The organism is Rickettsiales bacterium (assembly GCA_041396965.1).
Classification (GTDB): domain Bacteria; phylum Pseudomonadota; class Alphaproteobacteria; order Rickettsiales; family SXRF01; genus SXRF01.
On record JAWKXN010000001.1, the window covers coordinates 1,438,807 to 1,495,825 of the forward strand.

The following is a 57,019-nucleotide window of genomic DNA, read 5'->3' on the forward strand; positions in this document are numbered from 1 at the left end:
ACATAAGCAAACACTGGCTGACCGTCAGTATTCTCGCCACGCACCATAAGCACGCAAACCGTCTTTTCAGCTATAATACGCTCAGTAACCGAAAGTTTACTCACATTTTACTCCAAATGGATTACCTCAGAATTTTACTATAAAACAATACTATAAAGCAACCTCATTAAATTTGTGTTAAAACAATAGGTTAATACAAATAGACTTACGAAGCGAATAATGTAGCGACCATAAAACCTTTATTTTATAGCCGCTTACATCAACACATTCTATATAGAAACCACACTAAACAGCTAGCTTAAGCAATTTTATAGCCTCAAAGTTAATTACATCACCACCAACCCGCTTTGTGGCATAGAATTTAACAAACGGTTTTTCTGTAAACGGATCTCTTAAAATATTAATGGATTTACGATCCACAATTTGATAAGCGGCGGTAAAATCACCAACAGCGACCGAAAGCGAGTTGCTAGCGGCAACTGGCATATCCACCGCCATATATACGGGAACTCCCATAAGAGTATCAGGAGCGCCAGCCGCAAGACTTGGTTGCCATAAATACTGACCAGTACCAGATTGTTTAAGCAACCTTACTGATTGTACAACCGTGCGATTCATCAAAAAACTCGCCCTTTTCGTATAAGCGTCTTTCAGTGAGTAAAATAAATTGATTATTGAATCAGCGGTAAGCGCGCCATCAACACCAGAATTAACTTGCTCAATCTCTCCCCAGCTTGTACCAGCTGTATAAGTTAGAATACCTTTTGGCTGAGTAGTCCCATCACCACTAATAAAAGCTGTATTTTCCTTACGAGAAAAAATATCGGCTATTTTTCCGGCAAGCCAACTCTCTATATCAATAGCCGAATCATCAACCAGTTTTTGTGTGGCTTTTGGCTGCGCGTATAATTCAAAGGTGGAAATGCTTTTTTTAGCGATAGTTGGTGTAGCGGTATCGCTTACGGCGGCAGTCTCCGATGTCCAACCCGCCGCCGCCTGATCATGGTCATCTATCAGCTCCAAAGAATCAGTGGATATAGTCTCAACCGACGCTAATTGACGTAGCGGAGAACTCTCAAAAACCGACTGAGTTATTTTCGCTGACATATGTGGAGTCACCAAATATCCACCATCAGGATCTGAACCAACCGAAAGAGCCTTTGTTTGTAGATTATCCAGATTAACTTCCACACCTTTACGCAGATAATTACGGAAAGCTTTGCTATACTCACCATGAAAAGCTGGCTCGTTCTTAAATGATGTTTGCTTTTCCTCAAACTCAGGACGGTTATAAGCAACCTCCATCGCGTCAAGACGACTACGATAATTATCAAGAGCGGCGTTTATATTTCCTAAATGCTCACTATATAGAGCGTCCGCGCTACCTTTACGCTCAATTTCACTAAGCCTAGCGTCATTTACTTGCTTAAATTGTTCCCATGCGTTGCCAAGCGAGGCAACACGATCGGTAATTTCACTTATACTCATAAGTTTCTCCTTATTTTTTGATTATTAAGACTACCATCCTGTCAACCAAAGAAAGGATGTAGAAAAGGTTAAAATTTATTATTTGACTATTAGATGTACTATGATACGGTCATCTCTTGCAAAACTTCGTAATCAACGGCTATAGAACTTAAAATGACTGCTCAACAACATATAAAAGAAATCAAATGGCTTCACGAAGTATTAACTAATAGCCCTAGCACACTTAATAAAACAGGAGAGAAGGGTTCTATAACAAGCCCAGAATCATCGGCTCCTATTTTAACACCGTATAATACAGCAGTAAAAAAACTCCTTAAGCAAGAGGATGAAGACTATCAGTCTTACGCAAATCATGTTAATAGCATTACAAAAAAACATAATATGTCACCTGAAACATCTATAGTAATCGGGTTAAACCAAAAAGGTAACATAGATCTAACAAACCTCATAAATAATGGCACGGCAGAGCAACTTGTAAATAAAGTGGTAGATTTTCTATCTTCAAATAATATAAAAAGTGCGGTTATACCTCCAACAGAAAAATCTCCTGTTCCTGCGTTGGTTATAGACCTAGCACAAAAAGATTTGCTTACTAATTTACAAAATATTTATGATAAAGAAACTTTACCGGCGTTAATAAAAAAAGGTAAATCACCTATAATAAATCCTGATGGTAAAGAGGTTACTCCAAAAGAAATTGTTGTTAAAGAAATCAGTCAGCAGTTATTAGCAATACGCAAGCGTGCCGCCAATGTCGGTATCGGCTCCAACGAGATGGATAATATAATCAGAGGTTCTAAAACAAAATTTGAAGCTAATCAAAAGGGATAATACTCCAAACTACTCTCTAATGATTCCAATAGCCCTATCCAAAGCCTCAGCAAGCTCTACCAATTCATATGCGGGTATGTCTTGCTTTAACACAGTTATTCTCGCCGCGTCATTTGCCGGAAAAGTAACAAGACTTATCTCCCACAACTCAGCAACGGAAATAGTTCTGACCCCAGTTTTTTCGTTAACACGGTAAGTTATTGGTGTATAACCGATTGAAAGCCCACTAATCACCCCTTCCTTCATTAAGGAATAGGCTTCTATCGCTTTTTCCAAATTAAGTAACAGCCGTCCCTCAACATAAAGACCACGACTATCCTCAAATATTTTCTCAAACACACCGACCGGATCATCCTGCCGATGTTGCCACAGCATTTTTATCTCACCAACTCTGCCCTTCAGACTGTTAACAAATGCCCCACGCAAAATTATATCCCGCTGATTATCCACCACATCAAACACACTGGCATATCCAGCAAACCTGCCATCATTATCCAGAGATTTAATTTGCAAATTAAAGGCAAGCCTACTCCGTTTACGCCTAAGCGCATTATCTTTTTTATCAATATACATAAAAAATCCTTCTTGTTGCACAAAGCAACATAGTAATTTTTGACAAAAATTACCCTAAATATCCATAGCTATTAACAATTTATACCTAAACAGAATTTCTTCTTCTTTTAATTTTACTAGATACATAACTCCATAGTGCTATAACTATGATAAGTATATATAAAGAATACCCGAATATGTAATCGGCAACCTCCAATTTATATTTCGGCAATTCCTTCGGTAAGAACCCTTCTTGCTGTAATTTATCTAGCTTTTCTTTATTCAGAGGATAATACTTTCCCGGCTCGCTAACAACACCTAGCACATAACCATCATCTTTTACGTAAACTCCAAGTATAAAAAACTTGATGGTAACCATATGTCCCAAGTAAATCTTTTCACCATCCTTTACACTAAAATCCACATCCATCAATTTCCTTATATGATGGTCGTCCCCAAACCTCATTTTTCCAGCGTAAGCTGATGTAGGCAGTGATATAACAAAAATTGATAGTAAGATTACCAACATATTTTTCATAACTAACTCCTTTACGCACCGATTAATAGCAAACGTATTAGAATCAACTATAAAGTCAAGATTATTATAGAATTTTTAGCCTATATATAAATTACTATCTCAAAGCCTATTACCAGCTACTTCCTCACCGCCATCACACGGAACTGAACACGCACCTCATCTTTAAGTACATCGTCCTTTGCCCATTCACCCTGCCCAATTCCAAAATCACTACGCCGCAAGGTTGCCTGTCCGGTAGCCAAAATCTTATCGCTACCAATAAATTTAAGCTGGAAATTCAAGGTCACCGGTACTGTCTTACCACGTAGTGACAACTCTCCATCACTATAGTAATTTTCAGTGTCAGGCATCCGTGATATCGTTTTACTCACAAATACCGCTTCTGGAAATTCTTTTACTGACAGCCAATCACTACTTACAAGATTACTTACCAACTCCTCATATTCAGCGAACACACTGCTGGTCTTCACCTCAACCTTGATGGAGCTTTCTTTTAAGTTATCCTTATCAAATTTTATATCAGCGGAAAAATCCTTAAACTCTCCCTCAACCGGAGCGTTATTATTTATCGCGTAAAATTTAAGCGTGCTTTTCTCTTTATTAAGATTATATTCTGGAACTGCTGAAAGAGCTGAAAAGCTAAAGCTTAAAAACAAAATTATCGCGACTAAAAAACCCTCTATTCTCCACATATTATTTTTTACCTCCAAATCGCGGCAACATACGCCTTAAAATATCATCCTTATAATAAAAATGATGGAATAAAGCCGCCAACACATGCACAACTATTAGCCCTATTAAAGCCCAAGCCAATAGCTCATGTATCTCGTGTAAATAATGAGCAAATTCTTTATCCTTTCCAATCAGGTCAGGCATTACGAATAGCCCAAAAACAGACACTGGAAATCCAGCGGCAGATGACATAAGCCAACCGCTAATCGGCATCGTGAACATCAATATATATAATAAAACATGCCCTACCTTAGCTGCCAGTTTTACAAACTTCTCCATACCATCGGGAAGCGATGGACTTACATCAAGAACCTTCCAACCAAGACGTAATATAGCAAGTAGCAAAACTAGTATACCGAATGACTTATGCAGACCTATAAGCTTGAATTTATCAGGCGTATTTTCCATATCCGCCATTATCAAACCAACGGCAAGTAGAATAATAATAAAAACCGCCATCAGCCAATGAAAGCTTTTGGCGATAACACCGTATGATTCTTTCGTATTCTTAAAACACATGAAATACCTCAAAAAATTATTCATGTATTTTATACAATAATTTCTGAATATATTCTATAAATTATAAAAATCATTTAGCTGGCGGATAACCAACCGCCGCTCTTTTTTCGTCATCAGTAAGGAAGCTAGCTTTTTCTACCCTATCCCATATCGCTTGATTACTTCCAGCAAGCGCTCCTATCCCATCAGTATCGGCGACTAACTCTAAATTACCATCATAAAAAGACGTAAGCCAGTTACTTAGATTATTACATACTCGCTCAACCAGTGGTACCACTGTCTGTTCCCACAAAGCAAGCCTCGCCTCCTGTAGATTAGAATAAGTATTATCACCCGGTATTCCAAGTAGTTGCGGCGGCACACCAAAAGCAAGAGCGATGTCACGAGCGGCAGAATGCTTCGCCTCAATAAAATCCATATCTTTTGGTGTCATACTCATTTCTTTCCAGTCAAGTCCGCCCTCAAGTAATATTGGTCTTCCCGCATTTTGCGCGCCGGAAAATTGTTCGTCAATTTGTCTTTTCACTCTACCATATTGCTCATTTGAAAGCACACCGCCATGAGCGTCTGACCTGACTACCAGAGCACCGCTCGGTCTTGCGCCATTTTGTAATAACGCCTGATTCCAAGCGCTAGAGTTATTATGCTGGTCTATGCTATAAGCCGCCGCCTCAACTGCCGACAAGCCATACCAGTCATTAAGCGGACTAAATCTCTTTATATGCAGTATTTTTGATTTACCACTTATCCTATCTACCGGAAAATCCTTCACCTTATCATCAACACAGTAACGATAAGCCGCTGGCATAGCGTTCTTACCCGCGATGATTGAAACACGGTCCGGTCTAAGCAAATAAAGCTCTTTTGGCGACGCATTCTTATTACCAACCGCCTGAACAAATACATTCCCACTTATCTGATAATAACTATATAAAGACTGGAAAAAATCACTCATAGACTGCGCTGGATTCGGTCTTTTAAGTATATCAAGAATCGGATGGCTAACCTCTTCTTTCCTTACACCTCTTGTATTTTTTGAATATAGCTCAAACTTAACGACAGAAGCGGCGGTCGCCACCATATCAATAGAGCGATGTGCTATAACGTTCTTTATATAAGCTTCCTGCGAGAACTGACTATAGCTACGATCCATCCATACCGCTTGTCCGGGCATTACCATATAGGAGCGTGACAAATAATTATAAATATCAGATACTTTCTTCTCTTGATTACCTATTTCATTATTATCATGTTTTTTTATACCAAAAATTTTACCAAGCAGAGATTGCTTTGTTTTCATAATTTTCTCCTAATGATGAAATAAATAACCAATGAACTTAATATTGAAATAATGGTTAAATAAGGAATGTCATAAACACAAAAATATCAGCGTATATTTATAGAATTATTATCTAGGCAAATGTTCTGGAAGAGCAAAAAACGACTTTTTTCAATTTTTATATTTTATAAATGAGATAAAATACTTTAATATATAGCTATAGACTATGTAAAACCAACTATTCACCACCTTTATGACCATGAATAAAAACACCAACACGATAATTTTTATAATTATTCTGCTTCTTCAATTTACCTTACCAAATAATGTTTTTGCCCAACAAAAAACTCATAAATGGACATATGATGATGATTATACTGGGCAGGATGAATGGGGAAATATGGAAGGTTACGAAACCTGTAAGGAAGGCGCCAAACAATCCCCGATCAAAATAAATGATACCACCGTAAAAAACATGCCGGAAATATCACTTAACTATAAAAAAGCTGAGGGAATTCTTAAAATAGACAAGCAATCATTTATAGTCACAGTAAGTAACGGTGGCTCTCTAGAATATGATAACAATAGCTATAAGCTAAAAACCATAGAGATTCACTCACCAAGTGGTCATCACATAAAAGGTCGTTTTTATCCGGTAGAAATACACCTTATTCACCAAGATATTAACTACAAAAAAATCGCGATTAGCATATTAGCAAATATAGGCAAGGAAAATCCTGCTCTTGATATTCTACTAGAAAACGTGGAATCAATTTCTGATACACCAAAAAAAATCTCTATTGATGTAGAGTCGTTACTATCTGGTATCAACAAAAACTCTTACTATCGTTATGAAGGTTCATTACCCTACCCGCCATGTTCAGAAAATGTAACATGGCTTATTCCTAAAACAACGATTACCATATCAAATGAACAATTAGGAAAACTTGTTAAATATACTGGTCGTAACACCAGACTTCCTCAACCGGTATATATACGCAAAATATTGGAAACTCCCTAAAAAAACAGAGCCAAAGTTAAGCATAAAAATTAAACATAATTATATAGTTTCAAATTTTTAATAGGACATTAAAAATTAATTACGCTTGCTATCACGGCGGAAATCAGTCGCTTTCGGCGACTAATTTTATAGTCTTCCTACTTTTTAGAAAGTGGAAAGAATATAAACAAATGTTTCAATAATAGACTAATATTTTTCTTACCCGAGAATATGGGTTATTTTAGGACAATAATCTCGCAACCAGCAATAGATTATTATTGACTTTAATCTATTAATAATAGAAAAATAACATATGCTTACAAATGTTGAATATATAACAGATAGCTCATCTGATGAATCAGAAGCAATGGAAAATAAATCATCTGACTTTTTAACAAAAGCAGAAGCCTTCCGCCATGCGATTAACGCACTGATATATAAACTCCCCGAGTCAGCCAAAATGGTAGAAAATTCTACTAAGGAAATGTCTGATTATTTTGTTAACCTAGCAACTGACATGCGAAAACAGAGTGAGGTTATAGAACAAATATCTGAGCTATCAAAGACAATAAATGTTGGAAATGAACAGATAACACTTGAGGAATTCACTAATCTATTTTCAACAACGCTCAGTGATTCGGTTGAGAAAGTTTTGTTCGTGTCTAAAAAAGCTGTAACTATGGTTTACACGCTTGATGAAGCTATGAAACATATCTCAACCGTTGAGAATTTTATAAAAGACATTCAAAGTATAACAAAAAAAGCGAACTTGCTAGCCCTTAACGCTAGCATAGAAGCGGCGAGAGCTGGCGAAGCAGGAAGGGGATTTAGTGTTGTCGCCAATGAGGTAAAGGAAGTATCAGAGACTATCAGAAAAATAGCCGAATCAATAAATACTAAAATTACTGGCATTACAGAAGGGGTAAAAGAAGGCTATAATTCTCTTACCGACATAGCGAAAACTGATATGTCAGATACCATAATAGCGCAGAGTAAGTTATCTGAGCTTACCACTGGTCTGATAGAACAGAAAAACGAATTCTCTAAAACTCTGATGGATTCCGCGAGCATAACCAGCGACGCTTCCAACACTCTTTCTAAAATGGTAATAAATCTACAGTTTCAGGATCGTAACACCCAGTATATAGAAAATAGCGTAAAAATATTGGGTTATATAAATAAAAAAATTGAGGAAGAAATAAAAAATACTGAATCAACATCTGACTTTGAGAAAATTAAAGCCGATAAAATCACTATAGACGAAATTAACCAACAATTTCAATTAAGTGAGTTTAACAAGCTAATTGAGTTTAGCCTTAATGGCATTCCATTAAGCAGCTACTCAGAAGAAAAAGAAACAACTGAAAGTAATGTTGAGAACAATGATAACGAAGATATAGAATTATTTTAGGGAGAAAAACCGACTATGGAGTATAGTAGTAACATAAATGACAGTATGGCTTGCGTGAAAATATCAGGGCAATTTACATTTGCTGATACTCAAAAATTCAAAAACATATTGGATACGATAAATAACAATAAGATAAATTCCATAAAATTGGATATATCCGATACCACTTTTATAGATTCATCGAGCATGGGTATGCTCTTGTTGCTAAGGGATGAATGCGAATCACGTAAAGTATCTCTTAATCTATCACAGCCACAAGGACAGGTAGAGAAGATTTTCCGCATATCAAAGTTCTATGACCTTTTTTCTATATGTTGATATAAAAAATATATAATTAAGTAGCTATATGAAAACTCCTTTATCACACCAGTACGCCTACCCAGCTACTATATTAAGCGAGTTACTGGATAGTGGCGGCAGCCACCTATTTTTTATTAGCACCCCAACACAAATAAAAGAAGAGTTAAGCGATTTATTATCATTACCATACAAAATATTCATGGAAAATTGCTTTCCATATAATCTAAAATCTGTTCCTGAGGATTTTTTATATGATAATCCTGATATATTAATATCGGCATAATTAAAAAAGTGTGATGCTTTTTAGAAAGAATTGAGGAAAGCTTTTATAGCAGATTTATCTTTCTAAGTTTAAAACACAATGTGGATATTTATTCTTTCCTTGAGGTGAGAGAAGAACCTTCTAGATGGTTGGTTGTTGGCGGAATATTCTGTTCTGGAAATTCCTTGTATGTAAATAGCCTGTGCAGATTTTTTCTTGCACGGAATTATATGCAGAACGCGTCCTTCCGTGCGTAAATCTTCCACCCTTTTTGGCATTCAGGAATCCTTTGTGCTGCTCTGCCAGACGTAAGATTGAGCCACAAAATCTTCTGGTTCGGTATTGCATAATTTTTCCATCAACTCCTTCAAATCCTTTGCAGGACGGAGCTTTGGATTATTTCAGTATATCGCCTTAAATCGCTTTTTGATGGAAAATACATAATTGAATTATAAAACTCCACCAAGTGTTTTTCTGATGTTTTATAAAACCCTTTGCGCCCATCAATGGTCACTGATTTGAAGCAATATCCTGCCTGCACAAGCTCATGCAAAGCTTCACGCAAATGCTTCACTGATTCGGTTTTGATCTCTTGGTAATAAATGATTCTGTTGCCATCATGCGCACAGAAATAGCCATATTCTCTGCCGAAGAAAGACGCATCCATGAGCAGGTTAATTGATTCTTTTGAGGCAGGAAGGATTAATTTTCCTGCCTCAAGAGCATTAACCTGCTGAGCATGGGGATGGAAATATCAAGAATGCTTTCAATTTCTGCTAGTGTTCGGCTATTTTGTGCAGCCAGTCTAAATAGTAACGCTTATAGTCGGTTTTTTTGCCGCGCTTATCAACCCATTGATGTAAGCACAAGTTGCAACGATACCGTTTACGACCACGCAATTTGCCATTGCTTTTTATGCTGCTCAAACCGCATTTGACCATTGATGCGTTTTTAGACACTTTTATAATCCTTTTTTAAAAATACAGTATATCGCATTGTTTTATAAAGCAATTATGCAGATTCTAGCATCACACTTTTTTAATTATGCCTTAATATCCATAACCACCAAGACATGTTACATCAATAACTTCTCACATGCGCTAATTTCTGCCATTGCGAACAGATTTATCCTTACAAGACTAAAACACAATGAAATAATTACCTGCATGCACGAAGCGTTAATGAACTCTATTTTGCACGGCAATCTCAATCTAAAAAGTAATTTTACTGACAAAGAGGGATTTTATTCTTATCAAGATAAGGTAAGCCATCTACTTAAAATCACTTACTACCGTAACAAAAGAATATATATTAAGGTATGGAATAACAGCGAATATCTACGCTTTTCCATACAAGATGAGGGAGACGGATTTGAAATACCCGATTTCACTATAAACAATGCGTTTCCCAAAGGGCGTGGACTGATGTTCATAAATTCCCTAGCTGATGAAATGCGGCTAGGTGATGACAATAAAACCTTATATATGACTTTTCGGCATTAGTTAGCAATCCAGCCGCCGCCAATTAATCTCTCACCAATATAAGCGACACAAGCCTGACCAGGTGAAACCGCTCCTTGTGGCTGATTTAAGACCACTCTTGCCATATTATTCTCTAAACATTCTATTTTAGCTGCAACCCCATTATGGGTAGAGCGTAATTTTACCATGACATCAGAACCATCAAATATCTCTTTACCCAGCCAATTACATTCTTTTATCTTAAATTCTTGCTTTAAGAGTTTATCTTTAGTTCCTATAATTACTTGTTTTTTCTCCGCGTCAAGCCGGATAACATAAAGCGGTTCATCATTACTTACCCCAAGCCCTCTGCGTTGCCCAACAGTATAGTTAATAATACCATCATGCTTACCAACAACAGTTCCATCAGTAAGCACTATATCACCACCATCAAGCGATCCGGGTCTTAATTTCTCTATAACTTTAGCGTAACCACCGGTTGGAACAAAACAAATATCTTGACTATCTGGCTTATCCGCCACCTGCAAACCAAATCTAGCCGCAAGCTCTCTCGTCTCATCCTTACTTTTCAGATGCCCAAGTGGAAAACGCAAAAAATCCAATTGTTCCTGCGTGGTAGCGAATAAAAAATAACTCTGATCACGACTAGCATCCGCCGCTCTAACCATTTGCGATACATTATTATTTACCATTCTTTGCACATAGTGACCTGTTGCCATACAATCAGCTCCCAAATTACGAGCGGTTTGCAATAAATCTTTGAACTTCACCGATTGATTACACTTCACACACGGTATCGGAGTTTCTCCAGCAAGATAGCTATCCACAAAATCATCCATCACGCTTTCTTTGAATTTATTCTCATAATTCAATACGTAATGAGCTATTCCTAAAGTTTCACTTACACGCCGCGCGTCATGAATATCCTGCCCAGCGCAGCACGCGCCTTTCTTATTCACCATCGCCCCATGATCGTAAAGCTGCAAGGTGATGCCTATCACCTCGTATCCCTGCTCCACGAGCAGCGCCGCTACCGCTGACGAGTCCACCCCGCCCGACATAGCGACCACCACTTTGGTGTCTTTTTCCAGTTTATTAAAGCCTAAAGAGTTCATACAATTTTGACAATATGCCGTTCAAGCCATTTTGTAAACTCTTCTTCAGAAATACTGCCGTTTGCCAAAGATAAAATAGCTATAAAACGCTCTTCTTCCGTCGCGTTAATTGCAAAGCCATTTTTCATTAAAAACAAGTAGCAACTCATAAAAGCCGTACGCTTATTTCCATCCACAAACGCATGATTTTTTGCTATACCAAAAGCATAGCAAGCCGCTAATTTTGTTAAAGATACAACTTGGTTATAATAAAAAGCGTTCTGCGGACGGGCAATCGCCGACTGCAACAGCCCTAAATCGCTCACACCACTGGCACCACCGAACTCAGCTATCTGCCGATCATGCATCGCAATGATAACTTCCACGGTTACCCATTTTGGTTCCATCAACTCATCCACAACAATCTCAGTTATCAGCCAATTTTTTCAATACATTACGATTTTCATGAATCAGGCGCTCCGCCATCTCCATATCTTTTACAAAACCCTCATCGTAATTTTTAACCACAAAACCATCTGTGGTCTCCGTAGCATATATCATATCACCCTTGTCAACCCGCAATCTGGCAAGAAATTCCTTTGGCAAAACAACACCCACAGAATTTCCTACCGTCGTCAATTTTAACGTAATCATACATCTCCCCTCCATTAAGGTTATAACAATTAATATAACACAATATATAACAAATGTTATAACACGTCAACAACCCCAGCGTAAAAATGCTGTAACAAAAACTTAACTGTTAATAACAAGAAAATAGGGGTAAACTACGCACATTGACTACAAATAAATACATAACATGGCAGATAACTCAAAACCCTTACTCCTGAAAACCAACGAAAAACCGACCTTTTTTAATAAAGAAGCGGCTATTGGTTTCTTCCTTGATCCCATTTTAGGAACCTCAATCGGTGGTGTTGTTGGCAAGGAAAGGATGGAGCGTGAACAGGCTCTTGGCAAAGTAGTTGGCAAGCCCAGCATGATGAATAAATCTGCTATATTAGGAGGATTAGTTGGCGGAACACTAGCCGGAATCGGCGCGTTTATATCTATAGCCTCAAAGATAGCAACAGTCGCCAGCGAACCAGCACTGCTCGCTGTATCAACCGCCACCGCGTCCTCTGCCATGCCAGCGATATTAGCTATAGCCGCCGTTGCTGCCGTTGGTGTTGCGACCGGTGCTTTAATCGGTGGATATTCTGGCAAAAAAACACAGGAAAAAGAATACGCCCAAGCACTCGCACAACAGCGTGAACACGAGCAGCAAAAATCTATTGAGCCGTCAGTAAATAAAAGTGCCGGACATGAATACAACCATGAGGTCAAGACCAACCATGCCGCTACCCTTGAAGCTGAACGGGCAAGGGCTAAAGAACAACACAGACACGTTTAATTATTTGGTATTATAAGTAGTCCACAGTTAGCCACTCTCCCCTTTACCCTTCACCCTATCTGCCAGTGCCGCGCTCATAAAATTATCCAGATCACCATCCAAAACCGCTTGCGTATTGCTAGTCTCATAACCGGTACGCAGATCCTTAATCATCTGATATGGTTGCAGAACATAGGAACGTATTTGATGCCCCCACGCGTTATCAGTCTTAGTAGCGTTAAGCTCTGTCGCTTTTTCCTCACGAATACGCAGCTCTCGTTCATAGAGTCTTGCCTTTAGCATCTGCATCGCCTCCGCCCTATTAGCGTGCTGGCTACGTGAACTTTGGCATTTAACCACAATACCAGTCGGCATATGGGTAAAACGCACCGCGCTCTCGGTTTTATTTACATGCTGTCCACCCGCCCCGCCGGAGCGCATCGTGTCAACCTTAATGTCTTTTTCATCTACCTGAATAGCTATCTTATCATCAATTACTGGATAAACCCACACACTGGCAAAGCTGGTATGACGACGAGCGTTAGAATCAAACGGTGAGATCCGTACCAAACGATGCACCCCCGACTCAGTCTTCGCCCAACCGTAAGAATTATGTCCCATAATCTTTATAGTAGCTGATTTTATACCAGCTTCCTCACCACGATTCTCATCAATCAGCTCAAATTTATAACCTCTGTTGGCCGCCCAGCGTGAATACATCCTAAGCATCATCTCCGCCCAGTCCTGCGACTCGGTTCCACCCGCGCCTGAGTTAATCTCAAGGAAACAATCGTTAGAATCGGCCTCACCGGATAGCAAGCTCTCAATTTCCAAAAGGCTTAACTCCTTAGCTACTTTTTCCAGTGATTTTTCCGCTTCACTGAGAGTCACCTCATCCGCCTCCATTTCCGCTAACTCAGCAAGTTCTATATTGTCAGAAAATTCTCTATCCAAGCGTTCATACCCAGTTATAAGCGCGTCAAGATGATTCCTCTCCCGCAATATTTCCTGTGCTTTATCAGGATTATTCCATAGATCTGGATCTTCGCAAAAAGAAGTCAGCTCATCACGACGACGCAAAGCGTTATCCCAGTCAAAGATACCTCCTCAGCAATTCTTGTGATTGCCTGATTTTCTTAGATAAAATTTCTATTTCCGCTTTCATTATATGCCATGAGTCTATAGTTAATAATTTATAAATTATTTATAATATATAATTAATATTCTTAGAAAAATCATATATTTTTAGGAAGTTATAGTAAATAACAACATGCCAGACAATATAAAAAAGCACTCTAATAAATCTGGTTTTTCACTAATTCAAATGAGTGTTATAGTTGCTGTCGCTGGGATAATCGCCGCTTCCGTTATTCCCGCTGGTAATCTTGGCAGTGACATTGAAAAAGAACGTATCACCAAAGAACGTATGGAAAAAATTGAAGATGCCATGCAAAGCTTCATGGCAACCAACCTACGCCGCCCCTGTCCTGAAGGAAACACATTTGGTATAGAAGCTACTTTCCCTGGTAATTGTATAGGAGGCGCGGATTTTTTCAGTTATTCCGCAGCAGGGCAATTATCCAAAACTGGAAATATCAGTAGCACTTCATCTACTGTCACTGGCATGAACAACACCACTGGTCTTAGAATTGGCATGAGAGTAAATGCTTCCACAGGAATAACAGATACTTCAAATACATTTATACAAAGCGTAGATAGCGCTACTCAGATAACCTTAAATAAGTACCCAACCGCAACCGGCAGCAGAACACTTTATTTTTATCCATATGTAGCTGGAACTGTTCCGGTTAGAACACTTGGCTTGCCCGATGAATATATGTTTGATGGTTACGGCAGAAAGATAAGATACATAGTTGATACAGGAGCGACAGAAGCCACTATCTGCCGTGATATGCAAACAACAAAAACTAAAGGCTATATACAAATTATGGATAGCGCTAGTGCAACCTACACCACCGATAACGTTATGTGGGCATTAGTATCATACGGCAAAAACGGGCATGGAGCTTTGCCAATACAAGGTAGTGGCAGCCTTTCCACCCGTATAAATACTGGCTCAACCAGCGCTGATGAGTTAGTAAATGCCGCTGTGGATAGCAGTTTCAATTATGCTTTTACCCAGAAACTAGTCCGCCATGAACCAGTAACTACTTTTGGCGCAACCTATTTTGACGATATTATCTGGACAAGGGAAGATACAAAAAACACTTGTTGCGTCGGCAAATTATGTAACGTTGGAGCTACATTTACCAACACAACTCTTTCTAACATAATTATTAATTCTGGAGATATTAATGGCGATGGGATAAAAGATATTATAGCCTCAGCCCGTAACAGCAGTAAAATATACATAATTTTTGGCAAGAATATCGGATGGACATCTCCTAATTCCTCTATGAATTTGGACGTTGCTAATAGTTCAAGATTCGTAACAATAACCAACAATAGTAGTTATAGCTACTTTACTGGTAAAAGCGGATTATACGGTGAGAGCATAGCGGTAGGAGATATTAATGGCGACAGTTACGATGATATAGTCATAGGTTATGGAGATGGTACCAGCAGTGGAATCACTATATTTTATGGTAGTGCGTCACCAGTTGACACCAATACGAGTTCACTAACCGATATTATAACCTTTCCGGCAACCTCAGAAAGCGCTGCGCCTAACATAAAACTTGGTCATTTCACAGGTGCCAGCGGTAAAGATATTATAGCACTGATAAAAACCGCGTCCGGAGTTGGCAATTCCACCGCTTATGTAATTTATGGTGCCGCTTCATACGGAGCTAAAACCGCTGATACCACTAACTGGCTACAGGCTGATACTACCGGCTTTAAGATTGATACAACCACCAGTGTTCTATCAACTTTCATTGGTCTTAAATCTATGGGAAGTCTAAATGGGGACTCTTACGATGATATAATATTAAATGATAACACAAATAAGAATATAAATGTAATGTTCGGACGAGCCAAATCAGGTGTCGGCTCGTGGGATTCAGTTGTAACAACTGTAGCGACCGGCTCTACTCCTGACATAATAAACCTTGACACCCGTATTGCCGCCGCCGACCCAACAAAAGAGGTTAGGTTTACTGGCTTATCATCTAATAACTACACAGCTGATGTAGCGGAACTAACTGGTGACACTTACGATGATATAATGTTCAATAACGGGAACTATCTATATGTTTACTTTGGAAAAGCAGGGTGGGCATCACCAATAGATGTTACCGCCACCGCCAGCTATAACGGTACTAATGGATTTCGCATTAATGTGGCATCAAACAAACCGGGAACCGTTGACGATCTGTTTTACGGCGCAATAATAAAAGATATCAATAGCGATGGGAAAAGTGACATAGTTATGAATGACTGGGCAACATCTGGCTATAGCTATATAGCTCTGCAACCTAACGATCATTCATTTACCAACGGCTGGAATAAAATATGGTCAAGCGGGGAAATAAACCTATTTGGTGATTTATTTGACGATACTGGAACTGGTCTTCCCTTACAAAACGATGTAAATAATGGCTTCCGCATAAAAGCTAAATCATCAGAAGGTTCTTATGTATATGATTTAGTTGATATAAATAATGACGGCAAAGGAGATATAATAATCAGCAATGGCTCTACGGAAATATATATCCTATTTGGACGCAATCTAGTGTCATGGGAAACTGAAAATTTATTGGATGTATTAAATTAACAATAAAATCAACTCAACTCCAACATTCTCTCAAGCGGCTTTTTCGCTCTCTTAATCAAGTCAGCCGAAAGCTCAAGAGATGGGCTACGGTTTTTCATACAATTATAAATTTTTTCCATGTTGTTCAACTTCATATACGGACATTGATTACAGGAAACACAAGCTCCCGCCGACTCCTCAGTTACACTAGGCACATCATAAAATATACTATTGGGTGATATTTTTCTCATTTGATGAATTATCCCAAGTTCGGTCAGAACAATAAAGCTACTGCCAGAATATTCTTTCGTATAATTTAGCAATGATGACGTAGAGCCTATATGGTCAGCGTGACGCAGCAAATGTTCAGGACATTCAGGATGGGCGATAACCTTCGCTTCTGGATGACGGGTTTTAAGATTAATTACCTCTTGCTCAGAAAAACGTTCATGTACTAAGCAAGTACCATCCCACAACACCATATCCCTACCGGTTTTTTTATTAAGATACGCACCAAGATATTTGTCAGGAGCGAAAATTATTTTTTGTTCTTTTGGCAAAGAATTTATTATTCTCTCGGCGTTGCTTGAAGTGACTATAATATCAGACAACGCCTTAATTTCCGCTGAGCAATTTATATATGTTATAACCATATGGTTAGGATATTTCTTCTTGAACTCAGAAAATTCCTTAGGCTGACATGAATCTTCCAAAGAGCACCCAGCATCCATGTCGGGAACAAGTACTAGCTTATCAGGATTTAATATCTTCGCCCCTTCCGCCATAAATTTCACACCACAAAAAACTATCACATCGGCGTTAGTTGTCGCGGCTTTCCGCGCTAACTCCAACGAGTCACCAACGAAATCAGCTATATCCTGTATATCATCTTCCTGATAATAATGCGCTAGTATCACCGCGTTCATCTCCCTGCGCAGATAATTTATCTCTTCCTCAAAATCTATTCTTTGAACTTTTCTTAACATATCAAAAATACACAACTAATCTAATAATAACATAATCAGACACTCTCAGTTACAAAAGGTCTTTCTAATAATTCATTAATAACCCTTTCAACAGGAGCGTCCTCATGAACTATACTATAAACCGCCTCACAAATAGGCATTGAAATATTATATTTTCTTGCCAAATTATGTACGGATTCTGATGAGACTACTCCTTCTAAAGCGGTGCGACCTCTATTAGAAAACAATTCATCTATAGAATTTCCTTTTCCTATCTCTTTACCAAAAGACATATTCCTTGATTTCTCACTGCCACAAGTAAGCAATAAATCACCAAGACCGGAAAGCCCCATCAGAGTCTCATACTTTCCACCTTTAGCTATAGCCAGACGACTCATCTCGGCAAAACCTCTAGTAACGAGAGCTGCCTGCGTATTTTGTCCCATCTCCTTACCAACAGCTATTCCACAGGCGATAGCTATAACATTTTTTACAACACCACCTATCTGAGTACCTATAATATCATCTGTCATATAGGGTCTAAACAGCCTACCACCTATACCGTACATTAAAATATCCCATAGATCATGATTTTCACAAGCTATCGTAGTAGCGGTAGGCTGCCCTCTAGCCGACTCATCAGCAAAATTGGGACCAGATATAATCGCTACCGGATTACTGGGAAGAATAGTGCCTACAACTTCGCTCATTAACATAAGGCTACCACGCTCAATACCTTTGCTAGCGACCATAACAATAACATCAGCAGGAAGCATATCAGAAATAGATATACAAACCGTACGCAAGCAATAGGACGGAGCGGCGAGTATTACTATGTCACCCTTACAAGCGTCAACAAACTGGTTAGATATTTCTATGTTCGGATCTATAAAAATAGAAGGCAAATATATCTCATTACTGCGCATCCGGTTAATGGAACTTACGACATTAGCGTTACGGGTAGCCAGCGTTACCTTGCTGCCAGCCCTGTTTGCTATAATACTAAGAGCCGTACCCCAAGCACCACCACCGATAACACCTACGCGACAATTATTTTCCATCTAAATTCAGATAAATCCGTGAATCAGCGCTTTATAAGCTTTGGTTTTGCCAATTCTTTTTCATTAAACACACAAACAATTTCTTTGCCATGACGTAAAGTAAATCTACCACTGACACGCTCCACGACTATATAGTCGCCGCGTGTACGATAGTTGATAATAGACTCGTTATTCTCATCATCAACCCAGAAAAAAGCGGGAACCTCCGCGTTTTTATCACGAAATTCAAAATATGTGAACTCTCCATCATCAAATATACGAATAGGAGCTATAAACTCACTACCTGAAATAGTATAGTTAGCGTTATATTTATCTGGCTCATTCTCAAAATCAGGCTCTGGAACAGAATCCAGATAATTATAATTCCCAAAAGTGTTATTACCAGAGTTATTATACTTAAAGCGCATAACAAAAACCATGTCAGGGTCATTTATGTTATCTGTCTCCTTAGCATGTAACTCAAATAAATAAACCCTTCTATCGGTAATAAGAGTCATATTAGTAGTAGCATCCTGAGCGATAGGCTTAAGAAACAACCTATGACCTGAAGGATTAAGCATCCAACCTGTAGAATCACCCATAGAAATAGTCTCTATTTTCTCACCAGGCTCAAACTCTATAGCTGACTGATAACGATAATATCCAGACCACTTATAAACCTGATCAGGTTGATAGCTTATAGTATGCACTCTGTGGTCAACAGGTAACGGTCTAGAGGTACTGGCAGCGTTCGCTGAATAACCACAAATCAAAACAAACGATAATAATGCATACAAAGCTGCTTTACAAATATTAATATATAAATAATTCATTTTACTATCCTATAAACCCTTCATATCATACGACGTTACGAGAAAGCCATAAGGCTCTATTTTACCAGTTTCCTGATCTAATTTAATATCTTTATACTTAAAAGCAACATCTACTTGATACCTTCTTCCAGCTTTTTTTACACCATCTTTCTCTAAAAATGTATTGAAAATTACTCTCATATAATATTTTCCATCACTATCAAAATTCGGATTCACGACAGGAGAACTATATAAAATTTCGATAGTACGGATAGTATGGCGCTGATAGAGCGCTATAGGGCTGGCTGGATTAAGCGGCAATACAAAATTTTCATATTCATCAAAAACTCTCTCACTACTAAGCATACCAACAGCGTCATGCTCACGATCGAAGCTATCAGCGTTATACTCCTCACGAATTTTAACATAATGCCTAACTAAGAAACGTCTAAGAGCGACATTAGCATCTTCACCATGAAAAGCCACAAGCTTTTGAAGTGAATGACTATCATCAACAATATTATCGGCGGTTACAATAAAAGGCACTGAAGGTCTTAACGGATATAATCCCTGCCACGCGTTAAAAGCAATAAAAGCGATTATTACTGAAAAAGCAGTGAGAAATATATACCAATAACGCTCTGCCATTGGGTTATGCAAATCAAAATCAGCTATTTCCCTTGCCTCACGGAAATACTCACCGCTGCGTACTTTATCAGCTATTTCTATATAATTTTCAGGTATTGAGTCACTGCCGTCCATATAACTCTATTTAGAATAAATAGTTAACAAAATAAAATAGTTAAATAAATAATATCCTACGAATAGTAAAAATTTATCAAATAAATAATACTAACACAATACAAATTGCAATTTCCTATTTATAACCATAGCTTATAATGCTATGTTAATCTAGTATATAAATAATTAACACTTGTAATACCAAATCATATTATCAGAAAAAGTTAAATACTAACAATGACTACACAAGCCACTACCGTAGCCTCTAAATCATCCAACCAAACACTTTTAGATGAGCTTTATTCATTAATTAACAATGACTTAGATAAAGCTAATAAATTAATACTATCAAGAGTAAATGATGAGATTCCTTTAATAACAGATATAGTTAACCATATTATATCATCTGGAGGCAAACGTATACGTCCAGCGCTTACCTTAATATGTTCCAAGCTATGTGGGTATGAAGGAGATACACATATACCGCTATCCGCTGCCGTAGAATTCATTCACACCGCCACTTTACTTCATGATGATGTAGTTGACGAAAGTAAATTACGACGCGGAATCGCCACCTCAAATGAGATATTCGGCAACAAAGCCAGTGTGTTAGTTGGAGATTTTCTGTTTAGTCAAGCTTTTCAACTTATGGTTGAAAGCGGCTCGCTTAAGGTCCTCAAAATACTTTCTGACGCTTCCGCTATAATCTCAAAGGGTGAGGTAATGCAGTTAATGACCGAAGGAGAACCGCAAACCAGCATATCCGATTATCTGGAAGTAGTAAAAGCGAAAACAGCTATTTTATTCGCTTCAGCCTGTGAACTTGGCGCTGTAGTCTCCCAAGAGGAAGATAAGGAAATAACATTAAGAAATTTTGGTATGAATATCGGCATAGCCTTCCAGCTTGTTGATGACGCGCTTGACTATATAGCGAATGAGAAAACTTTAGGAAAAACCATAGGTGATGATTTTAGGGAGGGGAAAATAACTTTACCAGTAATACTTGCCTATGAAGCGGCAAATGATGATGAAAAACAATTCTGGATACGCACCCTCACCGACCTCAAACAAAATAACGGTGATTTAGAAAAAGCGGTGAGTCTTATTAAAAAACACGATACTATTGGCAAAACAATAGAAATGGCACAATCTTACTGTAAAAAATCTAAAGAAGAATTGGTAAAATTCCCTGAATCCTCAGAGCGTAACGCTCTATTTAATCTCGTTGATTTCTGTATAGACCGAGCATATTAACCAGCAATGAACAATGAGATTATTATAAATAATCACCAATGCCCATTGCCCATAACTTACACCTTAGACGCTATCTAGATGCACTCTTCGCCAACCTTACTAAATTGATAAACTCAGCTCTATAACCGAACTCATCGTCACCTTTCGCTGATTTGGCTAGGTCTATAACATCATCATAGCTATATGACTTTGTATAAGAATCTCCACGTAATATCTGGGCGAAAGCGGCAACAGCGGTCGCGAATCTAGAGTTGGCAGACGCATCAGCGATTCTGTCTTTCTCAACTTTGTTATCAACCGGAGTAGTAATAAGCTTGCTTTTATTACTGTCAGGAAGTTTATAGCGAATTTTTACAAAAGCATACTCATCAGAATTATCGGAATCTTTTGCGGAATCTTTCTCTTTCTTATCAACCTTCTGATACCGAGAGTCATCTATAAGCCTAGCTTTACTTCCCACTGGAATCATTTCATAAATAGCGGTAACTGAGTGCCCCGCGCCTATATCTCCAGCATCCACCTTATCATTATTAAAATCCTCACGTTTTAGCATACGTGTTTCATAACCAATAAGCCGGTACTCCACCACTTTTGTCGGATTAAACTCAATCTGAATTTTTACGTCCTTCGCGATTGGAAACAGAGTGGAACTAGCTTCCTCAACCAAAACCTTGCGAGCCTCACTGAGGCTATCAATATAAGCGGCATTACCGTTACCATTTTGCGCTAGTGTCTGCATGATAGCATCATTATAATTCCCCATACCAAATCCAAGCACAGAAAGGAATATTCCGCTATCACGCTGCCGTTCAATATAACCTTTAAGCTCTTCCTGATTAGTAATCCCAACATTGAAGTCACCATCGGTTGCTAAAATAACTCTGTTTACACCGTTTTTATCAAAATTATCCTTTGCGAGCCTATAAGCTGTTTTAATACCTTGCGCTCCAGCGGTTGAGCCACCCGCTCCTAGTGAATCGAGTATTCTTATTATTTTAGATTTATCGCTAACTTTCGTCGGCTCTAAAGCTACTCCCGCGCTTCCTGCGTAAGTTACTATTGACACTGTATCATCATCCCGCAAACCATCAAGCAGCAGCTTCATAGAGTTTTTAAGCAACGGCAATTTATTTTGATTATGCATAGAGCCGGAAGTATCAATTAAAAATACTAGATTAGAGCGTGGCTTTTCCTTATTTTCTATCTGATAGCCTTTAATCCCGATATGTAAAAGCTTAGTGTCATTATTCCATGGCGTTGGAAATACCGACATATTAGCCTTAAACGGCACTGACTTACTTTCAGGAACTTCATAATTATACGGAAAGTAATTTACCAGTTCCTCAACCCGTACCGAGTTTTTCTGCGGCAAAACATTATTATTCAGTGACGCGCGCATAAATGAGTAAGAGGAAGTGTCAACATCAATCGAGAAGGTGGAAACCGGTTCTTCTTTAGTTACCTTAACCGGATTTTCTTTTATTTCCTCAAATTTATCCCGTCCCTTGTCCTGATATGAATACCCCTGAACATCATCAACCTCATTATAAGGTGATACTTTTGATGCTGATCTTGGTGATTGTACCATAACTGAGGATGGGGCGACAGCGTCAGCAACCGCCATACCACCTAAAGAACGTGACTCTTTTCTATAAAAAGACTCTTCCGCCTCAAACGCTCTACCATCACGTTTTGCTTTTTTCATTGGAGCTACCGATGATGGAGCTGATGGAGGAGGTGCTATATCAGCCTGCAATTCTGTAGCCTGCTTATCTACATTATTAGCGGCGGATAAAGGTATCGCCCCACCTCCAGTTACCAAATTATTACCCGAATCATAATCTTTACGTTCCGACTTAGCACCAAACATTCCAAACGTAGAACCAACTGACTTCTCTTCAATAGCCAATTCTTTTTTATATTTGTCACCAAATAATAAATCGCTTGTAAGGTAAGTGCTGTTCATAAGTGTTACCGCCACCACCGCGACACAAACACCACCGGCTGCCATATATGCTTTTTTCATGGAATATTCTCCTTTTATTGTCTTACAGATATTTTCATAAACAGTTTTCACTGTATCCATAAGACGACTAGAAGAAGTATTTCCTTGGTGATTTTTTGAGTATTTTTTATCAAACTCCGTCATTGCCTTTGAAATAGCGGCGTTTTTTGCCGAATCCGTAGGTTTTGGCGACTCACTTTTGCGCAGAGAATCTATTATATCATCAAGCTTATCACTCATAATAACCATCCACCGCTTTTTTCAAATATTTGCGTACCTCGCTCATCCGCCATGAAATAGTTGACTCAGCGCATCCTAATATCCTACCAACCTCAGCATGATTTAATTCCTCAGCGATAACCAGCAATGCCGTCTCTCTTAAAGGCTCATCAAGAGTATTTATCTGCCGATATAACCATGCTACCTTGCTGTTTGTATCATCTTTATCCAGCTTCTCATTACCATCAAACTCAATATATTTCTTCTCAAGACTACGATGATTGCTATTTTTCTTACAAAAATCACGGCATGAGTTAACCACTACCCGATACAACCAAGTAGAAAAACTACTCCTACCATCAAATTTACTCAGTTTATGAACCAATCCCACGCACACCTCCTGCGCAATATCCTCAGCGTCATGAGAGTCGCCTAAAAAACGATACGCTACACGATAAACCATATCATAATTACGCTCCAGCAACACATTAAAGGATAACGCGTCACCCTTTTTTGCTTGCTCAATAAGTGTTTCCTCATTATCCATATATAACAATTATATAATAATTAGACGATTCATAACCGTAATTCCTTGGCAATCCTTTAACTTACCGAAGATGCTTCTTCAACTGCCTTTTCTACAGCCTCTTCTGATAATTCATTTTCCTCTTTCTCTTTCCTTGACAATATAATAACCGCTGTTCCTGCCATTTTATCATGCCATCCTTGACGTCTTTTATCAAAACCAATCCATATTATTCCTAAAAAAAACACAGAACATGAAACAATATAGCCAAGACTCCTAATTATAATTTGTCGGCTATTTATTGGTTTTTCAGTATTTACATCAACTATTCTCATTCCAAGCAATAACTTACCCGGTGTCGCTGACCAAAATTTCCAACAAATAGCCGAAACCAATAACAAAATACCAGATTGTAAGAAAAACTCCGCCATTTTCCCACTTTCTATAAATAATTTTATAAACTCAGAAATTTTTGGCTCCATAGAAGATAATTCATTAATACTAACCTCACGAACATTAACCATTAACCCTACAAATAAGTTCATAATCGGCGCTAGCGTAAAAGTAGCGATAACCGTATCTATGGTCACAGCTAACATCCTACGATTAATAGTGGCGTATTTTTTATATTTAGGATCCGGCAACCCAAGCACCTTAAACGGATCAAACGGTAGCATATCCTCTATTTTTTTTACTTCACGTTTTTTATCACCAGCGTTGATAGAACTGCCTTTATTATCACTTCCATTTCTATTATTACTCATGATAATATTCCATTTAATTGAATTATCTCTTGTGGATTAACAGCATAGCCTCTTTGATAGCTAATAGTAATAATAGAAGTTTTCACTGATATAAAGTTGCTTATAGTAGATACCGTATCTTTCAAATCAACCTCACTATTTTTGGACTCATTAATTATCAAATAATCTGTATTTATACCAACCGATTGTAAACCTCGTAACGCTGTCAAGCAATGGCTTATAGATCCCAAATAGCTACCAGCTACTAATATAATTTTCCATCCACTCAGTTCCTTTATCCAGTCCATAACTGTACTACTCTCATTCAGTGGAACCATCACCCCACCTACTCCCTCAACCAATATGACATCCGCGTCCATAGATTCTTTCTGCCTGCAAAACTCCACCAAATCTTTAACTTCTATTCTTTTACCCTCTTTTTCCGCTGCCATATTAGGAGAAAGCGGAGCTACAAAACGATATGGTGATACCATATTTATATTTTTATCATCAAATATGAGACCTAAACTTTTTAGTATAACAGCACTATCACTATTTTTTTTGGTTTCATCATCACGATCATCATAACCACTTATTACTGGCTTAAAAGCGGCGACATTTTTACCTGATTCTTTTAACTGACGACACAAAGCGGCGGTAATAAAAGTTTTGCCAATGCCAGTTCCAACAGATGTAATAAAAAATTTCTTCATATTGTTTCTCTTAGTAACTAGACTGCCTAGTCCCTAGAACCTAGTCCCTAGAACCTAGCTCCTAGTCCCTATTTACAATCTACTTCTCAAAAACCATAGTCATAACATTCCAACTAAGCGGATATTTCCCATCTTCTATCTCATAAGAATTCTTCAATTTTTCTAATTGTCTTGGAGTCATCAAACCTTTACGACGGTTTAATAATTTATTACCAGCGCCTATATTTTTTATTGAACGCAGCACAGACATAACATCATCATATGACTCAACATATCTATTCTCATCATTAACTTCCAGCACCACCCCACCCAAATGCGCTACCGTATTAAGCAATAACTCAGATGGAACAAACTTGCTTATATGTGGAAATGAGTCAATCTCAGCGAAAGCTTTTTCTAACTCGCTAATAGTACCATCCACGAAGCTAGTGATAACCGCCATTCCTTCTGGTTTTAATATCCGCAAAATTTCTGAAATAAATTGCTTTGGATTATCAACCCACTGCATAACTAGAGAAGAAAAAACTCCGTCAAAAGATGAATCAGCAAATGGCAGCATCTCAGCATCAGCATTTATCACCATCGCGCCTTTTTCCGCTGACTTTTTACACATACCATAAGCGATGTCTACACCTGTTACCCACCAGCCATTATCCAATTTTTTAACCTCATCGTAAAAAGCCGCCGTACCGCAGCCAATATCAAGAATACGTGAATTATCTGGAAAATATGTTTCGGCTATACTGATCGTCTCATCTCGTATAATTTTCTGCAGTTGCGCTTTCTCATCATAGCTAGCGGCCGCACTACCAAAATCTGCCTTAATATAATTTTTATCAAACATTTATTTTTCTGTTATGTATTTCTCTACTTGTTTTTTTACAAACTCACTATCATGCCAGTGTGGAGCGTGACCAGCACCATTCATTACTATGTGCTTTGTTTCACCCATCCTTTTAACAAATTCGTCAGACTGCGCGAAATCAACCACCTTATCATTAACCCCGTGTATAATAAGTGATGCTGGCAATTTGTCAAAATCAAGACTATCGCAATTAAACCTCTCAAGCTCATCAAGCCAATAAAGCCAGTTTTTCTTCAATATAAGCGACTTATCATAAATATTCAGCCATTCTTTTACTTCAACTTCCCTCTCATCATCAAGACTTATAAGTCCCCATGCTTTAGTAAGCGTTCTTGGTGAATTACGACTATAATTTTCTCTGAATTTAACAAACTGATCTGCTGGCATACCAACATTATCATTACTTACAAAACTAAATGGTGTCGCTATAAGTACCATCTTATCAGTTTTTATCACACCATTAGCTAACGCTCTTACTAATATCTGTCCACCAAGTGACCAGCCAATAACAGCGTCATATTCCCTACCTATTATTACTATCTCCTCCATCACCTGCTCAACATTATCATAAACGGAATAATCAAAATGCACTGCTTGCGGAACAATAGATGATAAAGCGTCATGAGCCTGCCCCCAGCCACTTAGCGCGAGTATATTCATATCCATCCCTGCTTTTTTATAACGTTACATAGTCTTACAATCTGTTCTTCATTATGCAACGCTGAGAATGTAAAGCGCAACCTAGCGGTATTTTCTGGCACTGTCGGCGGGCGAATAGCACTTACTAAAAAACCATTTTCCGCAAGCAACTTGGAAGCCTCTAATGTCTTTTCATTTTCTTGCAGCACAAGTGGAACTATTGTGCTTTGCGCCTGTGGCAACCCAAGACTATCCGTAAAAATTCTAGCGTTTTCTATCGGCTTTTCACCTATATTAGGGTTATCCTTTATAATTTTTAGAGCTTCTATAGCGGAAGCTATTACAGCAGGTGGCAGCCCAGTTGAGAAAATAAAGCTCCTAGCCGAGTTCCTCAAATAATCTATAAGTATTTTACTCCCACAGACATAACCGCCATAACCTCCTATAGCCTTAGACAAAGTTCCCATTTTTATTGATACATTATCATATTCACCAAAAATATTGTCACGAAAAAATATAGTGTTGTGAGCGCAATCAGCCATTAAAAAGGCGTTATACTCTCTGGCGAGCTTCCCAAATTCGTCCAGATGCGCCATATCACCATCCATACTAAATATTTTTTCGCTAATTATAAGACAATTCTGATAATCAGCCCTATTTTCCGCAAGCAACATCCGGCAATGTTCTATGTTATTATGAGAAAAACGCAGCATATCAGCGCCAGAGATCCTAGCAGCGTCAATTATACAGGCATGTACCAATCGGTCGGTGATAATCAGATCATGCCTTCCTACTATGGCTGGTATTATCCCTATATTCGCCAAATAACCACTGCCAAAAACACAAGCCGCTTCCGTACCACAAGCCTCAGCGAGCAATCCCTCTAACTCCGTATAAAGCTCACAATCACCGCTTACCAACCTTGAGGCACCAGCCCCACACCCATATTTTTCTATCGCTTTACGTGACGCTTCATTTACCCGCGCATCCGCCGCAAGCCCTAAATAATCATTACAGCAAAAAGAAATAAGTTCCTTATCATTTCTGTTTATATAAACACCATCATGACGATAGACAGGAACAATTTCTCGTTTTTGCTTTTTATTCTCTATCAACCATAATTTTTTCTTAAGTATATTATCAAGCTCTGTCATTTATCATGGATTCACTTTATTGGTTACTTATACTTGTTTTGGATAATTTTTATTCTAATAAGTATATTGAAAATACTGTAATATACATATATTAAACAACACTACTATCATTAAACGACTCTACCATAAGAATTAAGCTATATATGAAGTTAATACTTATAACAGGTATGTCAGGAGCTGGAAAGACCGTAGCTCTTAGAACCCTAGAGGATTCAGGGTTTGAGGCGATAGATAATCTGCCGCTTAATTTCCTTGATATAGTAGTAAACACTGAAAAAACAGAAAAAAATAAAGATAGTAAATCATCAGCGATAATCAATCAGGGCAATCTGGCTATAGGTTGTGATATACGTAGTCGTGATTTTTCTATAGAGCATTTCACAAAAATAATATCAAAATTCAGGAATAATCCAGATATTGACTTCAAGATGTTATTTTTAGACGCTGATGATGAGACATTACGCAGACGCTTTAGCGAAACCCGCCGCCGCCATCCACTTGCCCAAGACAGACCAATACTAGATGGCATATCTCATGAACGTTCCCTTCTTGATAAGTTACGCGAACCCGCAGATCTAATAATAGATACTAGCGATACTAAGGTTATAGATCTAAGACAAATGATAATATCAAATTTCGCGAGAGATGAGCGTAAATTGTCGATAGTGATAACTTCTTTTTCTTTCAAGCATGGCATTCCAAGAGAGGCTGATACGGTTTTTGATGTAAGATTTCTTAAAAACCCATACTATGATGAAGAACTTAGAGAACTCTCAGGACAAGACATACCTGTCGGTGAGTATATAGAATCAGATAATAATTTTAGTGATTTTTTTGGTAATATGACCTCACTTATATCACCACTTCTACCAAGATATTTAGCGGAAGGAAAAAATTATCTGACAATAGCTATCGGCTGTACCGGAGGTCGCCACCGCTCGGTGTATGTTAGTGAGAAATTATATGGTTATTTGAAAGATACCGACTACGAAACCACTTTACGCCATAGAGATCTACTGAGCTAACAATACTAACCCACCTCGTTTATATTACCAGTTTTTCCATCTATTTTAGGGGTTGGTGGTGGAACCCTGCTCAGCTCATCCTGAAAAACTTTTACTATATCTGGATTACCCGCTCCAGAAATAACTTTCTTGTCATCATCGGTAAGATTTACACTCGCGACATCATTCTGCTTTTCTCGCGCTGGAACTGGATTATCTTTTACCAAATTCTGGCTCTTAGCTATACTATTTTCTACTACGACTTGACTACTCGCATCATCCTTACTACCAAATAAGCCACCAAGTATACCATTTTTACCATCACTGGATACACCGGCGATAAGCGCGCCAATACCAGCTATTATACCAAGCAAAGCGAAAGGACCACCAGAAGTTGACATAAAAGCGAGAGCGGCTATACCCAGACCCAACAACAATCCGCTATTACTAGATTTTCCACCTGACGCTGACTGCTCTTCTTGATCATATTTACTTATGTAAGTAACAGGTTTTGATACGTTATTACCACCACCTCTACTTCCTCTACCAGTAAGACGTTCGCCAACGCCCATGATAAACCCATTAATTGAATTACCAACACCACGAAGTCCTCTATCAAGACTCGCGAAAAAACCTCCTCCACTCTGGTAGTCTCTCTTATTACTACCTGTAGCAAAGTCTCCGTTTTCTACTCTATTAAGAAAGTCTAATGGCACAACAAAACCTTAATTACACAATATACATGCTATATTCTTACATATTATGGGATTTAAGAAAAGAGAAGGTTTGGTTACAATGTAAACAATGTTAAAAACTTACTAAACCACAGTTCTTGCTGTATTTTTACTATTAGCGACGGATACATTAACAGGTACTGGCACGTGATCGCCACCAACATCCTGAAATCCAAGATTTACCTTCTCCTCACCAAGAGAACCGGTAACATCATTTTTAGCTTTTTGTCTATTATCTCTATCAACTTCCGCTAATTTCCTAAGATCCTGCAATTGTTTTTCAGCAGATTTAACATCTATCCCACCATTTCTCATTGGTAATTTTCTAAACGAGTCAGGAACTTCAGTAAATAAAATCTCATGATTTTCATCTCCTGCAAAATTACCATCACTTCCCGTAACGGCAACACCAAGCACTTTACCTTTATCATTTACCTTAACAAGCATAGTGTTAAGTACAATATTAGTGGTAATTTTATTATCTACATTAAACAAAAGAGTGGCTTCTCCCTTATCATCAAACTTAATTTTTTTACCGCTTTTTTCTTTTTCCTTTTCATGTTCGCGCCCTTTAGAGCCGTCCGCTCCTTCGCCCGCACCTTCAGCTACTTCTTCCTCTCTCTTAGAAAATCCAAGTGTTCGGTTACCCAAAATAGCTCCTATAACAGCAAGAACCGTAATTCCAATCGTCTTCAACCATCCATTCTGCTGAGAATTACGAAAAAGCAAGCTACCACCAAGAAGACCGCCAATCCCTCCAAATATACTACCTAAATTGATCCCAAAGCCTTTGCTTGCTCTGCCATCTTCACCACCGCTATGTTCTTGATGCTCTTCCATAATATCAATTTACGCGCTTCCCACGCTAACATTATTTTCTTTATTTTGCTGCCTACTACCAATTATCTGTTTGTTAACATTATTACTATCAACCTCAGTAACTGATAATTTTGGAAGTTTATTATCGCCTATATTAATATCTTTTACATCAACAGAAGCTGTATTCATTCCTGTATCTTTTTGCTGGTTTTGAGCCTGAGATTGTCCCTGCTCTTGTTGACGCACCCATAAAGGTCCCTTATCCTCTTCCTTCTTCGGAGCGTTAGGAGTTAAAGAAACCCCCGCCTCACCTAACTTATCACCAACCAAGTGACCAGCAATAGCACCAAGAATTACGCCTAACACCATCGCTATCCCACCAGAGCCTTTAGTAAGCAGCATACCCGTAAACGCGCCTATAATACCACCAAGCTTAAATCCACCTTTTTCATCATCATAAAAAGCTGATTTTATAGAGTCTGTAACTTTTCCAACTCCACTACTAATGCCGCCAAGTATACCACCACTTTTACCACCGCCTCTTTGCAATCCAAAATCCTGCTTCGCTTGGACCATCGCGACTGATCCAAAAGCAGCGTCTACTTCCATATCTGTTTCCGCCGGAGTCTTGCCAAGCTCGTTCGCCCGCGCTCTATGTTTCTCTTTTACCTCATTTAACACCTTCTGTCCGAATGTTTCCCACTCCCTGACTTCTTTAGGACCAATCTCATTTGGATCTGGCGCGTAACCACCCGGTGTACGCAAATGCAACTGCGTAACCGCCTCAATAAGAGCTGGCAAATGCTTTGCATAAGCGGGTTTCATATCATCGTATATTCTGTAGTCATACTGAGTATTATCTTTACCGTAAGCATATTCAGATCTGGCTATTTTCAGCGCGCCTTCCCAAGATTCAAACTTCCTCCTGTAGTGAGTCTCAACCCATTTCTTAACCTCTTTATAATTACCCATATCTTTGGGTTTACCTTCTTGCCCTTCACTAACAGTTCCCGAAGTCTGCTGTTGTTCGCCGGAATTATCGGGATGATTTTTGCCACCTGTACCCTCACCTTGACTCCTTCTAAAATCATTAATTTTTTCCTGCGTAGTGCGATTTTTATTATCATTATCATCTAGCGGAACAAATGGATATACGCCCCCACCATCAGAAGTGCTACCCTCCCTATGAAAAATACTGTTCCCATCAGTACCATCGTGATTAACCGGTTTAATCGCCACTACAGCCCTCTTTTATAAAAATAAATTTTCCTATGATAAGACTATAGAAACTCTCACGCTTTCTCAAGTGAAGCTTTTATTACAGCTTTTTGACAATTTACGGGAAAATTGTTAATTTACACCTAATATATTGATATATAATGATTTTACCTCAAAACAGATATAAAATATAAAATCGTCATTCTGTAAGCCATAAGGCTGTATAGAATCCACCACAATATACTGTGCAAATGCTTACGCGTTTCACAGCATGATGAACAACCTAAAAAGACAGGGAATTATAGCCCCCTCAAATCTTCTCCACAAAATCAGCCATCAGCTTCTTTTTTCCGGCTTTTTCAAAATTTATCTCCAGATTACCGCCACTTATGGTGGATATTCTCCCATAACCAAATTTTTGATGAAAAACCCTCTCACCAACATCAAATCCACCAGATTTAGCGCTACTATCAGAAGAAATACTCCTATGTGACTCCATTATACCGGCAACCTCCCTGCCCCAATCACTCATAGTCTGTCTTGCTGAATTCATCACCCCACCAGAGATTTTTTCTATATTTTCCGCTGGAATTTCAGCAATAAAGCGTGACGGCACACTACTTTGCCATTGGTTATAGATACGCCGGTTAGCTGCATGGGTAATGTAAAGCTTCCTGCGTGCCCTGGTGATCCCAACATAGGCAAGCCGTCTTTCTTCTTCTAAGCCTTTCATTCCTGATTCATCAATCGCCCGCTGATGAGGGAAAACCCCGTCCTCCCAACCAGGTAAGAATACCACGTCAAACTCAAGACCTTTGGCGGCGTGCAGTGTCATGATACTTACCATATCATTATTATTATCAGTGTTATTGGCTTCCGTAACTAGGCTCACATGCTCCAAAAAAGCGTTGATATTCTCAAAATCCCCAATCGCCCGCGCCAACTCTTTCAGGTTTTCCACCCTACCAGCCGCTTCCGGTGTTTTTTCCTGCTTCCACATTTGCAAGTAACCACTTTCCTCTAAAACCAACTCCACCACTTCCGAAAGGCTAATAGAAGAAAGCTGACCACGCCAACGTTCGCAATCACCAATAAATTTTTGTAAAGCCTGTCCTAATTTTCCTTTAAGTTGCCCACTTGCTAACATATGAACAGTAGCATTATATAATGAGCAATTAAGCAAAGTAGCTATACTGTGAATCTGCCGCATTGTCGCCTGCCCGATACCACGCTTTGGTGTGTTTATTATTCGCTCAAACGCTAGATCATCGCTTAACGTAGCAAGCAACCGTAAATAAGCCACAGCGTCACGAATCTCCGCCCGCTCATAAAAACGCAGGCCACCAACCACCCGATAAGGCACACCGAGAGTTAAGAATCTTTCCTCAAATGCTCTCGTCTGAAAACCCGCTCTTACCAATATAGCAGCCTCTTCAAGTGATATTCCTTTTCTCTGTAAATCCTCTATTTCCTCACCAATAAATACGGCCTCGTCACGCTCATCCCACAGTGATTTTATCCTGATTTTCTCACCGCTTTTTTCCGGTGTCCATAATGTCTTACCGAAACGCCCACGATTATTAGCGATAACCGCGCTCGCCGCCGCCAGAATATGTGGTGTTGACCGATAATTACATTCTAGGCGAATAACCTTAGCGTCAGGATAATCCTTCTCAAAACGTAGTATATTGCCAACCTCCGCTCCTCGCCAACTATAAATTGATTGGTCATCATCACCCACGCAGCATATATTTTTATGATAACTGGCGAGCAACCTCAGCCATAAATATTGCGCTACGTTAGTATCCTGATACTCATCAACCAATATATACTTAAAACGACTAGCAAACTCACGCAGAACGTCTGGGTATTCGGTAAATAAAGTCAGCATATGCAGAATCAAATCACCAAAATCAACAGCGTTAAGCCGCTTCAAACGTTCTTGATATATTTTATAAACCGGAAGAGCCTGCCCATCTATCGCTTGCGTATCCTTAGCGTTCGTTACCTTATCTGGCGTAAGCCCTTGATCTTTCCACTGCCCAACAACAGCGGCGAATAATTTTGGTGGCAGCGACTTAACATCTATATTTTTTTCGGTAAGTATGGTTTTAAGTAGTCTCAACTGATCGTCAGTGTCAAGTATGGTAAAGCTGGAAGTAAGCCCTAATTTTTCAGCGTGACGACGAACTATCCTAGCGCCAACCGAATGAAACGTCCCCTGCCACAAAGATTGGGAAGCGCCAGTAAGTTGATTTACCCGCTCCGCCATTTCCCGAGCCGCCTTATTGGTAAAAGTAACGGCTAAAATCTCACCGGCGTAAGCCAGCCTGTTAAGCAGAATATGCGCGATACGGGTAGTAAGAACCCTAGTCTTGCCAGTACCAGCTCCCGCAAGCACCAAAACCGCTCCCTGCGTCGCCTCCACCGCCTGTCGCTGTTGTTCATTAAGAGACGACAAAAGAGCGTTATCAGCCCTGCTATTATCAAATAATTCACTTACTTTATCTTTCATTAAGGTAGACTCAACCATACTGGCAATACCCCACCTACTTGTAAATAATTAATAAGAGCGAAGCACGGCATCGGCAGAAAAAATATCAACGCGTCAAATATAGTACGACGGATAAATTTAGGCTTCGCCTCCATATGCTCTGGTTCAACCCATAGCTTGAAGTTAGGCAACCATCTCGGTACTTCTTGTTTATAAATACTATAAGGCTCGCCAAATTTATGCTCTAAAAAATCCTCTTCTCTTCCGATAACAAATGGATAATAAACCATAAAAGAAACTACCAAAAAAATAATCAGCGACAACATACCAGACTGCATCCCAATCCCGACCATCGCGATAAAAGAGAATACATATAGCGGATTACGCACCACTGAGAAAGGACCACTACGTACCACCTCGTCATTCTTCCGCCCACCGATAAAAACTGAGCAATAAACCCTGCCAAACGCGCCAAAAGCTACCAAAGCGTAACCGAACCATAACAACAACTCCCTACTCAAACTCCCATATTCAAGCATCGGTTTACTCACTAACAATAACCCTACAAGTAAAACCGCGAATATCCGGCTATGATATTGTCGTGCTTTAAGTAATTTAGGATTAGACATAAAACTCCCAACCAACAAATTATTTATAATATTTTTTATTTTCAATAATATATTGAAAATATTTTTAACACTCGCTACGCAGTGCAAAACCACCACTTTCAGTGGTGGTTTTGATAGTAGTTTCTAATTATAAAAATTATAAACTACTATAACTTTATCTTTACTCATAAAAATAAGAAAACATAATAATCAAATTATTCTCTTTGAAAAGCGATAAAGGAAGAAAAACATGTTAAAAAATATTAGTGTCTTGCGTTACCCACTCATCCTGATACTCGCCGCTTTCGGCATATACACATTCATGAACCTGAAATTTCCAAAATCAGCGGCAGGTATTTCCGATGTCATGATTTCGGTAAATAAATCACCAGAAAAATATGAGCTATCAGTATTATTTATCGGTAACAGCTACACTTATTACAACAACATGCCTGCCATGCTGATAAAGATGGCACAATCAGATCCAAATAATCATACACATTTTATTGTACAATCAGCCACTCGTGGTGGAGCGACCTTATTAGACCATCTAAATAATAAAAAAATCCCTGAGCTAATCTCATCAAGAAAATGGACTTACGTGATAATTCAAGAGCAAAGCGCGTGGGCGGTTTTACCGTCATATATAAACACCCTAAGATCCGCCAGAAGCTTAAATGAGCTGATAAAACAAAATGGCTCTAAAACAATAATTTTTACCACATGGGCACGCGAACCAGAAAGTCATTGGTACAAAGAGGCTAAATTTTCTTTTATGCGTAGCCCTGACTATATGCAAAAACAAATCAACGAAAAAACTCTGGATATAGCCCAGAAAATAGGAATAAATCAAATACCTATAGGTGATTACTGGATGGCAGCACTACAGCAAAAATCGGATTTCCCATTATATACAAAAGATGGTAGCCACCCCTCCGCGGCCGGTAGTTACCTTAGCGCTCTTATATTTTACCGCTACCTTAGTGGACAAAGCGTCAAACAAATAACCTACAAACCAGACAGCGTAACCGCACAACAAGCTGATTTCCTTAAAAACCTGATTATGGATTAATTATCGCTATACAAACTGAATTACCTTAACTATATTAATTAATTATAATTAACAATAGAATTACTTAAATATGGCAGATGGTGGCAATATAAAAATAGACAATCCAAGTTGGCTGGATAAAGAACAGAACCGCGACAATCCAAATCAATGGCTGGAAAAGCTCCGCCCACAGATTATGGAGCGTATTGCCCATTATGAGAAATTTCTTGATAAATGGGGAATTACCGCGCAAACCGGAATTGAGCAGGAATTTTACCCAATCCCAAAGGATGGAGTTAGTGTTGCTGAAACACTTGATACTTTAGGTGAAAAACCTACACACAAATATTTCAGCAACTCACCATATGTAGAGGATTTATACCATGACGGTAGAAGAATTGATATTGATAGAAATAGCAAGCCTCTTGAAATAGTAGTTGGCACTGGAAATAAAAAAGCCGCTAAATCATACCCTCATAAATCATTGACCCCATCAGTCATGGTGAGGGCAACTGAAGCGACAAATAAACTGATAGCGAGAGAAGCTTCTAAGCCGGATAACCCGTACAAAACTAAATCTATATCATTTGATGGTGTTGACGATAAACGCAGACTACACGCCCAGCAAGTTAATATCAGCCTGTGGGATAAACATGAAAGACCCATCTTCAATTCAACAGAAGTAAAAGAACTAGCACATCTTTCTATAAAAAATCTACTTAATGCTCAACACGAGCTAATAGCCGCTTTTACCATAAGTCCAAACACCTATCAAAGATTTAACAAAAGCAATAATGACTACGCTAATAGTGAATCTCCGCCAGCTTACGCAGGCGGTTTCACTCTAGTTCAAGCTTCGCTTGGCCACAATCTTCCTGCCCTTGTTTTTCTATATAACGCTGTATAATCTTTTCATTTATCCCCACCGTAGAAACAAAATAACTGCCCGACCATATACTATCTGTACCCCAATACACCTTTTTGAGAAACGGAAACTTTACCTTGATTTTGCGTGCTGTATTCGTCTTAATTATTCGTACAACATCTCCTACGCTCATCTTTGGAGGAATAGACACAAGAATATGTATATGATCTTTATCATCATTATATTCCATAATATCTATTTCTGGATAATGTTCCGTTATTTCATAGAGTCTATTCCTCAAAAATTCGCTAACACCTTCGTTGATAATCTTACGACGGTATTTAGTCGCAAAAACAAGGTGATAGTGACATAGATAGATGCAGTTATTTTGTTTCCTGTAACTCATATATTATTTGTAGCAGGAAGATTGTAGCTGCGCTACATCCGCCAGCTCACGCAGGCGGTCTTAGAACGCGGATAAAAACAAAAAAATTATTTACGCCGAAAATAAGGGAGAGAATCCTTCCGTAATTTATAGAAATATAAACAACCACTCAACAAGCGGAATGAATTATATAGAAAGCAGACTTGGTCACGCTGATATGCCGCCAAGTGTTAATATGTTGATAACACTGGCGGCAGTCGCTAAGGGAGTTGAGGAATATATAGAAAAACACGACATAAAATCACCTGAGGAATTGCATAGTCGTTTGGAAAAAGACTATAACTCAGTAATGCTATTACATTCCACCCTACCACAATATAAAATACCAAAAACCAGAAGTGAGTCTCTCACCATTACTAAAAACAGTGAACTCGCGAAAGAAATTCTTGGCAGAAAATTACATCAGAGTTTTGTCAAAAAATACAAACAACATTTTCTTGAGAACAAGCACAGGCAAAACACCAACGAAAGATAGATTACACTCATTGTGAATAATTTTTATACAATCTGTCATCCCGAACGCATGTGAGGGATCTTATATCGCAACCAAAATACCGTGGGCTTAAATCCATTTAAATTTATTGCTATCACCGGCAAATTACTTAAGGATTCCTCCACTTGCTTACGCTCGGTCGGAATGACAGTAAGGAGTAGATTGCCGATAAGAATTTCCTGAAATTCTTAAGTTAAAACACTATACCCTGCACAAACGTTTCACCAACTCAGCGTCCGCCTCTATCATATCAATATCACCCATATCAGCGGCGAATTCCCAGCGCAGCGCGCTATGCTCAAGCGGCTTAGCCTCTCCTTGCCACTTACGACAGAGATAAACTGGCATAAATAAATGAAAATCAAATTCAGGGTATGGGTGCGATAGAAAGTAAAACGGCTCTAAATCCTCCTTTGCAACCTTTATTCCCAGCTCTTCCTTTAACTCACGAACAAGCGCTTCCTCAGGAATTTCCCCCTCCTCCACCTTGCCGCCGACAAACTCCCACTTTCCGGCAAGTCTTTTACCTTCTGGCCTCCTCGCTAGCAAAATCTTGCCCTCATCATTAATAAGCGCGGCGGCCACAACTAACAATATCTTCATTTTTTACCTCAATATAGGATATAGTAGATTCACCACCAGAATAATTTTTAACTTCTGTAACTACCATTTATATCTATATAGCCATGCGTTAAATCACATGTATAAACGGTAGCAGACTTATCACCAACTCCAACATCAACATCTATTACTATGTCTCTTCCCTGCATATGAGGAACTATAATTTTCTCATCATACGCCGGATCCGCCTGTCCGTTTTTAGCGACACTTACTCCACCAATAGAAATACACAATTTATCACGATCAGCTTTCTCACCGGCTTTGCCAACCGCCATAACTATCCGCCCCCAATTAGCGTCAGATGCCGCTATTGCCGTCTTAACAAGCGGTGAGTTAGCTATGCTCATAGCTATTTTCTTCGCCGCTTTTTTTGATTCAGCGCCACTTACATTTATGGTAACTAATTTTTCAGCTCCCTCACCATCCTTCACTATCTGCATGGCAAGACTATGCATAACCTCCGATAGCGCTCTTTTGAAATCAGCATACTCACTTTCTGTATCACCTGCCTTATTACCAGCTTTACCGGTCGCGAACACCAGCAAAGTATCACTGGTTGAGGTATCTCCATCAACGGTTATGCTATTAAAACTTTTCTCATTAATTTCAGTCACAAATTTTTGTAGAATATTTTGTGGAATATCAGCGTCAGTAAATATAAACGCCAGCATAGTCGCCATGTCTGGTGCTATCATCCCAGAACCTTTAGCTATACCGTTAATAACAACCTTAGTATCATTAACAACCGCCTCAGCACTTGCCATTTTATGATAAGTGTCAGTGGTCATTATAGCGCGAGCCGCCTCTTCCCACCTGTCTGGCTCTAACTTGTTATAAACTTCCCACAAAACATCAGTAATTTTTTCATCGGGCAATTTCTCACCGATAACACCGGTTGAAGCAGTAAAAACCTGCTCTTTTGGACAAGCGGCGATTTTAGCGGCACTTCCCATTATCCGCCTTACCGAGTCATCACCATCACTTCCGGTAAAAGCGTTAGCATTGCCAGAATTAACTAATAATATCCTCGCCACACCACCTTCTAATGATTCCCGACAAGCAAGCACCGCCGCCGAAGCGGTAAGGGATTTGGTAAACACACCGGCTACTTTAGTAGCTTCCGTAACCTCAACCAACAAAACATCTGTACGCCCCTTATAACGCACACCACAAGCCGCTATCGCAAGGCGCACACCAGCTATTACCGGCAACTTCGGATAGTCCACAGGTGCTAGCGGCGACACTTTCATACCCTATTTTTTAGCATTATCAGGCAGGGAAAGATCAAATTTCTTCTCTTTACCGTTTTCATCAAAATATTTTATTGAGGCTTTTTTCAATAGTCCTTCAACATATTGCTTTAACTTATCATTTTTTATTTGCGCCTCAAGAACTGGTTTACTTTCCTCAAAGCTAGCTATTTTAAGCGGACGACGATCCTCAAGCTTAATAATATGCCAACCGAAAGCACTCTTAACTGGCTTTGATATTTCTCCCTTTTTCAGTTTGAACGCGGCATTAGAAAATTCAGGAACCATTTTATCTTGAGCGAACCAACCCAGATCACCACCATTAACACCAGTGCCTTTATCCGCCGATTTTTCTTTAGCTATCTTATCAAAATCACCACCTTTTTTCAGTGAGTCATAAATTTTATTGGCTTCTTCCTCACTATCAACCAATATGTGCTTAGCTTTTACTTCTTCCTTACCCTTACTTTCATTGACTTTAGCGTCATAAGCTTTTTTAATTTCAGCGTCAGTTACCATGCTTTTTGATTTATCTTCCATAAATACTTGCATAACTAATTGTCTACGCAAAGCGTCAACACGTTTTTTAACCGATTCATCATTCTCAAAACCGGCCTTTTCGGCTTCTTTATAAATAAGTCTCTCAGTTATTAAACCACGCAGTATATTCTGACGCATTTTCTCATCAAATTTATTAAAATCAGGGGCTTTTCCCTCAGCGAACAACCCTTCCCAAACCTTTATTACTTCTGAGTTTTTCAGACTATCATCACCAACTTTAATGATAGTATAATCTTTGACGCTACCCTTATCATCCTTCGCCTGTAATGGGTTGTTAATAGCGGTAATAAAAACAGAGGCGGAAAAAACAATAGCAGCGGCGGAAGTCATCAAACCAGAGCGAAAAAATCTATCCATAACATACCCTTCATTATTATTTTGATACACATAAGTAATTCATATAACTTAAAGACCAGATAGAACATTATAAGCACATGTTCAATATTAATTTATAAAATATATTCCATCCCCCGTTGACTTCATAAGAATAAACACCTATCTAATCCGATGTGATAAATAGATTAATGATATGATAAACACATTCGCTAAAAAAATATTCGGCTCCGCCAATGACCGTTTCATAAAATCTCTCCAGCCAAGACTGCGTCAAATAAACGAGCTTGAAGAACAGATGGTGAAGCTCTCTGATGACGAGTTAAAGGGCAGAACAACTTGGTTCAGAGAACGTCTAAGTGGTGGTGAGTCACTTGATAACATACTGGCGGAAGCCTTCGCTACCGTTCGTGAAGCCGGAAAACGTGTTCTTGGAATGCGCCATTTTGATGTGCAATTGATCGGAGGTATGGTTTTACATCAAGGCATGATCGCCGAAATGCGAACAGGAGAAGGAAAAACCTTAGTTTGTACTCTAGCTGCCTACCTCAACGCCCTTCCGGCAAAAGGCGTGCATGTAGTGACAGTAAATGACTATTTAGCACAACGTGACTCTGAGTGGATGGGACAATTACATGAATATTTAGGTCTTACGGTTGGCTGTATCACTAATGATATGAGTGATGAAGAACGCAAAGCCGCTTATAATTGTGATATAACATACGCTACCAATAACGAGCTTGGCTTTGATTATCTTCGTGACAATATGAAATTCACCAAAGAAGCTATGGTACAGCGTAAGTTCGCTTATGCCGTAATTGATGAGGTTGACTCAATACTTATAGATGAAGCCCGTACACCACTTATAATATCAGGACCAACAGAGGATAATTCCGAGTTATACACTAAAATTGACCGTCTAGTCGCGAAATTAGTGGAAGAAGATTACGAGAAAGATGAGAAACAGCGTAGCGTTACCCTTACTGATAAAGGAGTTTTGCATATGGAAACTATGCTAAACACAAACGGTATGTTGGCAGAAAACGCGTCTATCTATGATATTGATAACGTTTCGTTTGTTCATCATATAAATCAATCTCTACGTGCTCATACATTATTTACCGCTGATGTTGACTATATAGTAAAAGATAACAAAGTTATTATTATTGATGAATTTACCGGCAGGATGATGGAAGGTCGCCGTTATTCTGATGGTCTTCACCAAGCGTTAGAAGCCAAAGAAAATGTTGAGATACAAAACGAGAATCAAACTCTCGCCTCAATAACCTTCCAAAATTATTTCCGCATGTATCCAAAACTGGCGGGCATGACTGGAACCGCTATGACTGAGGCTAGTGAGTTTCGTGATATATACAATCTTGAGGTTATTGATATTCCAACTAACCAAGAAGTAAAAAGAATAGATAATAATGATGAAATATACCGCACCGCAGCAGAAAAATACCGTGCTGTGTTCATACAAATAGCAAAAGCTTATAAAGGTGGTCAACCTAGCCTTGTTGGCACTGTGTCTATTGAAAAATCTGAATATATCTCAAAAATACTTGGCGACCGTAATTATATAAAAGAAACTGCGGAAATCGTTATGAAAGAAGCGAATGAGGCTTTTGAGATAGTAAACTCCTTAAAAGACGGAGAGAAAAAAGAAAAATACAAGAAAGAGGCTGATGAGATTAAGGAACTAGCTAATTATCTGATAGATATTAGCAAATTAAAAACCCCAATACCACACCAAGTATTGAATGCCCGCTACCATGAAAAAGAAGCTCATATCATCGCTCAGGCCGGAAGACCGTCGGCTGTTACCATAGCTACCAACATGGCAGGACGTGGAACTGATATAATGCTTGGTGGTAACGCTGAAATGCGAATAATAAATGAACTAGGGGAAAACCCATCCCCCGCTGATAAAAGCCGTGTGGAAATGGAAGTTGAACGTGATAAGGAAGCAGTGAGAAATGCTGGTGGATTATTTGTTATAGCTACCGAAAGACATGAATCCAGAAGGATAGATAATCAGCTTCGTGGTCGCTCAGGGCGACAAGGAGATCCAGGAGAATCAAAATTCTATATTTCTATGGAAGATGACCTCATGAGAATCTTTGGAGGCGAGAAGATTGAAGGCTTGTTACAAAAGCTTGGAATGAAAGAAAATGAGGCCATATTATCACCATTAATGAACAAAGCTATTGAAAGAGCTCAACAAAAAGTGGAGCATCGCAATTATGATATGCGTAAAAATCTACTAAAATATGATAACGTAATGAATGATCAGCGTACTGTTATCTATGAGCAACGTGTTGATTTGATGGAGTCTGAATCCGTATCTGAGACTATTGATGATATGCGCGAGGAAGTTATAGATGACATGGTACTTAGATACATACCACCGAAAGAATATGCTGATTCTTGGCAGACTGAATCATTAGAAAAGGAACTATTCCATGTGTTTGGTCTACATATTCCAGCCTCTGATTGGGCAAAAGAGGAAGGAATAGCTGATGATGAGATAAAACAACGTGTTAAAGAACTAGTAAATGAACATTTTATCACCAAAGCTGGTAAATACGGTGATGACATCATGAAAATGGCAGAAAAAAGAATATTATTACAAACTCTTGATCAGCTATGGAAAGACCATCTTCTATCACTTGACCACCTTCGTCAAGGTATCCATCTACGTGGATATGGTCAGAAAGATCCTCTAAATGAATATAAACAAGAAGCATTTTCTCTATTTGAAACAATGCTTTCACAGCTTCGTGAATTAGTTGTAAGCAGGCTTTCACATCTGGAGATACATTTTGACAACCCTATCTCAGCCACCCCTCCCACTCCCAAACAAAAAATGTTTGAAAACAGACAAGATGGTGATGATAAAAAGCAATATCAAGAAAAGGTAGGGCGTAATCAACCATGTCCATGCGGCAGCGGTAAAAAATATAAACATTGTCATGGCGCTATAAACTGATAACTAGAGAGTTCTTCCCAGCCCTTAATCTATAGTAACTTGTCTCGCCGTAGCACACAAGCGCAAAGGTAGATGGGACATTGCCGAAAGCTCACTCGGTCTGACTTACCGAGCTTCTTATTCCCTAACCACCAATCCCTAGTCTCTAGTATCTAGCACCTAGAACCTAAACTTATAATTAACCATTAGACTATTAGTTTTAGCGCTATACTCAAAATTTGAGTCATCAGGAACATAACGTAACTCTATCTGCTTAGAGTTTATTTTAGGAGATAATTTATAACGCAATGACAAAGTTCCATCATACATTTCACGTTTATGGAGTGTTAAATACCCATCCTTAGTATGTTTGTTAACAATTTGAATAAATGATATTATTTTTGGATTATCCACCCCTACTGTATTCATCATAATCAGTAGTTTTTCCATTTTTTTACGCTTGAGCTCTACCTTGACATTTTCACTAGAATGTCTGTTTTTATCGGCAGCTATTGCTACGTCTGACCAAATTAATAAATCAAGTAGTAATGCCACCACTATTGCCGACCGCATTACCATTCTTCATAGTATCACAAAACAGCAGAAAACAACAGATATTTTTTAATAAATAGTTAATTTATACCGCATAGCAACATAGCAATAAAAAACTATAGATAATTCTCCATGCAATAACATCTACTATGACAAATCATTGTGCGATACAGCATAAATTCGCATACTATTTACCTATTACCAGATATAATCTCAGCAAGTAGTTCTTTCCTACGAAAATAAGTATCAATAGCTTTTTCTAACTTAGGCCAGCTAAAACCTGTCTCGCCATCAAACTGCTCATTAGCTATCATAAAAACCTCCATTGCCTCCCGATTGGTAAGCGATGGCAGGTTTTTCTGCTCACATATAAAATGGATATCATCCACATGCCATAAATTATCTACAAAATAACCATTAACTTTCAATAACTCACGTGCTGTTTCAACAGCCTTCTTATTAATTACACTCATATTATTAACCTTTATTAAAAAATATTTGCCAGAGCGTTAATAAAGATTAATAGTTAATTATTTATTAATAAAATTAACTAAATTACATTTTTTTCTTTTTTAATCACTTTTTTTCAAAAAATTTCATTTCACCTGTTGTCTTTGGATTTTTAATTACTATATCTCCACCATAAATATTTTTCGTATAAAATAGCGCTAATCAGATAATTATGATTGTTTTTCAAAATGATAACAATAACTGATTCTTAATAATACGAAACCAACCACACATTGTATAACGCATTGTATAAGTTTAAGGAGAGAAAGTTTATGAGTAAAATTATAGGAATAGATCTTGGAACCACCAATAGCTGTGTTTCAATAATGGAAGGTAGCCAAGTAAAAGTAATACATTCACAAGAAGGGCGTAACGTTGTTCCTTCCATAGTAGCATTCACTGATGACGGAGAACGTCTAGTTGGAGATGGCGCGAAACGTCAGGCTGTAACCAACCCTGAGAACACACTTTTTGCTATTAAGCGCTTGATTGGACGTAATTTTGAAGACCCTATGGTAAAAAAAGATATGGGGTTAGTTCCTTACAACATAGTAAAGGGTGATAATGGTGACGCTTGGGTTGAGGCGCAAGGTGAGAAATACTCGCCAAGCCAAATTTCCGCTTTTACCCTTACTAAGATGAAAGAAGTAGCCGAAGCCTATCTTGGCGAGAAAGTAACACAAGCGGTAATAACTGTTCCTGCTTATTTTAATGACGCGCAACGTCAAGCGACTAAAGACGCTGGTAAAATAGCTGGTCTTGAGGTTCTGCGTATAATAAATGAGCCAACCGCCGCCGCTCTTGCTTATGGTCTTGATAAAGAGAAAAAAGACGGAAAAACCGTTGCCGTATATGATTTAGGTGGTGGTACTTTTGACGTATCAGTTCTTGAAATTGACGATGGTGTATTTGAGGTTAAATCTACCAATGGTGATACTTTTCTTGGTGGCGAGGACTTTGATAAACGCATTATTGACTATCTTACCGAAGAATTCAAACGGGATCAGGGCATAGATTTACGCAATGACAAACGCTCATTGCAACGTTTGAAAGAAGCTGCTGAAAAAGCAAAAATTGAGCTTTCCAGTTCAATGCAAACCGATGTGAACCTACCATTCATAACCGCTGACGCTTCTGGTCCTAAACACCTTAATATAAAGCTTACTCGCGCAAAACTTGAAGGCTTGGTAGAGGATCTAATTGAGAAAACAATTACCCCGTGTAAAGCCGCTCTTAAGGACGCTGGTCTTTCTGCGAAAGATATTGATGAGGTAATATTAGTCGGTGGTATGACTCGTATGCCAAAAGTAATAGAAGCTGTTAAGAGCTTCTTTGGTAAGGAACCTCATAAAGGAGTGAATCCTGATGAAGTAGTGGCTATGGGCGCTGCTATTCAAGGTGCGGTACTAAAGGGTGACGTAAAAGACGTGCTACTCCTTGATGTGACTCCACTATCACTTGGTATTGAGACTCTTGGTGGCGTATTTACTCGTCTTATTGACCGTAATACCACAATACCTACTAAAAAATCACAGGTCTTCTCAACCGCTGATGATAACCAAACTGCCGTTACCATCCGTGTGTTTCAAGGTGAACGTGAAATGGCGGCTGATAACAAACTTCTCGGTCAGTTTGATTTAGTAGGAATTCCAAACGCTCCTCGTGGTGTACCACAAATTGAGGTAACGTTTGACATTGACGCTAACGGTATCGTAAATGTTTCCGCTAAAGACAAAGCCACTGGAAAAGAACAACAGATCCGAATTCAAGCTTCTGGTGGACTTTCTGATGCTGATATTGAAAAAATGGTCAAAGACGCTGAGTCACACGCTGAGGATGACAAAAAACGCCGTGATCTTATAGATAAGAAAAACCATGCGGACGGTCTCATCCACAGTGCGGAGAAAAATCTTAAAGAACATGCTGATAAAATAGATAGTTCCGATAAAGAGGCTATTGAAAAGGATATAACGGCGTTGAAAGAAGCTTTAGAAAGTAATGACGCTGAAAAGATTGACCAAAAACTAGAAGCGCTTACTCAATCATCTATGAAGATAGGTGAAGTCATCTATAAAGCTGAACAAGAAAAAGCCGCCGCTTCTGGTGACGCTGAGTCTAGTGAGCAACAATCTTCTGGCGATGATGACGGCAAAGTAGTGGATGCCACATATGAGGAAGTTGATGATAAGAAAGAAAGCAATGGTTAATGCTAACTATTAGTCCGTCATAGCCTAAAAATTAAAGACGAAGTAATCATGAGGAAATCGTGATTACTTCGTCTGCTTTATACTTGTTTTGGATAATTTTTATACAAAATTGAGTATAGTAATGTTTAACCTCATAAAATTATCAAAACTAAATTATGTCCAAAGATTATTATCAGATACTAGGCGTTCCCAAAGGCGTATCACCAGATGAACTAAAAAAGGCCTACCGCAAATTGGCAATGAAATATCACCCTGACCGTAATCCTAATGACAAGGAAGCGGAAAGTAAGTTCAAAGAAATCAGTCACGCTTATGATATACTTTCCGATGAGCAAAAGCGTGCGGCTTATGATAGATACGGACATGACGCTTTCACACAAGGCGGAATGGGCGGTGCCGCCGGAGCTGGCGCTGGAGGTTTTGACTTCTCATCAGGATTCGCCGATATTTTTGAGGATCTATTTGGTATGGGTAGAGGTGGCGGTGGCGGAGGTCGCGCGTCATCAAATAGTGGATCCGACCTACGTTATAATATGAATGTTACTTTAGAAGAAGCTTTCAAGGGTAAAAGTGAGACCATAAAAATCACCACAGCCGCCACTTGTGATTCATGTAGTGGCAGTGGCGCGGCGGATGGCAGCAAACCAATAAGCTGCGGCACATGTAATGGTAGTGGTCGCATCCGCTCAACTCAAGGCTTCTTCTCGGTTGAACGCACTTGTACAAGCTGCGGTGGTATGGGTAAAACCATAAAAGACCCTTGTAAAAAATGTGCTGGTAGCGGCAGAGTCCGTAAAGAGAAAAAGCTATCCGTAAACATCCCAGCCGGTGTTGAGGAAGGAACTAGAATCAGACTAAGTGGTGAAGGAGAAGCAGGTATCAGAGGCGGTGCTAGCGGTGATCTTTATATATTCATTGGCGTAAAACCGCATGGTTTGTTTATACGTGACGGCGCTAATATACATTGTAATATCCCAATAAAAATGATGACTGCCGCTCTCGGTGGAGCTATTGAGGTTCCAACCATTGAGGGCACAAGGGTAAAAGTAAATGTTCCTGAAGGCACACAGCATGGTCATCAAATGCGTCTGCGTGGCAAGGGTATGTCAATAATCAACTCTGGTAGTAGAGGTGATATGTATATCCATACTCTGGTAGAAACCCCTACAAAGCTCAATAAAAAACAAAAAGAACTGCTAAAAGAATTTGAAAAAGCTGGAAAAAACACCAGTCCACAGTCAGATAGCTTCTTTGATAAAGTAAAAGATTTCTGGGCGGATTTGAAGGATTGAGTTTTTAATATTATTGTATGGAAGTGGTAAATTCTTGTTTTTATCGTCCCTTACTAGGTTAAAATCACTGTATTTATATAGTAAAATATAGGATCTTGTCATTCCCGCGTAGGCGGGAATCTATGTTGCAATGCCTCTGAAAGCGGATAAAGAGATTCCTGCCTTCGCAGGAATGACGGATATAAAGAGTGATTTATTACCTTTATCCAACCTACCGACTTTGAGTTGTTAGTGGTTGAGCTATTGCAAAATATCTTTTGTCATAAAACTATCATAAAAATTAACTTGTTATAACAACATCATCTTGTTAGCATTAATCAGGCGATTTTAACAAGGAGTTTATTATGGGAAAACAAACTGATAAATCAATTAATGAAATTAGGCAGCAAGGCAAAGAGGGAAAGAGCAGAATAAATACCAAAGCTGATGAGGTTATAGCTGACATAAGAGAGGGGCACCGCGATAAAATGGCTGGCATCAGCACCGCCGGTTTTATTGGTCAAATGGAAAAAAAGTCATCTATTATTGATACAGTAGCAAAAGATAATAATTCACTTGTAGGCACTAAAACAGTGGGCGCAACAGTACGTGCATATGGTGATATAATTGGTTGCAATAATGAGGTTTTGCCTACAAATGGAAAAAACACAGAGCGTGTGATTAGTGAACGCATCGGCCGTGCTCTGCGAAAAGGTATGGATGAAATGTCTAAATCTAGGTGATTATAAAGTCAAAAAATTGCTCACGCAGCAGCAGCTAACCCATTTCCATTTTCCCACGTTTCAATGTTATTATTATAAAAATCCGCAACAGTTTGCTTCACTTCTTTATGGTCAGAGATAGTATTAACTTTCCGGCGATATTCCGCTGAGCCATACATACCACCAGAATACCAACCGAGATGTTTGCGGGCGATCATCACTCCGTTTTCTGTGCCATACAGCTCTAAAATCTCCTCATAATGCTTAAGCACTATATCAAGTTGCTCTTTAAGACTTGGGTCTTCTAGCTTTTCACCAGTTTTCAGATAATGTCCTACCTGTGCCACAAACCAAGGACGACCATAGCTGCCACGCCCGATCATCACTCCGTCAGCTCCTGATTGCGCGAGTGCGGCATCAACATCCTCAAAAGACACAATATCACCATTTACAATAACGGGAAGTTCCACCGCCTCTTTTACCTTACGTACAAACTCCCAATCCGCCCTGCCCTTATACATCTGACAGCGAGTGCGCCCATGCACGGTAAGGAGCTTTATCCCAGCGTCACGAGCGATTCTTGCCATATTCGGCGCGTTACGGTTCGCGTCATCCCAGCCGGTACGCATTTTAAGAGTAACCGGAATCTTAACCGCTCCTACCACCGCCTCTAATATCTCACCTGCCAGCTTCTCGTCTTTCATCAAAGCAGAACCAGCATTGCCACCTACTACTTTTTTAACCGGACAACCAAAGTTAATGTCAATTATCTGCGCGCCCCTATCCTCATTAAGCTTAGCGGCTTCCGCCATTACTTCAGGGTCACAACCAGCGAGCTGCACGGCGAATGGGTACTCAAACGATGAGAAACTAGCCATCCGCATCGTATTTTTAGTCTCAAGTAACATCGCGCGGCTAGCGATCATCTCCGAGACCACCATACCAGCACCAAAGCTTTTTACCAGCTTACGGAAAGGTAAATCAGAAACACCAGTCATCGGCGCGAGCCACACCGGATTATCTATCTCTATATTATCAATAACTATAGTCATAAACCACAATATGCCAGAATATTAACAAAATTCAATATTTTTATACTTGGCTTTATAGTCACATCTAACCAACCATCTCTACAATGCGTGATACCGTGCGCTTAAACTCAAAAGAACCATCCCCATCATTATAAATCTCTTCCGGTGGCACTTCCGCCGTGCATATAAGCCTAACCTTATGCTCATAAAGAGCGTCTATAAGAGTTACAAAACGCTTCGCCTCATTTCGTTGTTCTTTTGAAAGTTTTGGTATCGCGGTAATAAATATAGTATCAAGCCACCCAGCTATCGCCAAATAATCAGCCGCTCCCAACATTTGCCCACATAATTCATGGAAAGTAAAAACCCCTACCCTATCATCATAATAATCAAAGACTACCTTCCTGCCATGCACTATTATAGTCTCTTTTTTCGCCTCACCACTTATCTGGAGTTTAGCGAACATATTACTGATAAACCTATCAGCGTACTCACCAAGCGGATAATGGAAAAACTCTAACTTATCATCAACATCATCATAGCGATAATCACGATTGCTGGATAGATTCTCTACTCTCATCCTATCTTTGATAAGGCTTATAAATTTATCAAAACGCTCTGCCTGCACCCCGCCAGTGTATAACTCCTCCGGAGGACGGTTTGAGGTGCTTACCACACACACACCACCAGCGAACATTCCCTCAAAAAGCCGGTATAAAAGAGTAGCGTCAGTAACATCAGTCGCTTGCAACTCATCAAAACATAAAAGATTTGTTTCCTGTGCGATTTCCTCCGCTAATTTGGCAACCGGATCTTCCATGTGCTTTTTACGTAGTTTATGAATACGGCTATGCACCTCCTGCATAAAAGCATGGAAATGGATACGACGTTTTTTAATATATTTATGATTTTCCGGTATGACGTTAAAAAATAAATCCATGATCATAGACTTTCCTCGTCCGACATCACCATAGATATAAATCCCTTTTATATCATCATCCGATTTTATTAGGCTAAATAATGACTTTTTAGAGGGAGCAAGCAGCTTATCTAAAATATCCTGTAAAAGCACAAGAACCTGCCGCTGAGCTTCATTATCCTCTATTTCTTGGCACTCTACCAGTTTTTGATAACTATCAATGAGTTTAATTTGTTTCGTCATAATCAACCTGTTGGTAATTTAGCATCAGGTGGTCGCACATAAAACGGTACTGGCGGAACAGCTTTTTCAGGATAGCTATAAGCAAGTTTCGCCAATATGTTAGACTTTGGATAAACTATATCACTACCACTACCAAAACCAACAACAAGCCTGTCACCATCTATAGAGTTAGCCAAAATATCAGATTTTATTAATTCAGCCTGTGACTCTACCTCAAAATCTCTGGAAAAATTTTGATAAACCACCTCACCTTTACCAGCGTTTAACACTGCCATAACTGGCTTACCATTATTTTTAGTAATAGCTTCATACGCTAAAACCTCAAGCGATGAAAATCCTATAACCTTTACACCAGCGGCAAAACCTATCGCTCTCGCGGCGGAAAGCCCAATGCGTACTCCCGTAAAACTACCCGGTCCTACCGTACATACTATTGTGGACAAATCCTTATAAGCTATTTTACTTTCACCTAAAGCACTCTCTATCATCGGCAACAATTCCCGCGCCTGTAAAGATGGTGTGTTAATCTCCAAATAAGACAATATATCTCCATTAGAATACACGGCAACACTGCAAGCACCGGTTGAACTATCAACCGCCAGAATATTATTTACCTCATTATTATTTCCCATAATCTATAACATTTGCAATTTCTGTTATTTTACGTCATTAATACAGTTCTTTATTACATTATTATACAACATGCTTTATTTAACCAGAAGAATTGGTGAGTCAATCATCATTAATAATAATATAGAGCTTACCGTAGTTGAAGTACGCGGTAAAACGGTTAAGCTTGGCTTCCTTTTTCCTAAAGAGGCTACTATTCTTAGAAAAGAATTACACGAAAAAATCATGCGTCAGAATATAGAAGCGGCGGGAATTGGTGATGATACCGATATTGAAAGCATTGAATTTTCTATAAATATGGACGATAAAGATAATGAGTGATAAAAGTCAGGATAAGAATATTACCTTTGACAAAAGCAAGCTGGCGGTAGCGCTAAAATATGAAAGAAATAAAGACGAAGCGCCAATAGTATCCGCTAAAGGAAAAGGTTACGTGGCGCAGCAAATTATTGAGTTGGCGCAAGCGAATAATATAGAAATAAGAAGGGATAGTGACCTTGCTATATTACTTGAGAAGCTGGATATAAATACCCCCATACCTCTGGAAGCATACGCTGCGGTAGCGGAGATTCTAGCGTATATATATAAAGTTAACGGTAAAGCGAAAGGAAGTTTATGAGCGCAAATACCCTAAAAAATAATTTATTTGATGAGATAAAAAACTTCATAAGCGATAATCGCAACCTTCTTGCCGAAGGATCTACCGTAAAACTCGCTGGAATGGATAAAAAGGTTCATAGTTTATGTGAACAAGTACTGGAGCTATCCGAATCCGACCGGCAAGAATATGGAGAATTACTAGATGAATTGCTCAATGATCTAAAAGAGTTAAGTAAAGACATGACCATCCAGAGAGAAGCAATGGCAAATGAGATACGTTATCTCTCCAGTCATAAACAAGCTAATATCGCTTACAAGAATGTTGATACGAAGCTAGCACCAATAAATAACGATGAAAACTAGATATTTGTTACAATTATAAAATTATAACATTACAAACGTAAATATATGGACACTGTTGAACCGGCACGTTTTATATTCGCCTCATCCCTAGTTTTAGGTCTGCTTGGTCTATTTGCCGTGATGCTTAAATTTTACATAAAAAGTCCTTTTATGGGCAAAGTTTTTTTAGGAAGTTCTACAAAATCGAGCGACAAAAATAATATAATATCTGTTGAGGAAATTTCTTACATAGATCCGAAAACAAAATTACTTCTCATAAGACGTGATGATGTTGGACATTTGCTAATGATATCTGATAGTAAAGTTACAGTTATTGAGTCCAATATAAAAATGGATAAAAAATCAGAACCAGTCATAGAAGATGAAAAAATATCTTAATATATTACTTATCACATTATGCGTGGCTCTTTTATTGATGCCAGCGAGCAGTTCTTTTGCCCAGTCCATGACGGTTGATCTCGGCGCAAGCACCAGTGGAACAGCAACCGCTAGAATAATTCAACTAGTCGCCCTGCTTACGGTCATAACGCTTGCCCCGTCAATACTGGTAATGACCACCTCTTTCATGCGAATAATAATAGTGTTATCATTCCTGCGTAGCGCGCTTGGTCTCCAACAAACACCACCAAATCAAGTTCTTATCTCTCTTGCCTTGTTTCTTACCATGTTTATCATGGCTCCAGCCTTTGAGAAATCATATAATGACGGCATTAAACCGTTAATAGAGGAAAAAATCAGCCAGCAAAAAGCTCTGGAAAATATAGCGGAGCCATTCCATAATTTTATGCTACACCACGTACGGGAAAAGGATCTTAAACTGTTTGTAAATATGTCGCCAAATCTTGAGATCGCCGAACCAAAAGACACACCGTACAGAGTTCTTATTCCCGCTTTCATGATAAGTGAATTAAAAAGAGCTTTTGAGATTGGCTTTCTTATATTTATACCGTTCGTGATAATTGATATGCTGGTTGCTTCCATCTTAATGGCAATGGGTATGATGATGCTACCACCAGTAATGATTTCCTTGCCTTTTAAGCTTATCTTCTTTGTACTTGTTGACGGATGGTATATGGTGAGCGGAAGTCTAATTAAAAGTTTTGGAACTGTGTAATGCAAATATTACAATCAATAATTGGTATCATAACTCTAGCGGCGTTCCTTGCTATAGCCATCTGGTTTGGAGCGGCTATACTTATATTCATTTTTATCAGCAGCCTGTTACTTACCGCCTATATAATACTCAGAAACTACTATATACGTTGGAAATATCAGGGAGATATTAACGAAAACTTCACTCAGAGAAGCAATAATGGAACATCCGGCAAGAAAATCGGTGAAGCTGAGGGAAAAATAGTTGATGTAGAATATCAAGATATTTCCGATGACAGTAACTCAACCACTACTGACTAGATTTGATATGTTGAACTCGGACAATAAATTATCCTCTATATATGTCATCCCTGCGAAGGCAGGGATCTTATCTAACGTCTTACACAAGATGCCGGAGGAGATTCCCGCCTGCGCGAGAATGACGATGTTTAATGTTTTACAGCTTAGAAATTATGGTCTTAACCGATTAGATGGAAAATAAAACATAATGACCATAATAATATACTATCTACTATTTAGTATGTTCGCTGTTATGTATTACGATAGCAGCCGCTTTATCATACCAAACTGGCTTGTTGGCAGCCTACTTATTCTGTATCCGGCGGCATTTTATATTAGTGAGGCAACCATAGACTGGCAAATGGACTTACTAGGTATGTTGATAGTATTTGTCATTGGCTTTGCCATATTCGCTATTCGCATGATGGGTGGTGGCGACATTAAACTTATCATAGTTTTAGCTCTGTGGGTTGGCTGGAACAGACTTGCCGAGTTTGGCTTTAACTTCGCTGTGCTTGGTGGCTTGCTTTCCATTATCCTACTACTAATAAGAGCTATATTACCAAAATTATTAAAAAACAAAAAATTACCAAAAATATTCCGTAAAAGAGAGCCGGTCCCTTATGGTCTTGCCATAGCCGGAGCGTTCCTACTAATGATGTTCGCTGGCGAGGTAGCTATTTTAAGCCCTAATTTTCTAAGTCTAAAATAAAATCAACACTACTGACCTCTGTTAAAAAGAATCATTGTTACCCAACATAATTATGCCTAATTATGTCATGCCGCACTTGTTGCGGCATCCGGAGGAAAAACTATATCTTTCTCCTAGATTGCGAATATAACCCAACCAGACCCCGCAATAAATGCGGGGTAACAAAGGCAGAAGAAACTAATTTTCTAAGTCTGAAATAGAATCAACATTACTGGAAGGAGTAGCTTCCTTTTCAACAACCCCTATACCCATCATCTCGGCTATATGATGATTAAGCTCCGCTCCAAAAATAAATATTATGTTGCTTATATAGAAAAACACCAAAGCGGCTATAATCCCACCAAGACTTCCATAAATCAAATTAACCTGATCAAAATGTGACAAATAACCAGTAAACAGCCAAGCCGCCCCAATCCATAATAAAACTACAATAAACGCGCCTGGAAAAACAGACATGAGCTTCTGTTTAATATTCGGAAGCAAATAATAAATAAACGAAACCGCTAAAAACAGAAAAAATATAGTAATATAAAACACGGCTTTGCCCAATTCCTGACTAGCCTGCCGCAAAAAACTTATACCAGTCCATTCCTCAATATTTTGGGTTATAAGAGGAAGTGACACCACAACCAACATCCCGATAATGAGTATAGAGGTAAAAAGCACTAACTGCGCTATAGAAAGAAGACGGCGCAACGGATAAGCCGGCGGTGTGGTAACACGATACGCGCGATTCAGCACTGTACGCACCCCCTCAACCGCCGATGAAGCTGTCCATATAGCTCCTAATATGGAGACTGTTAGCAACCCTTGCGGCGGACCCGATATAATCTCAGTTATTCTCGGCTTAATCGCCGCCGTTATATCCTCCGGCAATGCCCGCAATAAAGAGCTTATGAACTCAGCACCGCTTGCTCCCTGTCCCATAAAACCAATAACTGATACCAGAAACACCAAAAATGGAAATAAGGCGAGCAGCCCAAGAAATGCCAAATAGCCAGCATGCTCTATCCCATCATGCTTCATCACCATATCATAGGTAGCACGGTACACACACTGCCAAGCTTTTTTACATATATTTTTCATATTTTTTGATAACTATTTGATTTTATTCAAAATACACAAATATTTCCAACCGAACAAAGGATATATAAATAATAAAAAAAATGGAATTACAAACAATATTATATTTAAGCCGAATTTTTATATAGTTTTTACAATTTGACCTTATAAAAATATGAGTATAGATTAACTATTATTTACTATAATTAAAAATATAACCTAATAAACTCTTATAAACTAAATGAGTAATAAGAATTACCATGACCAAAAAAAATAACAATCAAGAATGGTTTGCCGATAAGAATATATCATCAATAGCTGGGCATAATGGTGAAATTGAAGGAGTAACTGACCTACTTGAATTAAAAAGGAAAGAAATAACCAATTTCATGAAAGAAACTGGTTTTGTTCCTAAAAATATCTCTCATATGTTAAGCAGCTGTCCCGATACTAGCTTATCACAAATAGAAAAACGTCTAAATAGTTTGCTAGATAAAAAAGATGATTTAATATTAATCTCTGCTGTATTTGAGCCGGAAAGCATATCTACTATGCTAGGAGGTTCAAGAGACAATCTTGAGCATGGAGTTGATATATTAAACGATAATTTAGGGAAATTAGAGCAATTCATTAACAAGGGTATATTCACCTCTAAAAATGTCGCCGCAATACTAAGCAACGGAGCATCAGCAAAAGAAGAGCAAACCTTTGCGAAAAACGTGGAATACCTCCTTACGAAGCAGGACGAACTTATAGACTTCACTAAAACGACTCCTTACACAGCGGGCAATGTGTCAACTATACTTGATAAAGCGATGCAAAATACCAGTAAGGAAATAGATGAATTATTACGAAGTAAGGATAAACTAATAGCTCTAGCTGATAATGAACCTTTTAGCGCTGAGAATATCACAACAATGTTGTCCCGCTCCGGTGAAAATTTAGAAAAAAAGATATATAGTATTGAAAGGCACAAAGATGAGCTAAATATAATAAGTAACCGTGATGGATATGATGCTAACAAACTCGCGTCAGCCCTTAGTAGAGTACCATTTGAAAATTTAGAT

The 57,019-nt window shown here is 38.8% G+C and carries 65 protein-coding genes (2 of these 65 running past the window's edge); 25 read left to right on the forward strand and 40 right to left on the reverse strand.

The annotated features are described in order from the left end of the window. Together R3D71_07500 and R3D71_07505 are read right to left on the reverse strand one after the other, a co-directional pair. A protein-coding gene (locus tag R3D71_07500) for a hypothetical protein (protein MEZ5691492.1) crosses the window boundary here: on the reverse strand, positions 1–104 show its 5' end (the start). The gene continues 244 nt to the left of window position 1, outside the view; the window shows 104 of its 348 coding nt (coding positions 1–104); its start codon is at positions 102–104; its stop codon lies off the left edge, out of view. Positions 105–285: 181 nt separating this feature from the next. Beyond that, on the reverse strand, positions 286–1,488 hold the full coding sequence (locus R3D71_07505; GenBank protein MEZ5691493.1) for a phage major capsid protein: 1,203 nt from the start codon (positions 1,486–1,488) through the stop codon (positions 286–288). Between the two features lie 153 nt (positions 1,489–1,641). Between R3D71_07505 and R3D71_07510 the strand changes: the two genes are divergently transcribed. After that, positions 1,642–2,319, forward strand: a complete 678-nt coding sequence (locus R3D71_07510; protein MEZ5691494.1) for a hypothetical protein — start codon at positions 1,642–1,644, stop codon at positions 2,317–2,319. 9 nt (positions 2,320–2,328) lie between these two features. Here R3D71_07510 and R3D71_07515 read toward each other — a convergent pair whose 3' ends face one another. The 5 genes from R3D71_07515 to R3D71_07535 all read right to left on the reverse strand — a co-directional run bounded on the left by R3D71_07515 (position 2,329) and on the right by R3D71_07535 (position 5,960). Then, positions 2,329–2,892, reverse strand: coding sequence for an HK97 family phage prohead protease (locus R3D71_07515; protein MEZ5691495.1), 564 nt, complete (start codon positions 2,890–2,892; stop codon positions 2,329–2,331). Between the two features lie 85 nt (positions 2,893–2,977). Next, positions 2,978–3,409 carry a hypothetical protein gene (locus tag R3D71_07520; protein ID MEZ5691496.1) on the reverse strand — a complete coding sequence of 144 codons (432 nt, stop codon included), beginning with the start codon at positions 3,407–3,409 and terminating at the stop codon, positions 2,978–2,980. A 116-nt stretch (positions 3,410–3,525) separates the two neighbouring features. Continuing rightward, entirely contained in the window at positions 3,526–4,101 is a 576-nt protein-coding gene (locus R3D71_07525) for a YceI family protein (GenBank protein ID MEZ5691497.1), read from the reverse strand. A gap of 1 nt (position 4,102) precedes the next feature. Further along, on the reverse strand, positions 4,103–4,660 hold the full coding sequence (locus R3D71_07530) for a cytochrome b (GenBank protein ID MEZ5691498.1): 558 nt from the start codon (positions 4,658–4,660) through the stop codon (positions 4,103–4,105). A 70-nt stretch (positions 4,661–4,730) separates the two neighbouring features. Beyond that, on the reverse strand, positions 4,731–5,960 hold the full coding sequence (locus tag R3D71_07535; GenBank protein MEZ5691499.1) for a phage portal protein: 1,230 nt from the start codon (positions 5,958–5,960) through the stop codon (positions 4,731–4,733). A gap of 238 nt (positions 5,961–6,198) precedes the next feature. Between R3D71_07535 and R3D71_07540 the strand changes: the two genes are divergently transcribed. The 4 genes from R3D71_07540 (at position 6,199) to R3D71_07555 (ending at position 8,933) form a co-directional block, all read left to right on the forward strand. Then, positions 6,199–6,960 (forward strand): carbonic anhydrase family protein, encoded by a 762-nt coding sequence (locus tag R3D71_07540; GenBank protein MEZ5691500.1) that lies wholly within the window; start codon positions 6,199–6,201, stop codon positions 6,958–6,960. A 292-nt stretch (positions 6,961–7,252) separates the two neighbouring features. After that, complete coding sequence (locus R3D71_07545) at positions 7,253–8,350, forward strand: methyl-accepting chemotaxis protein (GenBank protein ID MEZ5691501.1); 1,098 nt, start codon at positions 7,253–7,255, stop codon at positions 8,348–8,350. 15 nt (positions 8,351–8,365) lie between these two features. Further along, on the forward strand, positions 8,366–8,668 hold the full coding sequence (locus R3D71_07550) for an STAS domain-containing protein (GenBank protein MEZ5691502.1): 303 nt from the start codon (positions 8,366–8,368) through the stop codon (positions 8,666–8,668). A gap of 28 nt (positions 8,669–8,696) precedes the next feature. After that, complete coding sequence (locus R3D71_07555) at positions 8,697–8,933, forward strand: hypothetical protein (protein MEZ5691503.1); 237 nt, start codon at positions 8,697–8,699, stop codon at positions 8,931–8,933. A 68-nt stretch (positions 8,934–9,001) separates the two neighbouring features. On the opposite strand, the gene R3D71_07560 is transcribed toward R3D71_07555, so the two are convergent. The 3 genes from R3D71_07560 to R3D71_07570 all read right to left on the reverse strand — a co-directional run bounded on the left by R3D71_07560 (position 9,002) and on the right by R3D71_07570 (position 9,871). After that, positions 9,002–9,190 (reverse strand): hypothetical protein, encoded by a 189-nt coding sequence (locus R3D71_07560; protein ID MEZ5691504.1) that lies wholly within the window; start codon positions 9,188–9,190, stop codon positions 9,002–9,004. 89 nt (positions 9,191–9,279) lie between these two features. Beyond that, positions 9,280–9,579 carry a hypothetical protein gene (locus R3D71_07565; protein ID MEZ5691505.1) on the reverse strand — a complete coding sequence of 100 codons (300 nt, stop codon included), beginning with the start codon at positions 9,577–9,579 and terminating at the stop codon, positions 9,280–9,282. A gap of 109 nt (positions 9,580–9,688) precedes the next feature. Then, positions 9,689–9,871, reverse strand: a complete 183-nt coding sequence (locus tag R3D71_07570) for a hypothetical protein (GenBank protein ID MEZ5691506.1) — start codon at positions 9,869–9,871, stop codon at positions 9,689–9,691. Between the two features lie 54 nt (positions 9,872–9,925). Here R3D71_07570 and R3D71_07575 point away from each other — a divergent pair, with 54 nt between their 5' ends. Further along, positions 9,926–10,414, forward strand: a complete 489-nt coding sequence (locus R3D71_07575) for an ATP-binding protein (protein MEZ5691507.1) — start codon at positions 9,926–9,928, stop codon at positions 10,412–10,414. Here the strand turns inward: R3D71_07575 and mnmA are convergent. The 3 genes from mnmA to R3D71_07590 are packed head-to-tail and all read right to left on the reverse strand — an operon-like array spanning position 10,411 to position 12,141. Next, complete coding sequence (gene mnmA / locus R3D71_07580; protein ID MEZ5691508.1) at positions 10,411–11,508, reverse strand: tRNA 2-thiouridine(34) synthase MnmA; 1,098 nt, start codon at positions 11,506–11,508, stop codon at positions 10,411–10,413. The two genes, R3D71_07575 and mnmA, sit on opposite strands and share 4 nt — an antisense overlap. Next, entirely contained in the window at positions 11,505–11,894 is a 390-nt protein-coding gene (locus R3D71_07585; GenBank protein ID MEZ5691509.1) for a type II toxin-antitoxin system death-on-curing family toxin, read from the reverse strand. The genes mnmA and R3D71_07585 overlap by 4 nt, the downstream gene beginning before the upstream one ends. Positions 11,895–11,913: 19 nt before the next feature. Then, on the reverse strand, positions 11,914–12,141 hold the full coding sequence (locus tag R3D71_07590) for an AbrB/MazE/SpoVT family DNA-binding domain-containing protein (GenBank protein ID MEZ5691510.1): 228 nt from the start codon (positions 12,139–12,141) through the stop codon (positions 11,914–11,916). 166 nt (positions 12,142–12,307) lie between these two features. On the opposite strand from R3D71_07590, the gene R3D71_07595 reads away from it, so the two are divergent. Next, on the forward strand, positions 12,308–12,901 hold the full coding sequence (locus tag R3D71_07595) for a hypothetical protein (GenBank protein ID MEZ5691511.1): 594 nt from the start codon (positions 12,308–12,310) through the stop codon (positions 12,899–12,901). 27 nt (positions 12,902–12,928) lie between these two features. Here the strand turns inward: R3D71_07595 and prfB are convergent. Next, positions 12,929–14,045, reverse strand: a protein-coding gene (prfB, locus tag R3D71_07600) for a peptide chain release factor 2 (protein MEZ5691512.1) whose coding sequence is annotated in 2 segments (ribosomal slippage) — positions 12,929–13,975 and positions 13,977–14,045 — 1,116 coding nt in all. Because the reading frame shifts where the segments join, the coding sequence is not laid out codon by codon here. Positions 14,046–14,150: 105 nt separating this feature from the next. Between prfB and R3D71_07605 the strand changes: the two genes are divergently transcribed. Beyond that, complete coding sequence (locus R3D71_07605; protein MEZ5691513.1) at positions 14,151–16,616, forward strand: hypothetical protein; 2,466 nt, start codon at positions 14,151–14,153, stop codon at positions 16,614–16,616. A gap of 8 nt (positions 16,617–16,624) precedes the next feature. Here the strand turns inward: R3D71_07605 and nadA are convergent, their stop codons facing one another. Genes nadA through R3D71_07625 form a run of 4 tightly spaced genes read right to left on the reverse strand, consistent with a single transcriptional unit; the run spans position 16,625 to position 20,174 of the window. Beyond that, positions 16,625–17,581 carry a quinolinate synthase NadA gene (gene nadA, locus R3D71_07610; GenBank protein ID MEZ5691514.1) on the reverse strand — a complete coding sequence of 319 codons (957 nt, stop codon included), beginning with the start codon at positions 17,579–17,581 and terminating at the stop codon, positions 16,625–16,627. Between the two features lie 35 nt (positions 17,582–17,616). After that, a complete protein-coding gene (locus R3D71_07615; GenBank protein ID MEZ5691515.1) occupies positions 17,617–18,621 on the reverse strand; it encodes an NAD(P)H-dependent glycerol-3-phosphate dehydrogenase in 1,005 nt (334 codons plus the stop codon). A 23-nt stretch (positions 18,622–18,644) separates the two neighbouring features. Then, positions 18,645–19,433: a P-type conjugative transfer protein VirB9 gene (virB9, locus tag R3D71_07620; protein ID MEZ5691516.1), complete on the reverse strand. Its 789-nt coding sequence runs from the start codon at positions 19,431–19,433 to the stop codon at positions 18,645–18,647. Between the two features lie 9 nt (positions 19,434–19,442). Continuing rightward, the gene (locus R3D71_07625) at positions 19,443–20,174 is read right to left on the reverse strand and encodes a VirB8/TrbF family protein (GenBank protein MEZ5691517.1); all 732 of its coding nucleotides are present in this window, start codon (positions 20,172–20,174) and stop codon (positions 19,443–19,445) included. A gap of 216 nt (positions 20,175–20,390) precedes the next feature. Between R3D71_07625 and R3D71_07630 the strand changes: the two genes are divergently transcribed. Then, complete coding sequence (locus R3D71_07630) at positions 20,391–21,407, forward strand: polyprenyl synthetase family protein (protein ID MEZ5691518.1); 1,017 nt, start codon at positions 20,391–20,393, stop codon at positions 21,405–21,407. 70 nt (positions 21,408–21,477) lie between these two features. On the opposite strand, the gene R3D71_07635 is transcribed toward R3D71_07630, so the two are convergent. The 7 genes from R3D71_07635 to R3D71_07665 form a co-directional block, all read right to left on the reverse strand. After that, positions 21,478–23,652: a VWA domain-containing protein gene (locus R3D71_07635; protein ID MEZ5691519.1), complete on the reverse strand. Its 2,175-nt coding sequence runs from the start codon at positions 23,650–23,652 to the stop codon at positions 21,478–21,480. Next, positions 23,645–24,178 (reverse strand): RNA polymerase sigma factor, encoded by a 534-nt coding sequence (locus R3D71_07640; protein ID MEZ5691520.1) that lies wholly within the window; start codon positions 24,176–24,178, stop codon positions 23,645–23,647. Before R3D71_07640 ends, R3D71_07635 begins: the two co-directional genes overlap by 8 nt. Before the next feature lie 56 nt (positions 24,179–24,234). After that, positions 24,235–24,921 (reverse strand): RDD family protein, encoded by a 687-nt coding sequence (locus R3D71_07645; protein MEZ5691521.1) that lies wholly within the window; start codon positions 24,919–24,921, stop codon positions 24,235–24,237. Further along, complete coding sequence (gene bioD, locus R3D71_07650; GenBank protein MEZ5691522.1) at positions 24,918–25,613, reverse strand: dethiobiotin synthase; 696 nt, start codon at positions 25,611–25,613, stop codon at positions 24,918–24,920. Before bioD ends, R3D71_07645 begins: the two co-directional genes overlap by 4 nt. Before the next feature lie 79 nt (positions 25,614–25,692). After that, entirely contained in the window at positions 25,693–26,457 is a 765-nt protein-coding gene (locus R3D71_07655; protein ID MEZ5691523.1) for a methyltransferase domain-containing protein, read from the reverse strand. Further along, the gene (locus R3D71_07660) at positions 26,458–27,138 is read right to left on the reverse strand and encodes an alpha/beta hydrolase (GenBank protein ID MEZ5691524.1); all 681 of its coding nucleotides are present in this window, start codon (positions 27,136–27,138) and stop codon (positions 26,458–26,460) included. After that, positions 27,135–28,271 (reverse strand): aminotransferase class I/II-fold pyridoxal phosphate-dependent enzyme, encoded by a 1,137-nt coding sequence (locus R3D71_07665; protein ID MEZ5691525.1) that lies wholly within the window; start codon positions 28,269–28,271, stop codon positions 27,135–27,137. Before R3D71_07665 ends, R3D71_07660 begins: the two co-directional genes overlap by 4 nt. A gap of 143 nt (positions 28,272–28,414) precedes the next feature. Between R3D71_07665 and rapZ the strand changes: the two genes are divergently transcribed. Next, entirely contained in the window at positions 28,415–29,296 is an 882-nt protein-coding gene (gene rapZ, locus R3D71_07670) for an RNase adapter RapZ (GenBank protein MEZ5691526.1), read from the forward strand. 5 nt (positions 29,297–29,301) lie between these two features. On the opposite strand, the gene R3D71_07675 is transcribed toward rapZ, so the two are convergent. The 5 genes from R3D71_07675 to R3D71_07695 all read right to left on the reverse strand — a co-directional run bounded on the left by R3D71_07675 (position 29,302) and on the right by R3D71_07695 (position 35,169). After that, the gene (locus tag R3D71_07675; protein ID MEZ5691527.1) at positions 29,302–29,991 is read right to left on the reverse strand and encodes a hypothetical protein; all 690 of its coding nucleotides are present in this window, start codon (positions 29,989–29,991) and stop codon (positions 29,302–29,304) included. A 102-nt stretch (positions 29,992–30,093) separates the two neighbouring features. Further along, a complete protein-coding gene (locus R3D71_07680) occupies positions 30,094–30,849 on the reverse strand; it encodes a hypothetical protein (GenBank protein MEZ5691528.1) in 756 nt (251 codons plus the stop codon). Positions 30,850–30,858: 9 nt separating this feature from the next. Next, on the reverse strand, positions 30,859–32,067 hold the full coding sequence (locus R3D71_07685; protein ID MEZ5691529.1) for a hypothetical protein: 1,209 nt from the start codon (positions 32,065–32,067) through the stop codon (positions 30,859–30,861). 289 nt (positions 32,068–32,356) lie between these two features. Then, positions 32,357–34,561, reverse strand: a complete 2,205-nt coding sequence (locus R3D71_07690) for a UvrD-helicase domain-containing protein (GenBank protein ID MEZ5691530.1) — start codon at positions 34,559–34,561, stop codon at positions 32,357–32,359. Beyond that, positions 34,561–35,169, reverse strand: coding sequence for an isoprenylcysteine carboxylmethyltransferase family protein (locus tag R3D71_07695; GenBank protein ID MEZ5691531.1), 609 nt, complete (start codon positions 35,167–35,169; stop codon positions 34,561–34,563). Before R3D71_07695 ends, R3D71_07690 begins: the two co-directional genes overlap by 1 nt. Positions 35,170–35,398: 229 nt before the next feature. Between R3D71_07695 and R3D71_07700 the strand changes: the two genes are divergently transcribed. Together R3D71_07700 and R3D71_07705 are read left to right on the forward strand one after the other, a co-directional pair. Then, a complete protein-coding gene (locus R3D71_07700) occupies positions 35,399–36,220 on the forward strand; it encodes a hypothetical protein (protein MEZ5691532.1) in 822 nt (273 codons plus the stop codon). A 70-nt stretch (positions 36,221–36,290) separates the two neighbouring features. After that, the gene (locus tag R3D71_07705) at positions 36,291–37,106 is read left to right on the forward strand and encodes a hypothetical protein (protein MEZ5691533.1); all 816 of its coding nucleotides are present in this window, start codon (positions 36,291–36,293) and stop codon (positions 37,104–37,106) included. Here R3D71_07705 and tnpA read toward each other — a convergent pair. Next, positions 37,039–37,470, reverse strand: a complete 432-nt coding sequence (gene tnpA, locus R3D71_07710; protein MEZ5691534.1) for an IS200/IS605 family transposase — start codon at positions 37,468–37,470, stop codon at positions 37,039–37,041. The two genes, R3D71_07705 and tnpA, sit on opposite strands and share 68 nt — an antisense overlap. 160 nt (positions 37,471–37,630) lie before the next feature. On the opposite strand from tnpA, the gene R3D71_07715 reads away from it, so the two are divergent. Then, positions 37,631–37,984 (forward strand): hypothetical protein, encoded by a 354-nt coding sequence (locus R3D71_07715; GenBank protein MEZ5691535.1) that lies wholly within the window; start codon positions 37,631–37,633, stop codon positions 37,982–37,984. Positions 37,985–38,203: 219 nt separating this feature from the next. On the opposite strand, the gene mutT is transcribed toward R3D71_07715, so the two are convergent. From mutT to R3D71_07730, 3 genes are read right to left on the reverse strand one after another with little or no spacing between them, the layout of a single operon-like run. Then, positions 38,204–38,605 (reverse strand): 8-oxo-dGTP diphosphatase MutT, encoded by a 402-nt coding sequence (mutT, locus tag R3D71_07720; protein MEZ5691536.1) that lies wholly within the window; start codon positions 38,603–38,605, stop codon positions 38,204–38,206. A 47-nt stretch (positions 38,606–38,652) separates the two neighbouring features. Continuing rightward, positions 38,653–39,873 carry a bifunctional glutamate N-acetyltransferase/amino-acid acetyltransferase ArgJ gene (gene argJ / locus R3D71_07725; GenBank protein ID MEZ5691537.1) on the reverse strand — a complete coding sequence of 407 codons (1,221 nt, stop codon included), beginning with the start codon at positions 39,871–39,873 and terminating at the stop codon, positions 38,653–38,655. Positions 39,874–39,876: 3 nt separating this feature from the next. Then, positions 39,877–40,791 (reverse strand): peptidylprolyl isomerase, encoded by a 915-nt coding sequence (locus tag R3D71_07730; protein ID MEZ5691538.1) that lies wholly within the window; start codon positions 40,789–40,791, stop codon positions 39,877–39,879. Positions 40,792–40,966: 175 nt separating this feature from the next. Here R3D71_07730 and secA point away from each other — a divergent pair, with 175 nt between their 5' ends. Beyond that, positions 40,967–43,759, forward strand: a complete 2,793-nt coding sequence (gene secA / locus R3D71_07735; GenBank protein MEZ5691539.1) for a preprotein translocase subunit SecA — start codon at positions 40,967–40,969, stop codon at positions 43,757–43,759. Between the two features lie 159 nt (positions 43,760–43,918). Here the strand turns inward: secA and R3D71_07740 are convergent, their stop codons facing one another. Then, positions 43,919–44,311 (reverse strand): hypothetical protein, encoded by a 393-nt coding sequence (locus R3D71_07740; GenBank protein ID MEZ5691540.1) that lies wholly within the window; start codon positions 44,309–44,311, stop codon positions 43,919–43,921. Between the two features lie 170 nt (positions 44,312–44,481). Then, positions 44,482–44,763 carry a hypothetical protein gene (locus R3D71_07745; protein ID MEZ5691541.1) on the reverse strand — a complete coding sequence of 94 codons (282 nt, stop codon included), beginning with the start codon at positions 44,761–44,763 and terminating at the stop codon, positions 44,482–44,484. Between the two features lie 309 nt (positions 44,764–45,072). Between R3D71_07745 and dnaK the strand changes: the two genes are divergently transcribed. The 3 genes from dnaK to R3D71_07760 all read left to right on the forward strand — a co-directional run bounded on the left by dnaK (position 45,073) and on the right by R3D71_07760 (position 49,021). After that, positions 45,073–47,007 carry a molecular chaperone DnaK gene (gene dnaK / locus R3D71_07750; protein ID MEZ5691542.1) on the forward strand — a complete coding sequence of 645 codons (1,935 nt, stop codon included), beginning with the start codon at positions 45,073–45,075 and terminating at the stop codon, positions 47,005–47,007. 155 nt (positions 47,008–47,162) lie between these two features. Further along, positions 47,163–48,299, forward strand: a complete 1,137-nt coding sequence (gene dnaJ, locus R3D71_07755) for a molecular chaperone DnaJ (protein ID MEZ5691543.1) — start codon at positions 47,163–47,165, stop codon at positions 48,297–48,299. Positions 48,300–48,643: 344 nt separating this feature from the next. Next, positions 48,644–49,021, forward strand: a complete 378-nt coding sequence (locus tag R3D71_07760; GenBank protein ID MEZ5691544.1) for a hypothetical protein — start codon at positions 48,644–48,646, stop codon at positions 49,019–49,021. Positions 49,022–49,041: 20 nt separating this feature from the next. Here the strand turns inward: R3D71_07760 and dusB are convergent, their stop codons facing one another. The 3 genes from dusB to tsaB form a co-directional block, all read right to left on the reverse strand. Then, positions 49,042–50,052 carry a tRNA dihydrouridine synthase DusB gene (gene dusB / locus R3D71_07765; GenBank protein ID MEZ5691545.1) on the reverse strand — a complete coding sequence of 337 codons (1,011 nt, stop codon included), beginning with the start codon at positions 50,050–50,052 and terminating at the stop codon, positions 49,042–49,044. 64 nt (positions 50,053–50,116) lie between these two features. Then, on the reverse strand, positions 50,117–51,193 hold the full coding sequence (gene zapE / locus R3D71_07770) for a cell division protein ZapE (protein MEZ5691546.1): 1,077 nt from the start codon (positions 51,191–51,193) through the stop codon (positions 50,117–50,119). 2 nt (positions 51,194–51,195) lie between these two features. Next, positions 51,196–51,825: a tRNA (adenosine(37)-N6)-threonylcarbamoyltransferase complex dimerization subunit type 1 TsaB gene (gene tsaB / locus R3D71_07775; protein ID MEZ5691547.1), complete on the reverse strand. Its 630-nt coding sequence runs from the start codon at positions 51,823–51,825 to the stop codon at positions 51,196–51,198. Between the two features lie 70 nt (positions 51,826–51,895). Between tsaB and R3D71_07780 the strand changes: the two genes are divergently transcribed. From R3D71_07780 to R3D71_07810, 7 genes are all read left to right on the forward strand, one after another. Then, positions 51,896–52,144 (forward strand): carbon storage regulator, encoded by a 249-nt coding sequence (locus R3D71_07780; GenBank protein MEZ5691548.1) that lies wholly within the window; start codon positions 51,896–51,898, stop codon positions 52,142–52,144. Next, positions 52,137–52,442 (forward strand): EscU/YscU/HrcU family type III secretion system export apparatus switch protein, encoded by a 306-nt coding sequence (locus R3D71_07785; protein ID MEZ5691549.1) that lies wholly within the window; start codon positions 52,137–52,139, stop codon positions 52,440–52,442. Before R3D71_07780 ends, R3D71_07785 begins: the two co-directional genes overlap by 8 nt. After that, positions 52,439–52,786 (forward strand): hypothetical protein, encoded by a 348-nt coding sequence (locus R3D71_07790; protein ID MEZ5691550.1) that lies wholly within the window; start codon positions 52,439–52,441, stop codon positions 52,784–52,786. Before R3D71_07785 ends, R3D71_07790 begins: the two co-directional genes overlap by 4 nt. Before the next feature lie 45 nt (positions 52,787–52,831). Continuing rightward, entirely contained in the window at positions 52,832–53,164 is a 333-nt protein-coding gene (locus R3D71_07795) for a hypothetical protein (protein MEZ5691551.1), read from the forward strand. Next, positions 53,148–53,900, forward strand: a complete 753-nt coding sequence (gene fliP / locus R3D71_07800; protein ID MEZ5691552.1) for a flagellar type III secretion system pore protein FliP — start codon at positions 53,148–53,150, stop codon at positions 53,898–53,900. The genes R3D71_07795 and fliP overlap by 17 nt, the downstream gene beginning before the upstream one ends. Next, a complete protein-coding gene (locus R3D71_07805; protein MEZ5691553.1) occupies positions 53,900–54,199 on the forward strand; it encodes a hypothetical protein in 300 nt (99 codons plus the stop codon). Before fliP ends, R3D71_07805 begins: the two co-directional genes overlap by 1 nt. A gap of 187 nt (positions 54,200–54,386) precedes the next feature. Continuing rightward, positions 54,387–54,890 (forward strand): prepilin peptidase, encoded by a 504-nt coding sequence (locus R3D71_07810; protein MEZ5691554.1) that lies wholly within the window; start codon positions 54,387–54,389, stop codon positions 54,888–54,890. Positions 54,891–55,067: 177 nt separating this feature from the next. Here R3D71_07810 and R3D71_07815 read toward each other — a convergent pair whose 3' ends face one another. Beyond that, a complete protein-coding gene (locus R3D71_07815; protein MEZ5691555.1) occupies positions 55,068–55,976 on the reverse strand; it encodes a YihY/virulence factor BrkB family protein in 909 nt (302 codons plus the stop codon). A 236-nt stretch (positions 55,977–56,212) separates the two neighbouring features. Here R3D71_07815 and R3D71_07820 point away from each other — a divergent pair, with 236 nt between their 5' ends. Continuing rightward, positions 56,213–57,019: the 5' portion of a hypothetical protein gene (locus R3D71_07820; protein ID MEZ5691556.1), read on the forward strand. Its footprint extends 126 nt past the window's final position; only the first 807 of its 933 coding nucleotides appear in the window; the start codon lies at positions 56,213–56,215; its stop codon lies beyond the right edge, outside the window.

What these genes read in the sequence shown, in the direction of transcription:
- R3D71_07505 (MEZ5691493.1), bottom strand. Translation starts at nt 1,488, where the DNA reads ATGAGTATAAGTGAAATTACCGATCGTGTTGCCTCGCTTGGCAACGCA.
- R3D71_07510 (MEZ5691494.1), top strand. Translation starts at nt 1,642, where the DNA reads ATGACTGCTCAACAACATATAAAAGAAATCAAATGGCTTCACGAAGTA.
- R3D71_07515 (MEZ5691495.1), bottom strand. Translation starts at nt 2,892, where the DNA reads ATGTATATTGATAAAAAAGATAATGCGCTTAGGCGTAAACGGAGTAGG.
- R3D71_07520 (MEZ5691496.1), bottom strand. Translation starts at nt 3,409, where the DNA reads ATGAAAAATATGTTGGTAATCTTACTATCAATTTTTGTTATATCACTG.
- R3D71_07525 (MEZ5691497.1), bottom strand. Translation starts at nt 4,101, where the DNA reads ATGTGGAGAATAGAGGGTTTTTTAGTCGCGATAATTTTGTTTTTAAGC.
- R3D71_07530 (MEZ5691498.1), bottom strand. Translation starts at nt 4,660, where the DNA reads ATGTGTTTTAAGAATACGAAAGAATCATACGGTGTTATCGCCAAAAGC.
- R3D71_07535 (MEZ5691499.1), bottom strand. Translation starts at nt 5,960, where the DNA reads ATGAAAACAAAGCAATCTCTGCTTGGTAAAATTTTTGGTATAAAAAAA.
- R3D71_07540 (MEZ5691500.1), top strand. Translation starts at nt 6,199, where the DNA reads ATGAATAAAAACACCAACACGATAATTTTTATAATTATTCTGCTTCTT.
- R3D71_07545 (MEZ5691501.1), top strand. Translation starts at nt 7,253, where the DNA reads ATGCTTACAAATGTTGAATATATAACAGATAGCTCATCTGATGAATCA.
- R3D71_07550 (MEZ5691502.1), top strand. Translation starts at nt 8,366, where the DNA reads ATGGAGTATAGTAGTAACATAAATGACAGTATGGCTTGCGTGAAAATA.
- R3D71_07555 (MEZ5691503.1), top strand. Translation starts at nt 8,697, where the DNA reads ATGAAAACTCCTTTATCACACCAGTACGCCTACCCAGCTACTATATTA.
- R3D71_07560 (MEZ5691504.1), bottom strand. Translation starts at nt 9,190, where the DNA reads ATGCCAAAAAGGGTGGAAGATTTACGCACGGAAGGACGCGTTCTGCAT.
- R3D71_07565 (MEZ5691505.1), bottom strand. Translation starts at nt 9,579, where the DNA reads ATGGATGCGTCTTTCTTCGGCAGAGAATATGGCTATTTCTGTGCGCAT.
- R3D71_07575 (MEZ5691507.1), top strand. Translation starts at nt 9,926, where the DNA reads ATGCAGATTCTAGCATCACACTTTTTTAATTATGCCTTAATATCCATA.
- mnmA (MEZ5691508.1), bottom strand. Translation starts at nt 11,508, where the DNA reads ATGAACTCTTTAGGCTTTAATAAACTGGAAAAAGACACCAAAGTGGTG.
- R3D71_07585 (MEZ5691509.1), bottom strand. Translation starts at nt 11,894, where the DNA reads ATGGAACCAAAATGGGTAACCGTGGAAGTTATCATTGCGATGCATGAT.
- R3D71_07590 (MEZ5691510.1), bottom strand. Translation starts at nt 12,141, where the DNA reads ATGATTACGTTAAAATTGACGACGGTAGGAAATTCTGTGGGTGTTGTT.
- R3D71_07595 (MEZ5691511.1), top strand. Translation starts at nt 12,308, where the DNA reads ATGGCAGATAACTCAAAACCCTTACTCCTGAAAACCAACGAAAAACCG.
- R3D71_07605 (MEZ5691513.1), top strand. Translation starts at nt 14,151, where the DNA reads ATGCCAGACAATATAAAAAAGCACTCTAATAAATCTGGTTTTTCACTA.
- nadA (MEZ5691514.1), bottom strand. Translation starts at nt 17,581, where the DNA reads ATGTTAAGAAAAGTTCAAAGAATAGATTTTGAGGAAGAGATAAATTAT.
- R3D71_07615 (MEZ5691515.1), bottom strand. Translation starts at nt 18,621, where the DNA reads ATGGAAAATAATTGTCGCGTAGGTGTTATCGGTGGTGGTGCTTGGGGT.
- virB9 (MEZ5691516.1), bottom strand. Translation starts at nt 19,433, where the DNA reads ATGAATTATTTATATATTAATATTTGTAAAGCAGCTTTGTATGCATTA.
- R3D71_07625 (MEZ5691517.1), bottom strand. Translation starts at nt 20,174, where the DNA reads ATGGACGGCAGTGACTCAATACCTGAAAATTATATAGAAATAGCTGAT.
- R3D71_07630 (MEZ5691518.1), top strand. Translation starts at nt 20,391, where the DNA reads ATGACTACACAAGCCACTACCGTAGCCTCTAAATCATCCAACCAAACA.
- R3D71_07635 (MEZ5691519.1), bottom strand. Translation starts at nt 23,652, where the DNA reads ATGAGTGATAAGCTTGATGATATAATAGATTCTCTGCGCAAAAGTGAG.
- R3D71_07640 (MEZ5691520.1), bottom strand. Translation starts at nt 24,178, where the DNA reads ATGGATAATGAGGAAACACTTATTGAGCAAGCAAAAAAGGGTGACGCG.
- R3D71_07645 (MEZ5691521.1), bottom strand. Translation starts at nt 24,921, where the DNA reads ATGAGTAATAATAGAAATGGAAGTGATAATAAAGGCAGTTCTATCAAC.
- bioD (MEZ5691522.1), bottom strand. Translation starts at nt 25,613, where the DNA reads ATGAAGAAATTTTTTATTACATCTGTTGGAACTGGCATTGGCAAAACT.
- R3D71_07655 (MEZ5691523.1), bottom strand. Translation starts at nt 26,457, where the DNA reads ATGTTTGATAAAAATTATATTAAGGCAGATTTTGGTAGTGCGGCCGCT.
- R3D71_07660 (MEZ5691524.1), bottom strand. Translation starts at nt 27,138, where the DNA reads ATGAATATACTCGCGCTAAGTGGCTGGGGGCAGGCTCATGACGCTTTA.
- R3D71_07665 (MEZ5691525.1), bottom strand. Translation starts at nt 28,271, where the DNA reads ATGACAGAGCTTGATAATATACTTAAGAAAAAATTATGGTTGATAGAG.
- rapZ (MEZ5691526.1), top strand. Translation starts at nt 28,415, where the DNA reads ATGAAGTTAATACTTATAACAGGTATGTCAGGAGCTGGAAAGACCGTA.
- R3D71_07680 (MEZ5691528.1), bottom strand. Translation starts at nt 30,849, where the DNA reads ATGGAAGAGCATCAAGAACATAGCGGTGGTGAAGATGGCAGAGCAAGC.
- R3D71_07690 (MEZ5691530.1), bottom strand. Translation starts at nt 34,561, where the DNA reads ATGAAAGATAAAGTAAGTGAATTATTTGATAATAGCAGGGCTGATAAC.
- R3D71_07695 (MEZ5691531.1), bottom strand. Translation starts at nt 35,169, where the DNA reads ATGTCTAATCCTAAATTACTTAAAGCACGACAATATCATAGCCGGATA.
- R3D71_07700 (MEZ5691532.1), top strand. Translation starts at nt 35,399, where the DNA reads ATGTTAAAAAATATTAGTGTCTTGCGTTACCCACTCATCCTGATACTC.
- R3D71_07705 (MEZ5691533.1), top strand. Translation starts at nt 36,291, where the DNA reads ATGGCAGATGGTGGCAATATAAAAATAGACAATCCAAGTTGGCTGGAT.
- tnpA (MEZ5691534.1), bottom strand. Translation starts at nt 37,470, where the DNA reads ATGAGTTACAGGAAACAAAATAACTGCATCTATCTATGTCACTATCAC.
- R3D71_07715 (MEZ5691535.1), top strand. Translation starts at nt 37,631, where the DNA reads ATGAATTATATAGAAAGCAGACTTGGTCACGCTGATATGCCGCCAAGT.
- mutT (MEZ5691536.1), bottom strand. Translation starts at nt 38,605, where the DNA reads ATGAAGATATTGTTAGTTGTGGCCGCCGCGCTTATTAATGATGAGGGC.
- argJ (MEZ5691537.1), bottom strand. Translation starts at nt 39,873, where the DNA reads ATGAAAGTGTCGCCGCTAGCACCTGTGGACTATCCGAAGTTGCCGGTA.
- R3D71_07730 (MEZ5691538.1), bottom strand. Translation starts at nt 40,791, where the DNA reads ATGGATAGATTTTTTCGCTCTGGTTTGATGACTTCCGCCGCTGCTATT.
- R3D71_07740 (MEZ5691540.1), bottom strand. Translation starts at nt 44,311, where the DNA reads ATGCGGTCGGCAATAGTGGTGGCATTACTACTTGATTTATTAATTTGG.
- R3D71_07745 (MEZ5691541.1), bottom strand. Translation starts at nt 44,763, where the DNA reads ATGAGTGTAATTAATAAGAAGGCTGTTGAAACAGCACGTGAGTTATTG.
- dnaK (MEZ5691542.1), top strand. Translation starts at nt 45,073, where the DNA reads ATGAGTAAAATTATAGGAATAGATCTTGGAACCACCAATAGCTGTGTT.
- dnaJ (MEZ5691543.1), top strand. Translation starts at nt 47,163, where the DNA reads ATGTCCAAAGATTATTATCAGATACTAGGCGTTCCCAAAGGCGTATCA.
- R3D71_07760 (MEZ5691544.1), top strand. Translation starts at nt 48,644, where the DNA reads ATGGGAAAACAAACTGATAAATCAATTAATGAAATTAGGCAGCAAGGC.
- dusB (MEZ5691545.1), bottom strand. Translation starts at nt 50,052, where the DNA reads ATGACTATAGTTATTGATAATATAGAGATAGATAATCCGGTGTGGCTC.
- zapE (MEZ5691546.1), bottom strand. Translation starts at nt 51,193, where the DNA reads ATGACGAAACAAATTAAACTCATTGATAGTTATCAAAAACTGGTAGAG.
- tsaB (MEZ5691547.1), bottom strand. Translation starts at nt 51,825, where the DNA reads ATGGGAAATAATAATGAGGTAAATAATATTCTGGCGGTTGATAGTTCA.
- R3D71_07780 (MEZ5691548.1), top strand. Translation starts at nt 51,896, where the DNA reads ATGCTTTATTTAACCAGAAGAATTGGTGAGTCAATCATCATTAATAAT.
- R3D71_07785 (MEZ5691549.1), top strand. Translation starts at nt 52,137, where the DNA reads ATGAGTGATAAAAGTCAGGATAAGAATATTACCTTTGACAAAAGCAAG.
- R3D71_07790 (MEZ5691550.1), top strand. Translation starts at nt 52,439, where the DNA reads ATGAGCGCAAATACCCTAAAAAATAATTTATTTGATGAGATAAAAAAC.
- R3D71_07795 (MEZ5691551.1), top strand. Translation starts at nt 52,832, where the DNA reads ATGGACACTGTTGAACCGGCACGTTTTATATTCGCCTCATCCCTAGTT.
- fliP (MEZ5691552.1), top strand. Translation starts at nt 53,148, where the DNA reads ATGAAAAAATATCTTAATATATTACTTATCACATTATGCGTGGCTCTT.
- R3D71_07805 (MEZ5691553.1), top strand. Translation starts at nt 53,900, where the DNA reads ATGCAAATATTACAATCAATAATTGGTATCATAACTCTAGCGGCGTTC.
- R3D71_07810 (MEZ5691554.1), top strand. Translation starts at nt 54,387, where the DNA reads ATGACCATAATAATATACTATCTACTATTTAGTATGTTCGCTGTTATG.
- R3D71_07815 (MEZ5691555.1), bottom strand. Translation starts at nt 55,976, where the DNA reads ATGAAAAATATATGTAAAAAAGCTTGGCAGTGTGTGTACCGTGCTACC.